Source organism: Actinosynnema sp. NPDC091369, assembly GCF_044757065.1.
Classification (GTDB): domain Bacteria; phylum Actinomycetota; class Actinomycetes; order Mycobacteriales; family Pseudonocardiaceae; genus Actinosynnema.
This window is the reverse complement of sequence record NZ_JBIVUG010000008.1, coordinates 230,210-287,880: the sequence shown is the minus strand read 5'-3', so window position 1 is coordinate 287,880 and position 57,671 is coordinate 230,210. Positions and strand designations below refer to the sequence as shown.

General features: G+C 73.5%; 47 protein-coding genes (2 of these 47 running past the window's edge). 35 read left to right on the top strand and 12 right to left on the bottom strand.

Translation table 11 applies throughout. From position 1 onward, the window contains the following. Positions 1-607, bottom strand: partial view of a 5-dehydro-4-deoxy-D-glucuronate isomerase gene (gene kduI / locus ACIQMJ_RS28785; RefSeq protein ID WP_499764132.1) — the 5' portion only. Its footprint begins 224 nt before the window's first position; 607 of the gene's 831 nt are visible here — the first part of the coding sequence; it begins with the start codon at positions 605-607; its stop codon lies off the left edge, out of view. A gap of 141 nt (positions 608-748) precedes the next feature. Here kduI and ACIQMJ_RS28780 point away from each other — a divergent pair, with 141 nt between their 5' ends. Then, the gene (locus tag ACIQMJ_RS28780; RefSeq protein ID WP_499764131.1) at positions 749-1,825 is read left to right on the top strand and encodes a LacI family DNA-binding transcriptional regulator; all 1,077 of its coding nucleotides are present in this window, start codon (positions 749-751) and stop codon (positions 1,823-1,825) included. Positions 1,826-1,930: 105 nt separating this feature from the next. Here the strand turns inward: ACIQMJ_RS28780 and ACIQMJ_RS28775 are convergent, their stop codons facing one another. Further along, positions 1,931-2,896: a sugar kinase gene (locus tag ACIQMJ_RS28775; protein WP_499764142.1), complete on the bottom strand. Its 966-nt coding sequence runs from the start codon at positions 2,894-2,896 to the stop codon at positions 1,931-1,933. A gap of 168 nt (positions 2,897-3,064) precedes the next feature. On the opposite strand from ACIQMJ_RS28775, the gene ACIQMJ_RS28770 reads away from it, so the two are divergent. The 9 genes from ACIQMJ_RS28770 (at position 3,065) to ACIQMJ_RS28730 (ending at position 15,371) form a co-directional block, all read left to right on the top strand. Next, positions 3,065-5,104, top strand: a complete 2,040-nt coding sequence (locus ACIQMJ_RS28770; RefSeq protein WP_499764130.1) for an RICIN domain-containing protein — start codon at positions 3,065-3,067, stop codon at positions 5,102-5,104. A gap of 21 nt (positions 5,105-5,125) precedes the next feature. Then, the gene (locus tag ACIQMJ_RS28765) at positions 5,126-6,469 is read left to right on the top strand and encodes a BNR repeat-containing protein (protein ID WP_499764129.1); all 1,344 of its coding nucleotides are present in this window, start codon (positions 5,126-5,128) and stop codon (positions 6,467-6,469) included. 105 nt (positions 6,470-6,574) lie between these two features. Then, positions 6,575-7,492 carry a carbohydrate ABC transporter permease gene (locus ACIQMJ_RS28760; RefSeq protein WP_499764128.1) on the top strand — a complete coding sequence of 306 codons (918 nt, stop codon included), beginning with the start codon at positions 6,575-6,577 and terminating at the stop codon, positions 7,490-7,492. A 5-nt stretch (positions 7,493-7,497) separates the two neighbouring features. Continuing rightward, positions 7,498-8,367, top strand: a complete 870-nt coding sequence (locus tag ACIQMJ_RS28755; RefSeq protein ID WP_499764127.1) for a carbohydrate ABC transporter permease — start codon at positions 7,498-7,500, stop codon at positions 8,365-8,367. A gap of 32 nt (positions 8,368-8,399) precedes the next feature. After that, positions 8,400-9,749 (top strand): ABC transporter substrate-binding protein, encoded by a 1,350-nt coding sequence (locus tag ACIQMJ_RS28750; RefSeq protein WP_499764126.1) that lies wholly within the window; start codon positions 8,400-8,402, stop codon positions 9,747-9,749. A gap of 84 nt (positions 9,750-9,833) precedes the next feature. Further along, positions 9,834-11,594 (top strand): glycoside hydrolase family 35 protein, encoded by a 1,761-nt coding sequence (locus ACIQMJ_RS28745; protein WP_499764125.1) that lies wholly within the window; start codon positions 9,834-9,836, stop codon positions 11,592-11,594. A 155-nt stretch (positions 11,595-11,749) separates the two neighbouring features. Continuing rightward, complete coding sequence (locus ACIQMJ_RS28740) at positions 11,750-12,736, top strand: LacI family DNA-binding transcriptional regulator (protein ID WP_499764141.1); 987 nt, start codon at positions 11,750-11,752, stop codon at positions 12,734-12,736. Between the two features lie 234 nt (positions 12,737-12,970). Then, the gene (locus tag ACIQMJ_RS28735) at positions 12,971-14,098 is read left to right on the top strand and encodes a transcription termination factor Rho, short form (protein ID WP_499764124.1); all 1,128 of its coding nucleotides are present in this window, start codon (positions 12,971-12,973) and stop codon (positions 14,096-14,098) included. 163 nt (positions 14,099-14,261) lie between these two features. Then, a complete protein-coding gene (locus ACIQMJ_RS28730; RefSeq protein ID WP_499764123.1) occupies positions 14,262-15,371 on the top strand; it encodes a glycoside hydrolase family 53 protein in 1,110 nt (369 codons plus the stop codon). A 76-nt stretch (positions 15,372-15,447) separates the two neighbouring features. Here ACIQMJ_RS28730 and ACIQMJ_RS28725 read toward each other — a convergent pair whose 3' ends face one another. Then, positions 15,448-16,083, bottom strand: a complete 636-nt coding sequence (locus ACIQMJ_RS28725) for an AAA family ATPase (RefSeq protein ID WP_499764122.1) — start codon at positions 16,081-16,083, stop codon at positions 15,448-15,450. A 286-nt stretch (positions 16,084-16,369) separates the two neighbouring features. On the opposite strand from ACIQMJ_RS28725, the gene ACIQMJ_RS28720 reads away from it, so the two are divergent. Then, positions 16,370-16,780: an NUDIX hydrolase gene (locus ACIQMJ_RS28720; protein WP_499764121.1), complete on the top strand. Its 411-nt coding sequence runs from the start codon at positions 16,370-16,372 to the stop codon at positions 16,778-16,780. 15 nt (positions 16,781-16,795) lie between these two features. Then, positions 16,796-18,154: a coproporphyrinogen-III oxidase family protein gene (locus ACIQMJ_RS28715; RefSeq protein WP_499764120.1), complete on the top strand. Its 1,359-nt coding sequence runs from the start codon at positions 16,796-16,798 to the stop codon at positions 18,152-18,154. Here the strand turns inward: ACIQMJ_RS28715 and ACIQMJ_RS28710 are convergent. Next, on the bottom strand, positions 18,138-18,785 hold the full coding sequence (locus tag ACIQMJ_RS28710; RefSeq protein ID WP_499764119.1) for a dTMP kinase: 648 nt from the start codon (positions 18,783-18,785) through the stop codon (positions 18,138-18,140). The two genes, ACIQMJ_RS28715 and ACIQMJ_RS28710, sit on opposite strands and share 17 nt — an antisense overlap. A 157-nt stretch (positions 18,786-18,942) precedes the next feature. Here ACIQMJ_RS28710 and ACIQMJ_RS28705 point away from each other — a divergent pair, with 157 nt between their 5' ends. Next, entirely contained in the window at positions 18,943-19,512 is a 570-nt protein-coding gene (locus ACIQMJ_RS28705; protein WP_499764118.1) for a DUF4406 domain-containing protein, read from the top strand. Positions 19,513-19,521: 9 nt separating this feature from the next. On the opposite strand, the gene ACIQMJ_RS28700 is transcribed toward ACIQMJ_RS28705, so the two are convergent. Continuing rightward, positions 19,522-21,999 carry an NACHT domain-containing protein gene (locus ACIQMJ_RS28700; RefSeq protein WP_499764117.1) on the bottom strand — a complete coding sequence of 826 codons (2,478 nt, stop codon included), beginning with the start codon at positions 21,997-21,999 and terminating at the stop codon, positions 19,522-19,524. Positions 22,000-22,466: 467 nt separating this feature from the next. Here ACIQMJ_RS28700 and ACIQMJ_RS28695 point away from each other — a divergent pair, with 467 nt between their 5' ends. Both ACIQMJ_RS28695 and ACIQMJ_RS28690 read left to right on the top strand, forming a co-directional pair. Then, complete coding sequence (locus ACIQMJ_RS28695) at positions 22,467-22,811, top strand: hypothetical protein (protein ID WP_499764116.1); 345 nt, start codon at positions 22,467-22,469, stop codon at positions 22,809-22,811. Then, positions 22,808-22,981: a hypothetical protein gene (locus ACIQMJ_RS28690; RefSeq protein ID WP_499764115.1), complete on the top strand. Its 174-nt coding sequence runs from the start codon at positions 22,808-22,810 to the stop codon at positions 22,979-22,981. Before ACIQMJ_RS28695 ends, ACIQMJ_RS28690 begins: the two co-directional genes overlap by 4 nt. Before the next feature lie 84 nt (positions 22,982-23,065). On the opposite strand, the gene ACIQMJ_RS28685 is transcribed toward ACIQMJ_RS28690, so the two are convergent. Continuing rightward, on the bottom strand, positions 23,066-24,331 hold the full coding sequence (locus ACIQMJ_RS28685; RefSeq protein ID WP_499764114.1) for a COG1470 family protein: 1,266 nt from the start codon (positions 24,329-24,331) through the stop codon (positions 23,066-23,068). Between the two features lie 172 nt (positions 24,332-24,503). Between ACIQMJ_RS28685 and ACIQMJ_RS28680 the strand changes: the two genes are divergently transcribed. From ACIQMJ_RS28680 to ACIQMJ_RS28645, 8 genes are all read left to right on the top strand, one after another. Further along, the gene (locus ACIQMJ_RS28680; protein ID WP_499764113.1) at positions 24,504-25,127 is read left to right on the top strand and encodes a helix-turn-helix transcriptional regulator; all 624 of its coding nucleotides are present in this window, start codon (positions 24,504-24,506) and stop codon (positions 25,125-25,127) included. A gap of 110 nt (positions 25,128-25,237) precedes the next feature. Next, positions 25,238-28,279, top strand: a complete 3,042-nt coding sequence (locus ACIQMJ_RS28675) for a hypothetical protein (protein ID WP_499764112.1) — start codon at positions 25,238-25,240, stop codon at positions 28,277-28,279. Between the two features lie 49 nt (positions 28,280-28,328). Continuing rightward, complete coding sequence (locus ACIQMJ_RS28670) at positions 28,329-29,105, top strand: Pvc16 family protein (RefSeq protein WP_499764111.1); 777 nt, start codon at positions 28,329-28,331, stop codon at positions 29,103-29,105. Between the two features lie 453 nt (positions 29,106-29,558). Next, complete coding sequence (locus ACIQMJ_RS28665; RefSeq protein WP_499764110.1) at positions 29,559-31,694, top strand: ATP-binding protein; 2,136 nt, start codon at positions 29,559-29,561, stop codon at positions 31,692-31,694. Between the two features lie 138 nt (positions 31,695-31,832). Continuing rightward, positions 31,833-33,350 carry a phage tail sheath family protein gene (locus tag ACIQMJ_RS28660; protein ID WP_499764109.1) on the top strand — a complete coding sequence of 506 codons (1,518 nt, stop codon included), beginning with the start codon at positions 31,833-31,835 and terminating at the stop codon, positions 33,348-33,350. A 21-nt stretch (positions 33,351-33,371) separates the two neighbouring features. After that, positions 33,372-33,815 carry a phage tail protein gene (locus ACIQMJ_RS28655; RefSeq protein WP_033440650.1) on the top strand — a complete coding sequence of 148 codons (444 nt, stop codon included), beginning with the start codon at positions 33,372-33,374 and terminating at the stop codon, positions 33,813-33,815. Further along, the gene (locus ACIQMJ_RS28650) at positions 33,815-34,285 is read left to right on the top strand and encodes a hypothetical protein (protein ID WP_499764108.1); all 471 of its coding nucleotides are present in this window, start codon (positions 33,815-33,817) and stop codon (positions 34,283-34,285) included. The genes ACIQMJ_RS28655 and ACIQMJ_RS28650 overlap by 1 nt, the downstream gene beginning before the upstream one ends. Continuing rightward, on the top strand, positions 34,282-34,440 hold the full coding sequence (locus ACIQMJ_RS28645; protein ID WP_181320139.1) for a DUF6760 family protein: 159 nt from the start codon (positions 34,282-34,284) through the stop codon (positions 34,438-34,440). The genes ACIQMJ_RS28650 and ACIQMJ_RS28645 overlap by 4 nt, the downstream gene beginning before the upstream one ends. A gap of 882 nt (positions 34,441-35,322) precedes the next feature. Here ACIQMJ_RS28645 and ACIQMJ_RS28640 read toward each other — a convergent pair. Beyond that, positions 35,323-35,556 carry a hypothetical protein gene (locus ACIQMJ_RS28640; protein ID WP_499764107.1) on the bottom strand — a complete coding sequence of 78 codons (234 nt, stop codon included), beginning with the start codon at positions 35,554-35,556 and terminating at the stop codon, positions 35,323-35,325. Between the two features lie 643 nt (positions 35,557-36,199). Between ACIQMJ_RS28640 and ACIQMJ_RS28635 the strand changes: the two genes are divergently transcribed. The 12 genes from ACIQMJ_RS28635 (at position 36,200) to ACIQMJ_RS28580 (ending at position 46,124) form a co-directional block, all read left to right on the top strand. Next, positions 36,200-36,931 (top strand): hypothetical protein, encoded by a 732-nt coding sequence (locus ACIQMJ_RS28635; protein WP_499764106.1) that lies wholly within the window; start codon positions 36,200-36,202, stop codon positions 36,929-36,931. Between the two features lie 36 nt (positions 36,932-36,967). Next, positions 36,968-37,393 carry a phage tail protein gene (locus ACIQMJ_RS28630; protein ID WP_499764105.1) on the top strand — a complete coding sequence of 142 codons (426 nt, stop codon included), beginning with the start codon at positions 36,968-36,970 and terminating at the stop codon, positions 37,391-37,393. 13 nt (positions 37,394-37,406) lie between these two features. Then, complete coding sequence (locus ACIQMJ_RS28625) at positions 37,407-38,108, top strand: CIS tube protein (RefSeq protein WP_499764104.1); 702 nt, start codon at positions 37,407-37,409, stop codon at positions 38,106-38,108. Then, positions 38,105-39,880, top strand: a complete 1,776-nt coding sequence (locus ACIQMJ_RS28620; RefSeq protein WP_499764103.1) for a VgrG-related protein — start codon at positions 38,105-38,107, stop codon at positions 39,878-39,880. The genes ACIQMJ_RS28625 and ACIQMJ_RS28620 overlap by 4 nt, the downstream gene beginning before the upstream one ends. Before the next feature lie 25 nt (positions 39,881-39,905). After that, complete coding sequence (locus ACIQMJ_RS28615; RefSeq protein ID WP_499764102.1) at positions 39,906-40,211, top strand: PAAR domain-containing protein; 306 nt, start codon at positions 39,906-39,908, stop codon at positions 40,209-40,211. Beyond that, complete coding sequence (locus tag ACIQMJ_RS28610; protein WP_499764101.1) at positions 40,211-40,618, top strand: GPW/gp25 family protein; 408 nt, start codon at positions 40,211-40,213, stop codon at positions 40,616-40,618. Before ACIQMJ_RS28615 ends, ACIQMJ_RS28610 begins: the two co-directional genes overlap by 1 nt. Continuing rightward, complete coding sequence (locus ACIQMJ_RS28605) at positions 40,619-42,553, top strand: putative baseplate assembly protein (RefSeq protein ID WP_499764100.1); 1,935 nt, start codon at positions 40,619-40,621, stop codon at positions 42,551-42,553. Continuing rightward, on the top strand, positions 42,550-43,098 hold the full coding sequence (locus ACIQMJ_RS28600; protein ID WP_499764099.1) for a phage tail protein: 549 nt from the start codon (positions 42,550-42,552) through the stop codon (positions 43,096-43,098). Before ACIQMJ_RS28605 ends, ACIQMJ_RS28600 begins: the two co-directional genes overlap by 4 nt. A 1-nt stretch (position 43,099) precedes the next feature. Next, entirely contained in the window at positions 43,100-43,987 is an 888-nt protein-coding gene (locus tag ACIQMJ_RS28595) for an NADase-type glycan-binding domain-containing protein (protein WP_499764098.1), read from the top strand. Between the two features lie 31 nt (positions 43,988-44,018). Continuing rightward, the gene (locus tag ACIQMJ_RS28590; RefSeq protein WP_499764097.1) at positions 44,019-45,110 is read left to right on the top strand and encodes an NAD-dependent epimerase/dehydratase family protein; all 1,092 of its coding nucleotides are present in this window, start codon (positions 44,019-44,021) and stop codon (positions 45,108-45,110) included. A 158-nt stretch (positions 45,111-45,268) separates the two neighbouring features. Further along, complete coding sequence (locus tag ACIQMJ_RS28585; RefSeq protein WP_499764096.1) at positions 45,269-45,889, top strand: helix-turn-helix transcriptional regulator; 621 nt, start codon at positions 45,269-45,271, stop codon at positions 45,887-45,889. Position 45,890: 1 nt separating this feature from the next. Further along, positions 45,891-46,124, top strand: coding sequence for a hypothetical protein (locus tag ACIQMJ_RS28580; RefSeq protein ID WP_499764095.1), 234 nt, complete (start codon positions 45,891-45,893; stop codon positions 46,122-46,124). 571 nt (positions 46,125-46,695) lie between these two features. On the opposite strand, the gene ACIQMJ_RS28575 is transcribed toward ACIQMJ_RS28580, so the two are convergent. From ACIQMJ_RS28575 to ACIQMJ_RS28555, 5 genes are all read right to left on the bottom strand, one after another. Next, complete coding sequence (locus ACIQMJ_RS28575) at positions 46,696-50,142, bottom strand: ATP-binding protein (RefSeq protein WP_499764094.1); 3,447 nt, start codon at positions 50,140-50,142, stop codon at positions 46,696-46,698. A 123-nt stretch (positions 50,143-50,265) separates the two neighbouring features. Next, positions 50,266-53,679 (bottom strand): ATP-binding protein, encoded by a 3,414-nt coding sequence (locus ACIQMJ_RS28570; protein WP_499764093.1) that lies wholly within the window; start codon positions 53,677-53,679, stop codon positions 50,266-50,268. A gap of 456 nt (positions 53,680-54,135) precedes the next feature. After that, positions 54,136-56,367, bottom strand: a complete 2,232-nt coding sequence (locus tag ACIQMJ_RS28565; protein WP_499764092.1) for a tetratricopeptide repeat protein — start codon at positions 56,365-56,367, stop codon at positions 54,136-54,138. Between the two features lie 52 nt (positions 56,368-56,419). Further along, on the bottom strand, positions 56,420-56,728 hold the full coding sequence (locus tag ACIQMJ_RS28560; RefSeq protein WP_499764091.1) for a hypothetical protein: 309 nt from the start codon (positions 56,726-56,728) through the stop codon (positions 56,420-56,422). A 66-nt stretch (positions 56,729-56,794) separates the two neighbouring features. After that, a protein-coding gene (locus ACIQMJ_RS28555; protein ID WP_499764090.1) for a permease prefix domain 1-containing protein crosses the window boundary here: on the bottom strand, positions 56,795-57,671 show its 3' portion. It continues 485 nt past the right edge of the window; only the last 877 of its 1,362 coding nucleotides appear in the window; its start codon lies off the right edge, out of view — the gene reads right to left on this strand; its stop codon occupies positions 56,795-56,797.

Here is a 57,671-nt window from a genome sequence, read left to right as displayed (position 1 = left end):
AGACCTCCATGCGGCGCTCGTGGGTGTGCGCGGGCATGGTGTTCCACATGCTGCCGGGGTGCAGCGTGGTCACGCCCATCACGACCTGGCAGCTGCGCACGCCGTTCTCGTGGATGTACTGGGTCAGCGTGCGCCGGTTGGAGGTCAGCGGGTCGCCCAGCTCGCGGACGGTGCCGCCGTCCGGCCCCACCAGCACCGTCGGGTAAGCGGTGTGGGCGGGCGCGGAGAACAGGTAGAACGCGGCGGGCGCGGACTCGTCGTCGGACGCGAACACCACGTCCTCGGCGCCCCGGCCGACGTAGAGGCACGCGGTCGGCTCCAGCCGGTGCTCGGTGCCGTCGACGGTCACCGTGCCCGGTCCGCCCACGTTGACGATCCCGGCCTCGCGGCGGTCGAAGAAGCGCTCCGCCCGGATCTCCGCGAACCCCGGCAGGCGCAGGGGCGCGGTGCGCGGCAGCGCGCCCACCAGCACGACCCGGTCGTGGTGGCTGTGGACCGCACGCACCTCGTCGGCGGCGAACAGGTCTTCGACCAGGTAGTGCCGCCTCAGGTCGTCCGTGCTCATGGACGGCACCTGCTGCGGCGCGGTCGCGTAGCGCTGCTCCACGTGCGTCGCCTTCCTTCCGTCGGATCGTTTCGCCACTGGTCAGTCAGAAACAGTCAATCTCAGACACAAAGTAAGGGCAAGACTGTACAGTTTGCTTGTTACGATCAGTTTCGATCAGGACGGCGAGGCGAGCAGTCGGTCATGGACAAACCGGAGGCCAAGGGCGTGATGCTGCCCGCCGCCCGACGGCAGTGGCTGCTGGAGCACCTGGAGGGCCAGGGCGTCGTGCGCATCACGCACATCGCCCGCGCCATGGGCGTCACGCCGGTGACCGTGCGACGGGACGTGAACGACCTGGCCGCCGAAGGTCTGGTGGAACGCGTGCACGGCGGCGTCCGGCTCGTCGCCGCCGAGCCGGACGACCCGGACACCACGCCCGCGATCGGGATGGTCGTGCCGTCGCTGGACTACTACTGGCCCGAGGTCATCCGCGGCGCGCAGGACACCGCGCACGAGCGGCGCGCCCGGCTCGTGCTGCGCGGCGCGTCGTACCAGGTGGACGACGTGCGCCACCAGGTGGAGTGGATGATCGGCAGCGGCGCGGTCGACGCGCTGCTGGTCGCGCCACCGACCCGCGGGCCCGAGGCCGAGGAGCTGGTCGCGTGGCTGACCGCCCTGCCGGTGCCGGTCGTGCTGGTCGAGCGGTCCGCGGTCACCGGCCCGTACCGGCAGCACGTCGAGTCGGTGCGCACCGACCACACCTCGGGCGCGGACCTCGCCGTGCGCCACCTGCACGCCCAGGGCCACCGCGGCATCGGGCTCGCGATCAGCACCGGCAGCCCGACGTCCGGCCAGATCCGCGACGGCTGGCACCGGGCGATGACCGACCTCGGCCTGTCCCCGGCCCCCGAGGCCCTGGTCGCGGCCTACCACGAGCCGGGCTGGGCGGTCGACGTCGACCGGGTGCTGGACCTGTGCGCCGAGCACCGCGCCACCGCGCTGGTCGTGCACTCGGACCGGGAGGCGGTGTCGCTGGTGCAGCGCGCCGAGGAGCGCGGCATCCGGGTGCCCGCCGACCTGTCGGTGGTGGCCTACGACGACGAGGTCGCCCGCTTCGCCCACCCGCCGCTGACCGCCATGCGCCCGCCCAAGTACGCCGTGGGCAGCACCGCGGTGCACCTCGTGCTCGACCGCCTGGACCAGGGCCCCGACCGCCCCGTCCGCCGGGTCGTCCTCAGCTCCGAACTGCTCGAACGCGCCTCCACCGCCGCCCTCTGACCCCCGCGAGAGTCGAACCTCCAGGCCCCGTGAGTCCTACGTTCGCGTCCACCGTGTCCTACGTTCGGAACACCCGAGTTCAACGCTCGGCACAGGAGCCGCAGGTCAGCGCACCCCCGCCGCGCCGACCCCCGCCGCGCTGACCCGGGCCGCCGCCCAGTCCGCCGGATCGGCCGCCAAGAGCCGCGCCACGTCGGCCGCCGGCAGCGGCACGGCCACGTCGGACAGCGTGCACAACGCCCCCGCGGCGGCCAGGTGGCCGGAACGCAGGCGGCGCGCGGGCGGTTCCCCGGACAGGGTCGCGGCCAGGAACCCGGCGGCGAACGCGTCCCCCGCGCCGACCGGCTCCACCACGTCCACCGCCAGCGCGGGCTCGAACACCGGCGCGGCGCCCGCCTCGATCACGGTCGCGCCGACCGCGCCCTGCTTGACCACCAGCGTCCCGGGCGCCGGCAGCACCTCGCGCACGGCAAGCGGCTCGGACACGCCCCACAACGCCTCGGCCTCGTCGTCGCCCACCAGCACCACGTCCGCCTTGGCGGCCAGGTCGCGCAGCACGTCCGGTCCCGACGAGCCCCACAACGCGGGACGCCAGTTCACGTCGAACGACGTCCGGACGCCGGGGTGGTCCAGCAGGGCGTGCACGAGCGCGAGGCAGGACGGCGACAACGCGGCCGTGATGCCGGTGAGGTGCACGTGCGCCACCGCGTCCAGGTCGAGGTCCTCGACCACCTCCGGCCCGAGCGCGGACGCGGCCGAGCCGGCGCGGTAGTAGCGCGCGGTGCTGCCCGCCTCGCCCGCCTCCTTGACGTAGAGCCCGGTGGGCCGTCCGGGATCCACCCGCACGTGCGAGACGTCCACGCCCGCCCCGGCCACGGACGCGACGACCGCCCGCCCGAACGGGTCGTCGCCCACGGCGCTCACCCAGCCGACCTCCACGCCGAGCGCCGCCAGGGCGCAGGCCACGTTCGACTCCGCCCCACCGACACCCCGCACCCACGTCCGGACCTCCTCGGGCGGGCCGGTTTCCGCGGGCGTGAACACGGCCATGGTCTCTCCCACGCACAGCACCGCGACCACTTCGACTCCTTCAGGGTCCGAACGCACGCGAAACGATCGTAAACGAAGAAATAGTGCTTGACCCGACTAAAACGATCGCACATGCTCGGTCGGCACCCGCTTGCTCTCCCGTTCCACCTGCCCGGGTAGGTCCGAACACCGCAGAGGAGATCAACGACGATGAACCCCCGCCGAGCACGCCGCGGTCGCCGGCTGACCGCCATCGGGCTGTCCGCCCTGGTCGTCGCCGCCCTGAGCGCCACGCACCCGTCGACGGCCGGCGCGCAGGACGCGCACGCCGCCGCGGCGGTGACCGTGCGCCCCGACCCGTCCTACCAGCAGCCCGCGTTCGAGGGCTGGGGCACGAGCCTCGTCTGGTTCGCCAACGCCACCGGCGGCTACCCCGACGCCATCCGCAACCGCCTGGCCGCCCTGCTGTTCGGCGAGGACGGCCTGCGGCTCAACATCGCCCGCTACAACATCGGCGGCGGCAACGCCCCCGACGTGCGCGACGACTACATGAAGGTCGGCGCGACGATGGAGGGCTTCTGGCGCGCCCCCGCCGGCACCACGCGCGCGGACGTCGACTGGTGGAACCCGGACGACCCGGCGCACTGGAACTGGGCCGCCGACGCGAACCAGCGCTGGTGGGTCGACCGGATCAAGGCGAAGGTGACGCGCTGGGAGGCGTTCAGCAACTCGCCGCCGTGGTTCCAGACCGTCAGCGGGTACGTCTCGGGCGGGTTCGACGCGTCCGCCGACCAGATCCGCGCCGACCGGGTGGACGACTTCGCCACCTACCTGGTCCGGGTCTCCGAGCACATCGAGCGGACCCACGGCATCCGGTTCGACACCATCGACCCCCTCAACGAGCCCAACACGAACTACTGGGGCACCCAGCTCGGCCCCGACGGCCAACCCACCGGCGGTCGGCAGGAAGGCGCGCACGCCGGCCCGGCGCTCCAGCAGAGCGTGGTCCTCGCCCTCCGCGAGGCGCTGGACGCCTCGGCGCTCGACGCCCGGCTGTCCGCGATGGACGAGACCAGCCCGACCACCTTCCGCACCAACTGGAACGGCTACGGCGACCAGGCGAAGGCCGCGGTCGACCAGCTCAACGTGCACACCTACGGCACCGGTCACCGCACGTCCGCGCGCGACATCGCCAAGGGCGCGGACAAGCCGCTGTGGATGAGCGAGGTGGACGGCACGTGGGGCTCCGGGCAGAGCTTCACCAGCATGGAGCCGGGACTGGGCATCGCCGAGCGGATCGTGAACGACATGCGCGAGCTGGAGCCGTCCGCGTGGCTGCTGTGGCAGGCGATCGAGGACTACAACCCGCAGGCCGCGGCGGGCAAGAACTGGGGCGCGGTCCAGGTCCCGTTCGACTGCGCGGCCGACGCGACGCCGACGACGTGCCCGATCCGCACCAACACCAAGTTCCACACCATCCGCAACTTCACCCACTTCGTGCGACCGGGCGACCGGGTCGTGAAGGTGGACGACACGGCGAGCCTGGCCGCCGTCTCGGCCGACGGTGACTCCGCCTCGGTCGTGCACGTCAACACCACCGCCGAGCAGCGGGCCGTGACGCTCGACCTGTCGCGCTTCGGCGCGTTCGACCCCAACGCCTCGGTGACCCCGGTGGTGACCGACGCCGCCGGCGCCCTGGTGCGCGGCAAGCCGGTCCGGCTGGCGGCGGACCGCTCGGCCACGCTCACCGTGCCCGCCAAGTCGGTGACCACGTTCGTGGTCGACGGTGTGGGTGGCGTCGCGGCGGACGCGGCTCTGGTGCAGCCGGGCCACGTCTACGCGTTGACCGGCGTGCAGAGCGGCAAGCCGCTGGTGCCGGCCGCGGACGGCGCCTCGGTGGTGCTCGGCGCGGTGGACCAGGCCGACGCGCGGTGGCACGTGGAGCGGGTGACCACCGGCGTCGGCAACCGGGAGCGCCACACCGTCCGCCACGCGGCGAGCGGCAAGCGGCTGGCCGAGCGCGGCGGCACCCTGGTGCTCGAAGAGGGCACGGGCGCCGACCCGGCCGCCCAGTGGATCACCTCGACCACGGGTGACGGCACCTACACGTTGGTCAACGCCGCCACGGGCAAGCTGGTCGACGTGGCGGGTCAGGCCACCGGCGTGGGCGCGCGGGTGGGCGTGTACGCGGCCACCTCGGGCTCGAACCAGCGGTGGGCGGTGGTCGACCGGACCCCGCGCGCGGGCTGACCACCGATCGGAGGAGTGACGATGGTGTCGGACACCGGGCGAGCGACCGGACCCACCGCGACCTTGGTGTCCGACACCTCGTTGGACCCCGCCGCGCTGTTCTTCGTGTCCTACGACGGCGTGGTCAACAACAACTCGTTCCAGCGGGACGCGATCCTCACCCACGCCGGGCACCAGTACGCCGCGTGGTACACCTCCAGCCGCAACGCCGTGGTGGCGCGCAGGCCGCTCGGCGGGGAGTGGGAGCACGTCGTGCTGCCGCACCGGTTGCGCGTGGACGACTCGCACAACGTGATCTCGCTCGGCGCCTGCCCGCGGGACGGCACGCTGCACGTCGCGATGGACACGCACGACAACCGCGTGTTCTACGTGAAGTCGGTCGCCGGGCTCACCACGTCACCGCTGCCCTGGACCTCAGCCGCGTTCGGGCCGGTGCGGCGGACGCTGGACGGCGTCGAGCTGGGCGAGGTGACGTACCCGCAGTTCGTCGCCACGCCCGAGGGCGACCTCCAGCTCGGCTACCGCACCGGGTGCTCCGGCAACGGCGTCAACGAGCTGGCCGAGTACCGCGACGGGGCCTGGACGCGGCTGGGCGCGTGGAGTTCCGCGGTGGGCGACTACACCGGGCCCAACGGCGTCGTGTCCACCACCCGCAACATGTACCTGCACGGGCTGGACTACGACCGGGCCGGCCGCCTGCACGCCGCGTTCACGTGGCGCGAGGGCGACAGCGGCGTGCTGTGCGCCCCCGGCGGCCTGGCCAACCACGACACCGGCTACGTCCGCAGCGACGACCGCGGCCGGACGTGGCGCACGAGCGCGGGCACCGTCGTCGCCACCACGGGCGGCACTCCGGTGCACGTCTCCTCCCCCGGCACCCTGATCGACCACCTGGGCCCCGACCACGCGCTGATGAACCAGGAGAGCCAGGGCGTCGACTCGACCGGCACGCCCCACGTGGTGATCAGCTGCGTCCCGGAACGGCTCGTCCCCCGCGTCTCGGACTACTCCGCGCAGCGTGCGCGGTTCGCCCGCACCTTCCACCTCACCCTCGTGGACGGCACGTGGACCAAGCGCGAGGTCCCCGTCCCCCCGAACAGCACGCAACGGACGAAACTCGCCTTCGACCGCTGGGACAACGCCTACCTGGTGATGCCGCGGGGGCTGATCGTGGCCGCGAGCCGGGCGAGCGGCTGGACCGACTGGGCGACGCTGTTCACGCCGACGTCGCTGCGGGCGTTCGGCGAGGTCAACGTGGACACGAGCCGCATCGCCGTCGACGGCGTGCTGTCCGTGCAGTACCAGCAGGCGTCGACCGGCACCACGCCGTCCCCGATCCGCGTGGCGGACTTCCGGCTCCCGTGACGGGAGAGTTACCGGACCGAGTCTTGCGGACCGCCGAATGTTTGCGTAAACATGTGCCCGCCGATGTTTGCGTTAACATCCCGCCGCCGGTCTTCAGGAGTGACGATGACGTCCAGCTCGACGCCGGTACAGGCTTCGCCGCGGCCGGCTCGCCGTCGGCGCGTCGACCGCCGCGGCTGGCTGTTCGTCGCGCCGTTCCTGGTCGTGTTCGCCCTGGTCTTCCTGGCGCCGGTCGCCTACGCGCTCTGGCTGAGCCTGTTCCGCGAGCAGGTGTTCTTCGGCGGCACGCAGTTCGTCGGGCTGGACAACTACGCGGCGGTGCTGGCGGACGGCAAGTTCTGGGAGTCGTTCCTGCGGGTGCTGCTGTTCCTGGTCGTGCAGGTGCCGGTCATGCTGGGGCTGGCGCTGGTCGCCGCGCTGGCCATCGACAGCGCCCGGCTGCACGCGGCCGGGTTCTTCCGGATCGTGATCTTCCTGCCGTACGCGGTGCCCGGGGTCGTGGCGGCGTTGATGTGGGGCTTCCTCTACGGCGACCACTTCGGCCTGGCCGCGGACCTCAACGAGTGGCTGGGGCGGCGGGTGGTCGAGCCGTTGTCCGGAGACTGGGTCCTCGCCTCCATCGGCAACATCGTCACCTGGGAGTTCGTCGGCTACAACATGCTGATCCTGTACTCGGCGCTCAAGGTCGTGCCGGGCGACCTGTACGAGGCCGCGGCCATCGACGGCGCCGGGGCGTTGCGCACGGTGGTGAGCATCAAGCTGCCCGCGATCCGCGGCGCGCTGGTGATCGCCACCATCTTCTCGATCATCGGCAGCTTCCAGCTGTTCAACGAGCCGAACATCCTGCGGTCGTTGGCGCCCAACGCGATCAGCACCTTCTACACACCGAACATGTACGCCTACAACCTCTCGTTCGGCGGCCAGCAGTACGACTACTCGGCCACCGTCGCGATCGTCATGGGCGTCTTCACCGCGATCATCGCCTACGTCGTGCAGCTGCGCGGCTCCCGGAAGGGCGCGTGAACCCCATGGCGACCACGACCCGTTCCGCGCTCAAGCCGCGCAAGTCGCCGGTGCTGACCGCCGTCATGGCGCTGTACCTGCTCTACACGCTGGTGCCGCTGGCGTGGCTGCTGATCAGCGCCACCAAGACCCAGCAGGACCTGCTGTCCACGTCGGGCCTGGCGTTCGGCGGCACGTTCGCGCTGCTGGACAACATCGCGCAGACGTTCACGCACGACAACGGCATCTTCCTGCGCTGGCTGGGCAACACGCTGCTCTACGTCGTCGTGGGCGCGGGCGGCGCGACGGCGCTGGCCACGGCCGCGGGCTACGGCCTGGCCAAGTACCGGTTCCGGGGCAGGCGCGCGGTGTTCGCGGTGCTGCTGGGCGCGATCGCCGTCCCGGGCACGGCGCTGGCGGTGCCGACGTTCCTGATGTTCAGCGAGCTGGGGCTGACCAACACCCCGTGGGCGATCATCATCCCGTCGCTGGTCAGCCCGTTCGGCCTGTACCTGGTGTGGACCTACACCACCGAGGCGGTGCCCGACGAGCTGCTCGAGGCGGCCCGCATCGACGGCGCGGGCGAGCTGCGGATCTTCTTCACGGTCACGCTGCGGCTGCTGCTGCCCGGCGTCGTCACCGTCGCCCTGTTCGCCGTGGTGTCCACCTGGAACAACTACTTCCTCCCGCTGATCATGCTCAGCGAGCCCGACTGGTACCCGCTGACCGTCGGCCTCAACCAGTGGAGCGCGCAGGCTTCCGGCGTCGGCGCGCAGCCGATCTACCACCTGGTGATCACCGGCTCGGTCCTCACCATCGTCCCGCTCGTCGTCGCGTTCCTGCTGCTCCAGCGCTTCTGGCAGTCGGGGCTGACCGCGGGCAGCGTCAAGCAGTAGTCCCCCCCCACCGCCGCGAAAGGACTCCACCCATGTCACCCACCAGGCGCCGCCGCCAGGTGGCCGCAGTCCTGGCCACCCTCCTCGCCACCGCGCTCTCCGCCTGCTCCTCCGGCGACGGCGGCACCGCGCCCGGAGGTGGCGCCACCGGCACGCAGGACGCGGTCGACGCGGCGCTGAAGGCGGGCGGCGAGCTCACCTACTGGAGCTGGACCCCGTCGGCGAAGGCCCAGGTCGCGGCGTTCCAGCAGGAGTTCCCCAACGTCAAGGTCAACTACGTCAACGCGGGCACCGGCAACGACCACTACACCAAGCTGCAGAACGCCATCAAGGCCGGTTCCGGCGCGCCCGACGTGGCGCAGGTGGAGTACCAGGCGCTGCCCCAGTTCGCCATGACCGGTGCGCTGGTCGACCTCGGCCAGTACGGGTTCGGCGACTTCCAGGACGACTACACGCCCTCGACGTGGAACTCCGCCAAGGTCGGCGGCGGCCTGTACGGCCTGCCCCAGGACTCCGGCCCCATGGCCCTGTTCTACAACAAGCAGCTCTTCGACCAGCACGGCATCGCGGTGCCCAGGACGTGGGCCGAGTACGTCGCCGCGGCGGAGAAGCTGCACGCCGCCGACCCGACCAAGTACATCACCTCGGACACCGGTGACGCGGGCTTCGCCACCAGCATGATCTGGCAGGCCGGCGGCAAGCCGTTCACCACCGACGGCAAGAACGTCAAGATCGACCTCCGGGACGACGGGGTCAGGAAGTGGACCTCCACCTGGAACCAGCTGGTGGAGAAGAAGCTCGTCTCCTCCATCCCCGGCTGGTCGGACGCCTGGTACAAGGCGCTGGGTGACGGCACGATCGCCACGCTGGTGACCGGCGCGTGGATGCCCGGCGTGCTGGAGTCCTCGGTCAAGGACGGCGCGGGCAAGTGGGCCGTCGCGCCGATGCCCACCTACGACGGCGGCACGCCGATCACCGCGGAGAACGGCGGCGGCGGCCAGTCCGTGCTCAAGCAGAGCGCCAACCCCGCGCTCGCGGCCGGCTTCGTGCGCTGGCTCAACAACGGCAACGGCGTCAAGCCGTTCCTGGAGAGCGGTGGCTTCCCCGCGACGAAGGCGGACCTCGACTCCCCCGCGTTCAAGGACAAGACCTCCGCCTACTTCGGCGGTCAGCAGATCAACCAGACCCTCACCGCCGCGGCCGGCCAGGTCGTGCCGGGCTGGAGCTACCTGCCCTACCAGCTCTACGCCAACAGCATCTTCGGCGACACGGTCGGCAAGTCCTACGCCGACGGCACGGCGCTGGACACCGGGCTGGCCGACTGGCAGAAGGCGCTGGCCGACTACGGCAACCAGCAGGGCTTCACGGTCACGACCGGTTGACCCGACGGCGGGACGGCCGGGCCCGGCCGCCCCGCCACCCCACCCGCACGCACCCGTGCCCACCCGGAAGGACCACCCACCCCCGTGCCCGAGTTCAGCATCGGCGAGCGTGACTTCCTGCTCGACGGCAGGCCGTTCCGCATCCTGTCCGGGGCCCTGCACTACTTCCGCGTGCACCCCGACCAGTGGGCCGACCGCATCGACAAGGCCCGGCGCATGGGCCTGAACACCATCGAGACCTACGTCGCCTGGAACGCCCACGCGCCCGACCCGGACACCTTCGACCTCACCGGCGGGCTCGACCTCGACCGGTTCCTGCGCCTGGTCGCCGACGCGGGGCTGCACGCCATCGTCCGGCCCGGCCCGTACATCTGCGCGGAGTGGGACAACGGCGGCCTTCCCGCCTGGCTGTTCCGCGACCCCGACGTCGGGGTGCGGCGCGCCGAGCCCCGCTACCTCGCCGCCGTCCGCCGCTACCTCGACCGGGTGTACGAGGTCGTCGCGCCGCTCCAGGTCCAGCACGGCGGACCGGTGATCCTGGTGCAGGTCGAGAACGAGTACGGCGCGTTCGGCGACGACAAGACCTACCTCAAGGCGCTGGCCGAGCACACCCGCGACGCCGGCATCACCGTGCCGCTGACCACGATCGACCAGCCCACGGACGAGATGCTGGCCGCGGGCAGCCTGGAGGGCCTGCACCGCACCGCGTCCTTCGGCTCGCGGGCCGCCGAGCGCCTGGCCGCGCTGCGCCGCCACCAGCCCACCGGGCCGCTGATGTGCGCGGAGTTCTGGAACGGCTGGTTCGACCACTGGGGCAGCCACCACCACACCACGTCGGCCGCCGACAGCGCCGCCGAGCTGGACGCCCTGCTCGCCGCCGGCGCGTCGGTCAACCTCTACGTGTTCCACGGCGGCACGAACTTCGGGTTCACCAGCGGCGCCAACGACAAGGGCACCTACCAGCCCACCATCACGTCCTACGACTACGACGCGCCGCTGGACGAGGCGGGCAACCCGACCGCCAAGTACCACGCCTTCCGCGAGGTCATCGCCCGCTACCACGACGTGCCCGGCGAACCGCCGCCCGCCGCGGCGCCCGCGCCGCGGTTGTCCGCGCCGCTGGCCGACCCGGTCGCGCTGCTGGACGCGGCGACGCGGTGGGACGCCTGGCAGCGGCACGACGCCCTGCCCCCGCTCGACGACCTCGGCGGCACGCCGAGGCTGGCACTGGCGACCACGCGGGTCGACGCGCCCGGCCCGGCCGTGCTGTGCTTCGGCGAGGTGCGCGACCACGCCTCGGTGTTCCTGGACGGCCAACCGGTCGGCACGCTGTTGCGCGAACACCACGAGCGCGCGCTCGGCCTGCACCGCGCGGTCGGTGAGTTGACGGTCCTGGTCGAAGACCACGGCCGGGTGAACTACGGGCCGCGCATCGGCGAGCCCAAGGGCCTCATCGGCGGCGCGACCCTGGACGGCCGGGCGCTGGTCGGGTGGGACGTGCTGCCGCTCGCGCTGGACACCCCGCCGCCGGCGTGGTCCGACCCGGACCCGGCCGAGGCGGTCACCGGGCCGGTGGCGGGCCCCGTGCTGCTGCGCGCCCGGTTCGACCTCGACGGGCCCGCCGACCTGCACCTGGACACCGGCGGCTGGGGGCGCGGCGTGGTGTGGGTCAACGGGTTCTGCCTCGGCCGCTACTGGTCGCGGGGCCCGCAGCGGACGCTGTACGTGCCCGGACCGGTGCTGCGCGCGGGCGGCAACGAGCTGGTCGTGCTCGAACTGGCCGCGCTGACCGAGCCCACCGCCCGGTTCGCGCCGGGGCCGCTGCTCGGTCACACGGAGGCGTGACCGCGATGTTTGCGCAAACAAGGATCGACGCGCACCGGCTATAGTGACCTCGCGTCACGACCGCCGCCGGAAGGAGCCCTGACGTGACAACGGAGTCCACGTCCGGGGCACCCCGACAGCCCGCCACCCGGCACGCGCCCGCGCGCCGCGTGTCCATGGCCGACGTCGCCCGCCTGGCCGGCGTGTCGGCCCAGACGGTGTCGCGCGTGTCCAACGGCCACCCCAGCGTCGTCGGCTCGACCCGCGAACAGGTGCTGGACGCGATGCGCCGCCTGGGCTACCGGCCCAACAGCGCGGCCCGCGCGCTGAAGTACGGCGAGTTCCGCACGATCGGCGTCATCCTGTTCACGCTCTCCTCGGTCGGCAACAGCCGCACCCTGGAGGCCATTGTGGACCACGCCGCGCACGAGGGTTACGCCATCACGCTGATCCCGGTGGCCGTGCCCACCCAGGACGGCGTGCTCGGCGCGTTCACCCGCCTCGGCGAGCTCGCCGTCGACGCCGTCATCGTCATCATGGAGGTCCACCTCCTCGACGCCGCCACGATGACGCTGCCGCTGGGCATCCCGGCCGTGGTCGTGGACTCCAACGGCGGCGACCGCTACACCGTGGTGGACACCGACCAGGCCGACGGCGCCCGCCAGGCCGTCCGCCACCTGCTCGACCTGGGCCACCGCACGGTCTGGCACGTGGCCGGCCCCGAGGACTCCTACGCCGCCGAACGCCGCGCCGAGGCGTGGCGCGCCACGCTGACCGAGGCCGGGCTGACCGTGCCGGAGATGCGGCGCGGCGACTGGTCGGCGGACTCCGGCTACCGGGCCGGCCTGGAGCTGGCCGACGAGCCCGGCTGCACGGCCGTGTTCGCGGCCAACGACCAGATGGCACTCGGCCTGCTGCGCGCGTTCCACGAGAAGGGCCGGGTCGTGCCGCGCGACGTCAGCGTGGTCGGGTTCGACGACATCCCCGACGGCACGTCCTTCATCCCGCCGCTGACCACGGTGCACCAGGACTTCACCGAGGTCGGCCGCCGCTGCGTCGAACGGGTGCTGCGCCAGGTGCGGCACCGGCGCGCCAAGGCGGGCACCACCCTCGTCCCGACGCGCCTGGTCGTCCGCGAGAGCACCGCGCCGCCACGCGCCTGACCTGCGCGAACCCCCGTCCACACCGGACACGCTTGCGCGCCGGCCCGACCGGTGGCTATGCTGCACGTCATCTCGTTCCCGTGGCCGTAGGCGGCTCCAGCCCCACCCCACGGATCCCGCGAAATCCCCGGATCGTCCCGGACGTGGCTCGCGCAGCCTTTCCCGACGTTTCCCCGGGTCCCCACCGCGGCGTGGCCGCGCATCCCACCATTCCCGCAATCAGGGAGAAAACCCTTGAACGACAACGACATCACCGACACCCGGCTCGCCTCCGGCGTCCTCGACGCGGTGGACCGCCGGACCGTGCTGCGCACCGACGGCTACCTGCCCGGCCCGCGGGACGTCACCGTCGCGCCGCGCCTGGTGGCCGAGCACGGGCTGCGCCGCGGCGACGAGGTGCACGGCCGGGTCGCGCCCGCGCCCCGCGACGGCAAGGCTCCGTCACTGGTCACGGTGGAGGCCGTGAACGGCGCGCACCCGCGCCACTCCCCCGCCCGGCCGGCCTTCGCCGACCTGGTGCCCACCCACCCGCGGGAGAGGCTGCGGCTGGAGACCGAGCCGCACGAGCTGACCACGCGCGTGGTCGACCTGCTGATGCCGATCGGCAAGGGCCAGCGCGCGTTGGTCGTCGCGCCGCCCAAGGCGGGCAAGACGAGCGTGCTGCGGTCGATCGCGCACGGCATCGCCAAGAACCACCCGGAGTGCCACCTGATGCTGGTGCTGGTCGGCGAACGGCCGGAGGAGGTCACCGACCTGGCGCGCGCCGTGCCCGCCGAGGTCGTCGCGGCCACGTTCGACCACCCGCCCCGCGACCACACCGCGCTGGCGGAGCTGGCCGTCGAACGGGCCAAGCGCCTGGTCGAGCTGGGCCGCGACGTGGTGGTGCTGCTGGACTCCGCGACCCGGCTGGGCCGCGCCTACAACCTCGCCGCGCCCACGGGCGGGCGGACCCTGTCCGGCGGCGTGGACGCCGGCGCCCTCACCGCGCCGAAGCGGTTCCTGGGCGCGGCGCGCAACGTCGAGGGCGGCGGTTCGCTGACGATCATCGCCACCGCGCTGGTCGACACCGGTTCGGTGGGCGACACGCTGCTGTTCGAGGAGTACAAGGGCACCGGCAACGCCGAGCTGCGGCTGGACCGCAGGAGTGCCGCGCGGCGGGTGTTCCCCGCGGTGGACGTCCACCAGTCCGGCACCCGCCGCGACGAGCTCCTGCTCACGCCCGGCGAGGCCGTCGCCACCCGCCTGCTGCGGCGCGTGCTCGCGGGCCAGGAGGACGCCCTCGACGTGCTGCTCGACGGCCTGCGCAAGACTGGCGACAACGCCGAGTTCCTCGCCCGGCTCACGGCCACGACGCCGCGGTGAGGGCGTCCCGCGCCTGAGGTGGGCCGGGATGGTCGCGAAGCCTGTGCACGTTCCCAGTTGGTGAGCGCGAACCGACTCTTGAGACGGCAGGTCGTCTGCGCTTTCATAGTGTGCACGTTCACAATCCGCCGCCGGCACCGCACCGTCGATCAAAGGAGATCGGATGTCCGGATCCCACCGGGCGGCCCAGGCCGTCCTCGCCCTGGCGACCGTCGTCCTGCCGCTGACCGCGCTCACCCCGGCCGTCTCCGCGGCCGGCACGCTGAGCATGCTCGGAGCCGACGTCTCGACCGCGCAGCGCGCGCTGGACCTCGGGGCGAAGTACTACGACGCGTCCGGTGTCGCCCGGGACCCGCTCGACATCCTCAAGGGCGCGGGCGTCAACTACATCCGGCTACGCGTGTGGAACAACCCGAAGAGCGGCTACAACAACAAGGCCAAGGTGCTGGCCTACGCCAAGGCGGTGAAGGCCAAGGGACTCAAGCTGCTGGTGGACTTCCACTACTCCGACACGTGGGCCGACCCGGGCAAGCAGTACAAGCCGGCGGCCTGGGCCGACCACGGCATCGACCGGCTCCGGACCGACGTCTACAACTACACCCACGACGTGTGCAGCAGCCTCAAGGCCCAGGGCACCACGCCGGACAGCGTGCAGATCGGCAACGAGATCAACGTCGGCATGCTGTGGAACGACGGCAAGGTGGTGAACAACGACTTCACCAACCTCAGCCTCCTGCTCAAGGCCGGCTACAACGCCACCAAGGCGTGCAACAGCGGCACCCAGGTCATGATCCACACGGCGAACGCCGACAGCCTCGACCACGCGCGCTGGTTCTACGACGGCATCCGGTCCAAGGGCGTCGCGTGGGACATCACCGCCCTGTCGTACTACTGCATGTGGCACGGCACGCTGGGCAACCTCTACAACGTCATCACCGACGTGCGCTCCCGCTACGGCAAGAACGTCGTGCTCGCGGAGACGGCCTACCCGTTCACCACCGGGAACGCCGACAGCACCGGCAACTCCATCACCACCGGCTGCGACGGCTACCCGCTGACGTGGGCGGGCCAGGCCACCAACTTCGCGCACGTGCAGAACACCGCGCGCAACGCGGGCGCGATCGGCGTCTTCTACTGGGAGCCGACCTGGTACGCCGTCCCCGGCAACGGCTGGGACCCCGCCGACATCGCGGGCAGCGGCAACGGCTGGGACAACATGGCGGTCTTCGACTGGTCCGGCCGGCTCAACCCGAACGTCCGCTGGACGCCGTGACCCGACACCGGGGCGGGGCCGTCGTCCGGACGGTCCCGCCCACCGGCCACCCGGCGCACACCGCGCTTCCTCCGCCTCATCGCCGCCACCGCACGACCGGTCCGTGCTCGGACACGGCCCCGGTGTCGGCGGGCTCCACCCGGTCGACGAGCCCGCGATCGGCCAGTGCCGCCACCACCGCCCGGTAGGTCGCCCGCGCGCCGAGCTCGGCCTGGGCGACGGTCGCCTCCGGGATCTGCGCGGAGCAGTCGACCACCAGGTCGAACGGCCGGCGGTCGGTGACGATGTCGAAGCCCCAGTTCGCCAGGAACACGGCTCGGCTCATCGCGTCCTTGGCGTCCACGATCGCCGCGCAGTCCTCCGAGGTCTTCGGCGTGCCCCGCTGCACGTAGGACACGAAGCACTTGCGCAGGCGGCTCTCGCGGTCGGACTCCAGCCAGATCCTGGTCGCCGGTTCGTCGGAGTACCAGGGCGAGCCCCAGGAATCGAACACCCCGGCTTCCCGGTCGCGCAGCGCGCGGATCACCGCGGCGTCGACCGCGCGTTCCACCGACAACTCGGTGCGCCTCAGGTCCAGTTGCGGTGACCATTCCTCGTTCGCATCGGACAGGTGCTCCCGCAATACCTGCGAAGCGCTGAAATACGGCACCCGGAGACTGGCCGCCAACCGACGGCACAAAGTGGTCTTCCCGGCTGCGGTCAAACCGGACACGATAATCTTCACGGCCCACCCCAAAGATGTTCGGCGAACGTTCCCGGACCGAACGGCCGACGGTACCCGACTTGCCCGCGCACAGGCCGTCCCCGATCCATTCGGCGGAGACCACTCGCCCCACCGGTCCCCATCGCCCGCAATATTGCGGGTAATCACGACGACATATTTCGGAAGGACGTAGTCGGTTCACCCGAAGATGTGGTTCACTGGCACTTCCGCCGTGGGCGACCGCGCCACTCCGCTAGCCTCTGCCGCGGAAAGGACGGACCCGGGAGGTTATTCCATGCAAGAGGTTCAACTGGCCGGCTGCGTGATCAAGGATGACCGGGGACGGGTTCTGCTGCTCCATCGGAACACGCCTGACCTGCAACAATGGGAGATCCCCGGCGGCAAGCTCGATCCCGGCGAGGATCCCGCGAGCACCGCGCGGCGGGAACTGCGCGAAGAGATGGGCGTCGAAGTCGCGGTCGGCCGGAATCTCGGCACCCGTTCGTTCGTGGAAAACGGGCGCACGATGGTCTACACGTGGTTCCTGGCGCAGATCACCGAAGGCGAACCGCAGGTGCGGGAACAGCACATCCACGACTCCTGCGGCTATCACGACGTGCGCGAACTGGCCACGATGCTCGAAGAGCTGTCACCGAACACGCGGAACTTCCTGCACGAGCTCGACCAGGGCACCATCAGCTTCTGACCCGGCGAGGATTCCATGCGCATTGTCGTGGACGAGCCCTCCACCCGCACCCGGCTGACGGAGTCGATCGCCGCGGACACGCGCGCCGACTACGTCTACTCCTACCCTCCCCGGCAGTCGTACCGGCCGTTCGACGAACCGACGACCGCGGCCGTCCCCGACCTGGTCTCGCGTTCCCTGCGCCGGTTCGCGGACCTGAACCTGTACGTGCACGTGCCGTTCTGCCGGCAGATCTGCCGGTTCTGCAACCTCTACGCGGTCGCCGGCGCGCACCACGACCTGGCCTCCTACGTCGACACCGTGCTCGCCGAGGCCGCCCGGCTGGCCGACCTGACCGACCGCAAGGACGTCACCACGCTCTACGTCGGCGGCGGCACCCCGTCGCTCCTACCTCCCGCCCTCCTGGAACGACTCCTCCGATCCCTGCTGGAGCTGTTCTCGACCAGCCCGGACCGGTTCCCGCCGGAGACCGCCCTGGAGGTGGACCCGGCGACGGTCGACGCGGCCGCGTTGCGCGACCTGCGCGCGGTCGGGTTCACCCGGATCAACCTGGGCTACCAGTCGATGGTCGACGGCGAGGTGCGCGGCGTGGGCAGGCGGCGGGACGAGAGCGCCGGCCTGGCGCTGCTGGAGCAGGCGCTGGCCGTGGGCTTCGCCGACGTGTGCGTGGACCTGATCTACGGGTTGGCCGGGCAGACCGACGAGGGGTGGCTGGACTCGCTGCGGCGGGTGGCGGCGCTGGCCCCGCCGACGGTGTGCGCCTACCCGCTGACGCTGCGGCCGTTCACGGGCTACCGCAGGCTCGGGTACTCGACCGTGGCGGGCGCGACCCTGTACCGGCGCTACGAGGTCGCGGACCGCGTGCTGCGCGAGGCGGGGTACCGGCAGGAGACCCACGTCCGGTGGGTCCGCGACGGCGGCGGCTACCGGCAGAAGGTGAACCACTGGGAGCTGCGCAACGTGCTGGGGTTGGGCGCGGGCGCGCGGAGCTACCTGTGGGAGGCCGACCTGCGCAACGGCTACTCGATCCGGTCCCGCGCCTCGGTGTTGCGGTCCTATGTGGACCGGGTGCGCTCCGGCGCGCCCACCGTCACCGACGGTGTCGTCCTGACCGAGGACGAGCGGCAGCGCAAGGCCACTGCCCTCAACCTGATGGCGCTGGACCGGCGGTGGACGCGCGAGGTGCTCGACTTCGACCCCGTGACGCGGTTCGCGGACGAGTTCGCCGCGTTCGAGGAGCTGGGGTTGTGCGAGGTCGGGCCGGAACGCGCGACGCTGACCCGCGCGGGCGTGAAGTACCGCGACCTGTTGTCGCAGGCCCTGTTCAGCCCCGAGGTCCGCGCCAGGGTCGCGGAGTTCACCTATGACGAGTAGGCGAGCCGAGGTCGGCGACCGCCCGCACGGCGTCGGACAGGACGGCCTCCGGTGAGCGGGCCGCGTCGATGGTGGCCACGCGCAGCGCGGGCGTCCGGGCCAACCGGTGTGAGGCGGCGCGGTGTGCACGCACCATGAAGTCCAGCCGGGCGTCGTCGCACCCGCCGTCGCGCGCCACGAGGCGTTCGCGCACCACGTCCCAGGGGGCGACCAGGTGCAGGGTCAGGTCCGGGGTCGGCAGGTGCCGGAAGACGCCGTCCAGGAGGTCGCGGGCGGCGGCCTCGCCGAGCGCTCCGGTCAGCACGACCTCCTGGTAGGCGTACTTGCTCAGGTACCCGCGATCGCTGACGACCGTGGCGCCCGCCGCGACCGGTGGCGCCACCTCGGAGGCGTGCACCTCGCAGAAGTCGCCCAGGAACACCAGCGACTGCCCCACTTCGCTGGCGGCGATGAAGTGCGGCGTCCCGCGCACCGCGCGGTCCAAAGCCCGGCCGAACGACGCCGCGGAGAACTCGGGTGCCAGGCGCGCACCCGTCGCGGCGGCCAGCGTGCGGGCGATCGTCGACTTGCCGACGCCTTCGACGCCGTCCACGCAGATCCACCGGCCGCGCCCGCCGGGATCATCGACCACGAGGGGACCAGCCTCTCCGGGAACGGTTCCGCCGAGCCGGCACCGGCCCGAGTCTACCGTGGCCGGGTGCCGCCGGCGTGTCTGCTCCGGATGGCCGGCACGCCGTGCCATCGTGATCGCCGCACGCTGTTCGCTGTTCGCGAGAGAGGAGTGACGCATGCACCGGCCGGCGCTATCGGCGGCGCTACAAGCGTTCGCGTCCATCGAGCTGAGAGACGCGGTGTACGTCGCGTGCCCGATCAGCTCCGGTCGCCGCGAGCTCGACCTGATGGTGGCGCTGGCGCGGTTCGACCGCGCGGTGCTGCGCGCGGAGCTCGTGGACCGGTGGGTGCGGGACGTGCTCGAACCCAACCGCGCCGACGCCAGGGCCGCCGCGACGCGGACGCGGGCGCGCTACCCCGGGCACAACGTGATCAACCCGTCGGAGTTCGACATCGACGGCCTGGACCAGCCGGGGTACGACGTGCTGTGCGAGCGGATCATCCGGTCCCACGTGGCCAGGATCGTGCTGGCCGACGGCTGGGAGTTCAGCCGCGGCGCCCGGGTCGAGGCCGTGCTGGGCGTCGAGCTGGGGCTGGCGATGGAGGATGGCGCCGGGCGCCGGATGACCGAGCACGACGTGTGGACCGCGTGCGGGAAGTCCGAGGCCGCGCTCGTGGAGGCCGGGTTCCCGGAGGACCGGGTGCGCGAGCTGCTGCCGCCGACCAGTGCGGCGACCACGCGGTGACGGGCCGCCTCAGGCCCCGGGCGGCGTGACCCGCTGCCGCATCCGGTCGAGCTCGCGCAGCAGCGCGGGGTCGATCCCCGGGTCGTGCGCCAACGCCGTCTCCGCGGCGCGCAGGGCGCGGCTGTCCTGGTCCGCCAGCACTTCCTCGCGCCACAGGGCGTAGTCGTAGAAGGAGTACAGGTCCAGGTAACGCCGTTCGGCGGCGATGCGGTGGACGTAGTCGGGCGCGGTCATCAGCGCGATCGTGCGTTCCCGCGTGCGGGTCCACCCCCGCAGCTTGTCCGAGTCGACGTGCGGCGGTTCCTCGCGGTGGTCGATGTCGCCGTAGTAGTACATGAGGTAACCGCGGTTCCACGCGCGCCACTCGGTCGACTCGCGGCCCCGCTCGACGAAGATCCGCAACGCCTCCGCGTCCCCGAGGTGGCACAGCCCCCACAGCACGGCCTGCTGGAGGAAGAGGTCGTCCTCGTCGCGGAACAGCCGCCACAGCGGGCCCCGGCCGTCGGGCACCGCCCGGGACAGCAGGTAGGCCACGAGGTTGCCGGTGACGCGGACCCGCGCCACGTCCGAGCCCGCCGACCGGACGTGCCGGAACGCGGCCCCGAGCACGTCGCCGAGGCCGGACATCGGCGTGATGCGGAGTTCGTCCACGAGGAAGTGGCGCACCTCCGGCGTGGGGTCCACGTGCAGGCACGCCGCGAGCCGGTCGTACGCGCCGGAGGTCAGCGCGGCCTCGATCTCGCGCACGTAGTGGCGGCTCACCAGGTACTCGAAGAACGAGTAGTGGATGAAGCTGCCCCACACCCGCCCGGACGACCGCCACCGGTTGCACAGCTGGCTGAGCGCGCGCTGGGTGCACCGCACGGACTTGGCGTCGCCGGCGGCGAGCAGCGAGCTGACCGTGCCGAAGTCGAACCGGTCCTCGTGGATGGCGGCGCGCTGGAACACCAGCCAGGCGGCGTCGATCCAGACCTGGAGCGAGGTGCCCGCCCGCGCGCAGCCGGCCCGCGCCAGGGCGGCGTCGCTGACCGCCGAGAGGCGGTCGATGTACTCGGCGTACAGGGCCGACACGTTGCCGACGTCGACCAGGCCCTCCCGCCCGAGGAACGTGACCATCCGCGCGTACAGCGGCCGGGTGACCATCCGGCACAGGTCGGGCGACCGGCGGACCAGGTCCACCAGGTCCGCGGACGGCAGCAGCCCGCCCTCGACCAGGCGGCGCACGAAGTCGGTGAAGTGGTCGTCCAGGGTCCAGCCGCCGAGGGCGTAGATCGAGTCGAACGTGCCGCCGTCCATCGACGGCGCGAGGTTGTCCTCGAACTCGCGGTGGCGGCACGTGACGACGATGGCGAACCTCTCCCCCGCCTGGCGCAGCAGCTCGGACAGGTCGGCGGGCGAGTCGAACTCGCCGAGGCTCTCGTCCAGCCCGTCGACCAGGAGCGCGGGGCGCGGTGACGCCTCGCCCGAGCCCGCGATCGGCGGACGCCGCGCGTGGGCGGCGATCATGCGGCGCAGCTCGGAGGCCCGGACCGCGAGCGCCGGGGTTCGGTCGCGCAGGCGCCGCAGCACCGCGTACGCCGCGACGCTCTTCCCGCTGCCCGGCTCGCCCAGGATGAGCACCGACCCGTTGCCCGCGACCTCGGCGGCGATGTCGTCGACGGAGAACCGCCGGTCGCCGTGCCCGGTCTTGGTGAACGCGGTCGGCACGTACAGCCCGCGGTCGTGCAGCTCGGCGATGCTCAGGTCCAGCGGGTAGGCGGTGCGGCGGCTGCCCAACCGCCGCACCGAGTCGTCCGACGCCCGCCACAGCTCGTCGGCGGTGCCCGCGCCGCGCCGGGCGGGGTGCTCGACCGGTTCGGGGCGGCGCTGCTCCGGCACCTCGGGTCCGGTGTGGACCCACGCCGTCGAGTCCGTCTCCTTCATGACGACCTTGACGCTGCGGAACCGCCGCGCGTCCAGGGCGAGCGAGTGCCGCACGACCTCCTCGAAGAACCAGTCCGACACCATCAGGGCGACCGGGCCGGGCACGTCGGCGAGCGCCTGCCGCAGCGGGTCGGAGTCGACCAGCCGGCAGACGTGGTTGACCGCGTGGCCGACCACGCCGTCGCCGTCGGGGTAGACCTCGCCCGCGTGCACGGCGACGCGCAGCCTGATCCGCTCCGCCGGCTCGTGCGCGGCGTTGTGCCGGTCCAGGTGGGCGGCCAGCGCCATCGGGAGGCGTTCGACGAACAGGCTCTTCGCCACGTCCGGCGGCACGAGGACGAGGATGCCGTCGCCGCGGTCCTGGCGCTGCCAGGACGTCCAGTCCGCGCCGATGTCGGTGAACGCGGCCTCCACCGCTCGGTACAGCGCCTGCCGCACGACCAGCCGGTTCGGGTTGGTCCGCCCGTGGTCGCTGAACCGCTCGACGTCCACGACCACCATCGTCCGGTGCACCGCGACCCGCACCGGGTCGTCGGCCGAGCCGTGAACAGCCTCGCCGCCCATCCGCCCTCCCGCCCAGGCCCGCCTGCCGTCAGCGTAGGGCAGTTTGCCGGACGAGTGGCGTTTTCCCCCGGCGTTCGGACAGGCCGGTCCGGCGCAAGGTCATATGACGCAGACCAGCGGGTTGTTCGCCGGAGCCGGGTGTCCGCCGCCCCGTTCCACAGTGGACGCGAAAGTGGACACGAGGCCGTCGCGGCGGTCGCGGGGACGGCCCGCCCCGGTGCCGAGGGGGTGACCGTCGAGTCACCCGTTCGGCGGTACGACGGCGTCCGGGGCGACCATCGCCGGGCAACGGCCCGGGTACGGACGGGCAGACCTGCGCCGCCGGCCTTCCGGCGCACCCGTTCGGCGTGGTGGGCTCAAGCCGGCTCCCTGCCGCCGAGCGGACGGGGGTTCCGGAGGACCGGTACCGGCCCCGGTGCCGGTGCGGAGGTGGGAAGGCGATGTGGTCCCACGAGGACGGAGGTCGCGTGGCGGACGGTCCCACGCCCGAGAGGTTCGCGGGCGACCTGTTCCTCGACCTGGCGGCCAAGGGGTGGCTGGTGGTGGAGCCGGCGGAGGCGGCGCGGGTCGTCGCCGAGCTGGAGCGGACCCTGGAGGCCGTCCGGTCGCGCGCGCACCGCATCGAGGTGTCCCGGCGGCTGCGCGACGCGGCGGGCGACGACATCCGCCCCGACGTCGACCGGCTCGTGGTCGACTCGGTGTTCGCCGGGCAGATCATGTCGGGCTCGTGGGAACGCGCGCTGGTCGAGCTGCCCAAGTACATCGAGGCGTTCCGGATGGCCGCGCGCAACACGCCGCCGAGTGGGCCGTGAAGCCGACTTACGAGGACATCTCGTCCTGCGACCTGCGGTTCGAGCTGACCGCGGCCGGCGAGGACCTCCGCCACTACCGCGCCCGCGGCGACCACGCCACGGTCGAGCTGATGCTCGCCTGGATCGACGCCCTGCTCGACGAGTGGAACCGCCGCGCCCGGCTCCGATGAGCCCTTCTCACGAAGTGAGCCCTTCTCACGACTTCCGCCGCGCACCCGAGGGGTGCGCGGCGGTCACGTGTCCGCTGCGGCGCTTCAGCCGGCGATGTCGCCCAGTTCGCCGCTGACGTTGAGCAGTTGCGAGCACTGCTCGGCTTGGCGGCCGCTCGCGGGGGTGCCGGGCTTGGCGCAGTTCACCGTCGCGGTGACCGTGCCGTTCTCCGGGATGTCGATCGGGGTCACCCAGTGGTAGTCCTGGTTGCGGAACGTCTCCAGCGCGATCACGGTGATCGTGCGCTCCCCGAACGCGATCGTCAGCACGCCCTCGTCGCCCTGGTGGTTGGCCAGCACGATGTCGGTGATGTGGAAGACCTTGCCCGCCGGGACGACGTAGGTGCCGGTGGCCTGCTGGCCGGCGTTCGTGCGGACCTCGACCGTGCCGGAGCTCTGCTCGCCCCCGCCGCCGACCGTGCCGCGTCCCTGCCCCTGCCCCGGCTTCTGGCCCTGCTCACCGGCGGGTGGCTGGTCCGGCGCGCCGCCCGGCTCGTCGGCCGGGGCCTGCGGCTCGACGGCCTGGGCGATCTCCTGGGCGCGGTCGTCGGCGGCTTCCCGCGCCGCGCTGAGCACCGCGGGCCGCACCAGCAGCAGCCACGCCAGCAGCAGCGCCAACAACGCACCGAGCAGGGACAGCAGCCACTTGGACAGGATCGGCAGCTGCACCAGTTCCCCGGCCAGCTCGTGCTCGTGCCGCTCGTCCGCCGCCAGCGCCACCACGTCCAGCCGCACCGGCCACACCGCGGGCTTGCCGAACCACAGCAGTTTCGCCACCCGCACGCGCACGTCCAGCTCGGCGCGCCCACCCGGGTCCACAGTGGTCGGTGCGGTGGTGACGGTGTGCTTGAGGTGGTCGTCGGCCTCGGGCAGCGCGGGCGTCACGACGGTCGGCGTGTTGCCGTCGTTGAGCACCTCGACGCGGAAGCGCGCGCTGCGCCACGCGCGGCGGCGTTTGGGGATCAGCCGGGCCCGTTGCTTCGCGAACGGTTCGATGATCACGGCGGTCTCGGTCACCACCACCGATTCCGGCCGTTCGGCGGGCAGCACCCGCACCCCGAGCGGCACCTCGCCCGCGCGCACCTCGGGTGATCGGGGCGGGCGCAGCACGATGGCCACCTGCTCCGACGTCCCGGGGTACAGCGACAGCCGTGCCGGTTCGACGGTGGTCCAGGGGGCGCACCCGCCCACCACCTCGAACTCGTACGCCTCGACGATGTCACTGTCGTTGCGCACCGTCATCGTCGTGCTGGTCTCCTGACCGGGCGTGACAACCACGGTGGGGAGACCGAACTCGGTCGTTGTGGTCACCCCGGAAACGGTAGGCAGGGCGCACCCGCGGCCGACAGGGAGAAAAGGGCACCATACGGGCAAACCCGTGCACCGAAGCCCTCGCGCCGGTGCCCGGAAGCCTCCCCCCGGCACAGGATTGGTCACGACGAGGTCGCCGCCGGTGCGGTCCGGCCGTTCCCAGGGGGGTTGCATGAGCAGGATTCCGGTGGCCGTGTACGCCGAGGACCCGGTTCTGAGGGCCGGGATCACGCACCAGTTGCGGCCGCGGCCCGAGGTGGAGGTGGTGCGGCTGGAGGAAGAGCGCCACGCCACCGTGTCGCTGGTCGTGGTGGACCGCGTCGACGACGAGACGACCCGGCTGCTGCGCCGGTTGCGGCGGTCGTCGGCCACGCGCATCGGCTTGGTGGTGGGGCGCTTCGACCAGGACGCCCTCCAGACGACCATCGACTGCGGCGTCACGGCCGTGGTCCGGCGGGCCGAGGCCGACCAGGACCGGTTGGTGGGCACGGTGATCGCGCTCGCCAAGGGGGAGGCGGTGCTGCCCGGCGACCTGCTGGGCACGTTGCTCGACCACGTGGGCCGGTTGCAGCGCAGCGTGCTCGACCCGAACGGCCTGTCGCTGTCCACGCTCACCGCGCGCGAGGCGGACATGCTGCGACTGGTGTCGGAAGGCTTCGACACCGCCGAGATCGCCTCGAAGACGTCGTTCTCCGAGCGGACGGTGAAGAACGTCCTGCACGAGGTCACCACCCGGCTGCAACTGCGCAACCGCGCGCACGCCGTCGGCTACGCCCTGCGGCACGGCCTGATCTGACTTGCCCGAACGCCCGCCGGCCGTACCCCGGGCGTGCCCGCCCGGACCTCCGCGCCGCCCTGCGCGCCGGTCCACGATTGCCCGCACACGCCCCAGACGGAGGTGGGACCTTGTCCAGCTGGCTGCCGACCCGGCCCCTGGCCACGATCGGCGCGGTGGTGGCGCTCACCGCCGCGGTCGTCGTGGTGCACGACGTCACCACGTCGGTGTCGGCGTCGGTGCTCCAGGACGACCCGGCGTCCGGCCGGATCGCCTACACCGGCACCGGGCACCGCAGCCTCGGCGCCCTCACCGCGCCCGTGCCCGACCGGTTGCGGCCCACCGACCCGCTGCTCGGCGCCGGACCCGCGCACCACGACGACCACGTGTCCGCACGCGGCGACCTGCTGGTGTTCACCAGCCTGCGCGACGGACCCCGGCCCCAGGTGTACCTGCGCGCGGCCGACGGATCGGTGCGCAGGCTCACCCGTGGCCTCGACGCCGGTCATCCGCGGCTGTCGCCGGACCTGCGGACGGTGGTGTTCGACTCCCGTGCCGGTGAGCGGCGCGACCTGTGGCTGGTCGGCGTGGACGGCACCGGGCTGCGGCGGCTGACCGACACGCCGTCCGACGAGTCGTGGCCGACGTTCTCCCCGGACGGCGCGAGCATCGCGTTCTCCGGTGACCGCGACGGCGGTCGGGAGATCTACCGGGTGCCGGTGGGCGGCGGCCGGGTCACCCGGGTCACCGACGAACCCGACGGCGACGCGGGCGAGCCGGACTGGAACCCGCGGGACGACCGCATCGCCTACACCCTCGACGTCGGCGGCGAACGGCGGCCGAGGGTCCTCGACGGGGGTCGCGTCGGCGTGCCGCTGCTGGGCGGCGACCAGGCCGGGTGGCGCGGCCGGTGGCCCACCTGGAAACCCGACGGCACCGGCCTGCTGTTCCTCAGCGCCGACCAGGTGTGCTCGTGCCCGGCCGACCCGAACGTGGAGAAGGTCTACCAGGTCGACACCGGCCCCGGCCTGCCCGTCACCGCCGCGCCCGGCCTGCTGCTGGCGGAGAACCGCGCGGTCGGCTCGCCGACGTGGCTGGTGGACGCGGGCGGCGAGCACCTGGTGGTGGCCCGCACGAGCGCCGAGACCTACTTCACCGCGACGTTGCAGGACATCCAGCCGGACGGCTCGGACCCGCGCGACCTCGGCGTGCCCGTGCTGCGGGAGGACCCGGAGAGCGGCAACGACCCGAACCTGCTGTTCCGGCCCCGGGCCGGGTTCGACCCGTGGACCCAGCGGCAGTCCTACTCCCCCGACGGGCGGACGATCGCGCTGAGCCGGTTCGAGGACGGCGACGGCGGTCGGGTGCAGCGGCTGTGGCTGGTGGACGCCGACGGCGGCGACCCGCGGCGGCTTCCGGTGGCCGACCGGCAGCCCGCGGACTGGGAGTTCGACGCGGTGTGGTCGCCGGACGGCCGGTTCCTGGCGTTCGCGCGGCGGTCGCCCGGCGGGGTGCGGCCGGAGGGTGGCCCGAGCCGGATCGTGGTGGTCGAGGCGGCCACCGGCGCGGTGGTGGGGCGGCTCGCGGGGCCCGCCGACCAGGAGGACACGCAGCCCGCGTGGTCGCCGGACGGCGGCACGCTCGCGTTCACCCGCGGTCGGGTGTTCGACGGACCGACCGGTGAGGTGCGCGACAACCACGTGTGGACGGCGCGGACCGGGACGTGGGACGGGCAGCGGGACGTGTCGGCGGCGGTGTGCGGGTTCGACTGCGAGGTGACCGACGACAGCTCGGTGTTCAGCCCGGACGGGCGCACGCTGGCGTTCAACCGCGAGGCGGACGGCGTGCTGCTGGTGTCGTTGGCGGACAACGGGTGCCGGGTGCTGCTGCCGTCGGTCGGCACGTGCGCCGGACCGGTGACCGCGCCGCCTTCGGGGCCGTTCCAGCCCAGGGACGTGTCGTTCTCGCCCGGTGGTGATCGGGTGGTGCTGACCGCGCGGCGGGTGGGTGACCTGGCGTCGCCGGAGGAGCTGGTGGTGGTCGACGTGGCGACGGGGGCGGCGCGGTCGATCACGGCCGACCTGCCGGGGCGGCAGAAGGAGCCGACGTGGCAGCGGACGGTCGACCTGGCCGTGGAGGCGCCGGAGGTGGTCGGGGACGTGGACACGGGGGTGGTGACGCCGGTGTCGGTGCGCGTGGTGAACCGGGGGCCGGCTGTGTCGCCGGGGACGGAGCTGACCGCCGCCGTGCCGGACGGGGTGCGGTTGGCGGGTTTGCGGCCGGCGCGGGGGTCGTGTGACGTGGACGGGTTGCGGTGCGCGTTCGGGGCGGTGGAGCCGGGTGGCGTGGTGGAGGTGGTCGCCGAGGTGGTGGGGCTCGTGGCCGGGCGGCGCAGCGTGACGTGGTCGGTGGCGGGGGCGGTGGTCGACGTGCTGCCGTCGGACAACTCCGCGTCGACCGCTGTCCCGGTGCGTGACCCCGTGGTGGGGCCGCCCGTCGTGCCACCGCCTCCGCCTGCTCCGGTGCTCTCGGCTGGTCCCTCGCTGGCGGTGGTCGTGCAGCCGAATCCGTCCTATGTGGGCGGACGGGCGACGGCGAGCTACACGGTCCGCAACGGTGGTGGGGCATTGGCGACCGGGTTGCGGCTGGACTTCGCGCTGCCCGCCGGGGTGCCGGTGGTGTCCGTGCCACCGGGGTGTTCGACCGCGGGGTGCGCGGTGCCGGACCTGCCGCCGGGGGCGTCGCAGGTGGTGCAGGTCGTGCTGGCGCCGGATGCGGCTCTTCAGACGACCGTGCGCGGGACGTTGCGGACGTCGGGCACGGATGCCGATCCGGCGGACAACGCGGCGGCGGCGCCGATGCGGGTGCTGCTGCCGCGGATCGAGGCCGTGCCGCCGATCGGGGAGCCGGGTTTCGTGACGTCGGTGCGCGGCGTGGACTTCCCACCGGGTGTGCCGGTGCGGTTGTCGTGGTCACCGGGCATCACCGCCTCCGCCACCCCGACCGTCCCGCGCCCGGACGGCGGCTTCACCGCGCAACTGCTGATCCTGGCCAAGGACCAGACCGGCCCCCGCACGATCACCGCCGCCGGCCCGGGTTTCCGCGCGGCCACCACCGACTTCCTCGTCGTGCCGGGCTCGTTCGGCCCACCCGACATGGTGCGCCGCCGCTGACCCCCCTCTCCTGCCCCTGTTCCCATCCCTGTCCCAACCGGAGGTCACCGTGATCCACGAGGTCGACGAGGCCATCCGCCGCCTGCTCAAGGCCGGCGGCGTCCCCGGCGGAGGCGGCGAACTGGCGTTCGAGGCCCCCACCACCGACTGGACCGCCCGCCGCAACGCCCCCACCGTCAACGTCTTCCTCTACGACATCCGCGAGGACCAAACCCGCCGCAGCACCGGCAACCTCGAAGTCTTCGCCCGCGACCAACTGGTCGCCCACCGCAGACCACCCCGCTGGTTCCGCCTGTCCTACCTGGTGACGGCCTGGACCAACCGCCCCCAGGACGAACACCGCCTGCTGTCCGAGGCGCTCTCCTGCCTGGCCGGCCACAGCCGCCTGGCCTCGGAGTGGCTGACCGGCACCCTGGCCGACCTGGACCTGACCGTGCTGGTGGAGTCGGGCGGCCCGGTCTCCGAAGGCCGCGCGGCCACCGACGTGTGGTCCGCCCTGGGCGGCCGCCTGAAACCGGCCCTGAACCTCGTCGTGACCGCCCCGGTCGCGGGACCCTTGACCCCTCTACCCCCACCCGCCGAGGGCGGCCTGGTCCTGGTCGACTCCCCCGACACCCAACCCCGCCGCCTGCGCTACGACGACAACCCGCACGACACCGGCCCGGACGTCACCGGCCCTCAAGCTCCCGCCCCCGGCGACACCAACCCCAGCGACCACCACCTCCGCGACACCGGCCCGCGCGACCACGACCCCGGCGACCACGGCTTCGCCCCCACACGTCCCCGCCCACCCGACCGCCGCCGCCGCAACACCCCGATCCGCTGACCACCCCACCGCTGATCACCACACCTCCGGCCGGCTCATCTCCGGCCAGCCCATCTCTGGCTGAGGTGCCACCTACCACCGTCCAACAACCACCCCCGTGCTCCCCGCCACCTCGCATTGGCGGTCCGGCTGTCGGTGCGGCCGTCCGGGTGGCTCGTGACCGATCCGTCCTGCCGCCGCCGACCCGTTCCTGACCGCTGCCCCCACCGCTACCTCCGAGGCCGGCTGTCCATTTCGGACGGTCACACCGTTTCGACCATCCGACCGTCCGCTGCCGACACCTTGCCCGCCGCGCCGTGCCGCCTCCTTCTTTCCCGGCAACGCATTCGGTGCCGCAGAAGTTTCCCACGAACTTCCATTCACGCTCGGTTAGCTCGTCTGGGTGATCTTTGCGGAAACGGCAGAGGTGGGCGGGCGGGTGGCCGGGTGGACACACGACGACAGGGTGGTGCGATGACTGCGACGATACCCACGCCGAAGGTGACCGTCGAGGTGACGGGGGGCGGGGGAAGGGCGGCTGACCTGGCCTATCTCTGGGCGCGGTTGGCGATGGTGGAGTGGCGGGTCCGGCGGGCGGTGGCGGTGCGGGCGGTGGAGGATCCGGTGGTCGGTGATCCGCACCGGGGGCTCTACCTGACGCCGGATGCGGTTCGGCGGGTGCTCGATGGGCGGGCTGAGCCGTTGGCACCGCAGGACGAGGTGTCCAAGCCCGATCTCGATGTGCTCGCCGCGATGGTGCCTGAACCCGGTCCTCGTTTGACCGTGCTGGAACGCCGTTTCGGCCTGGAACCGGTTGACGTCGATTTCCTCCTGGTGGCCATGGCACCGGACGTCGACGCGCGGTTCGAGCGGCTCTACGGCTACCTCAACGACGACGTCACCCTCCGCCGGGCGACGGTCGGGTTGGCGTTGGAGCTCTGCGGCCTGCCGGTGGCCGGGGCGGCGCGGTTCCGGTTCGCCGGGTCGGCGCCCCTGATCACCGCGGGACTGCTGGAGATCCGGGACGACGAGCGGCCCGCGTTGTCGCGGACGTTGCGCGTGCCCGACCGGGTCGTGGCCCACCTGCTCGGTGACGACGAGCCCGACCCGGCGATCGGCGACACCGCCCGGTTGACGCCCGCCCGTCCCACGACCGACCCGCTGGCCGACCGGATCGGTCAGGCGCTCGACGCGGGCATCGGGGCCGTCCACCTGCGGGACGCCGACGGTGACGCGGCCCGCGTGGCGGTGGACGCCCTGGCCGCGTCGAACCGGGACGCGGTCGTGCTGGACGTCCCGGCCCTGGCCGACCGGCCCCACCCTCCCCTCGCCGCCCTGGTCCGGGAAGCACGGCTGCGGGGCGCGGGGCTGGTGTTCGGGCCGCTGGAACCGCTGCTGCCCGAACGGATCGGGCTGATCCGGGACCTGATCGCGCAGGCGGGTGACGTCCCCCTCCTCCTGCACAGCCGGCGGCACTGGGACCCGCGGTGGACGTCACGGCAGGTGGTGTCGGTGCCCGTCCCCGCGGTGGACGCCGACCGCCGGGCCGAGCGCTGGGCACGGGCGCTCGCCGACGTCACGGGCACGGCCGCCGATCCCGCACTGGTCGAGGACCTGGCGGGTTACCGGCTCGGCACGGACCAGGTGGACCGCGCGGTGACGGCGGCGGCACGGCTGGCCCTGCTGGAGGACCGGCCGGTGGACCTCGCCCACGTGCGGGCCGGGGTGAGGGCGCAGAACGGCGCGGGACTGGAGCAGTTGGCCCGGCGCATCACCCCGGGCGTGGACTGGGACGACCTGGTGCTGCCCGAGCCGACCCGCCGGCAGTTGGACGAGCTGGTGATGCGCGCGCGGCACCGTGAGCGGGTCCTCGGGCAGTGGCGGATGCGTCCCGGCGGTGGTCGGGGGCGCGGGGTGGTGGCGTTGTTCGCCGGGGAGTCCGGCACGGGCAAGACGATGTCGGCCGAGGTGGTGGCCGGGGCGGTCGGCATGGACCTCTACGTGGTGGACCTGTCGTCGGTGGTGGACAAGTACATCGGCGAGACGGAGAAGAACCTGGAGCGGATCTTCACCGAGGCCGCCGGTGTGCACGGGGTGCTGCTGTTCGACGAGGCGGACGCCGTGTTCGGCAAGCGCTCGGAGGTGAACGACGCGCACGACCGGCACGCCAACACCGAGTCGGCGTACCTGTTGCAGCGCATGGAGTCCTTCGACGGCATCGCGGTGCTGACCACGAACCTGCGGTCCAACATGGACGAGGCGTTCACCCGGCGGATCGACGTGATCGCCGACTTCCCGGTGCCCGACGCCGTGCAGCGGCTCGCGCTGTGGGACCGCTGCCTGGGCGACCGGATGCCGCGGGCGGACGACGTGGACCTGGCGTTCTGCGCGGAGCGGTTCGAGCTGGCGGGCGGGTCGATCCGGGCGTGCGCGGTGACGGCCGCGTACCTCGCCGCGGCCGGTGGACGGCCGGTGCGGATGGCCGACGTGATCGCCGCCGTGCAGCAGGAGTACCGCAAGCTGGGCCGGCTCGTGCTGGCGGGCGAGTTCGGCCCCTGGCTCCCGGCCGACAGGACCGACACGACCGGCCGGACCGACACGATCGGCTGACACCGGGCCCGGTTGCCCGTTGGGGCAGCGGAAGTGCCCGGAGCGGGGACCGCCGGACCTGCCGTGGACGGCTCGCGCGGGCGAGGCTTGTGGTGCCAGACCGGAAGACCTCAGCGCAGCAGCAGAGAAGGAGCGACCATGCCGCAGTACCTCTCGCCCGGCGTGTACGTGGAGGAGGTCCAGACCGGTGCGCGCCCGATCGAGGGGGTCGGCACCGCGGTGGCGGCCTTCGTCGGGTTCGCCGAACGAGGTCCGTTCCACGAGCCGACCCGGGTCGCCAACTGGAACCAGTACGTGCGCGAGTTCGGCGGCTTCGTCGAGGACGCCTACCTGCCGCACGCCGTCTACGGCTACTTCGCCAACGGCGGCGGCGCGGCGTACGTGGTGCGGGTGGGTGGTCCGGCGGGTGACGCGGACGCCGAGCCCGCCGCCGCGACGCCGGTGGCGCTGGGCGGGTTGCGGGTCTCCGCGCTGCCCTCCGCCGGTGCGGACATCACCGTGGAGGTCGCGGACGCCGATGGCGAGAACCCGCCGGAGGACCGCTTCAAGCTGCTGGTCCGCCAGGGCGACAAGGTCGTGGAGACCTTCGACGTGTCGACCCGCAGGAACTTGAAGAACTACGTGGTGACGCAGGTGGCCGAGCGGTCGAAGCTGATCGAGGTCGCCGAGCGGTCGTCCAGCGCGTTGGCCCGGCCGGACAAGCAGTCGGTGGCGCTGCCCGCGCCGAAGGCGCCCAAGCCCGTGACGCTGGACGCGCAGGAGTACGTCGGCGACGCGGCGGCGCGGACCGGGTTCGGCGGCTTGGAGAACGTGGACGAGGTCACCATGGTGGCGGTGCCCGACCTGATGAGCGCCTTCCAGCGCGGGTTGATCGACCTGGAGGGCGTGCAGACCGTGCAGGCGGCCGTCATCTCGCACTGCGAGCAGATGGGCGACCGGGTCGCGGTGCTGGACGCGCCGCCCGGCATGTCGGCGCAGCGGGTGCACAAGTGGCGCATGGAGGAGGCGAACCACGACTCCCGCTACGCCACGCTGTACTACCCGTGGATCAAGGTGTTCGACCCGGCGGGCGGTCGGAACACGCTCGTGCCGCCGTCCGGTCACGTCGCCGGGGTGTGGGCGCGCAGCGACGCCGAGCGGGGCGTGCACAAGGCTCCGGCCAACGAGGTGATCCGGGGTGCGGTGGACCTGGAGCTCGCGCTGAGCAAGAGCGAGCAGGACCTGCTGAACCCGGTGGGCGTCAACTGCGTGCGCACGTTCCCCGGTCGGGGCATCCGCATCTGGGGTGCGCGGACGCTGTCGTCCGACCCGGCGTGGCGCTACCTGAACGTGCGGCGGCTGTTCAACTTCCTGGAGGAGTCGATCCTCCTGGGCACGCAGTGGGTCGTGTTCGAGCCGAACGACGACCGACTGTGGGCGGGCATCCGGCGCAACATCACCGCGTTCCTCACCGAGCAATGGCGTCAGGGCGCGTTGTTCGGCCGCACGCCGGACGAGGCGTTCTACGTCAAGTGCGACCGGGACAACAACCCGCCGGAGTCGGTGGACCTCGGCCAGGTGGTGTGCGAGATCGGTGTCGCGCCGGTCAAGCCCGCCGAGTTCGTGGTCTTCCGGCTCTCCCAGTTCTCCGACAACACCAGCCTCGTCAACGAGTAGCACCGAAAGGCGGCACCAGCCATGGCAGATGGCGACGCTCTCTCCACCCACATCTTCGGCCTCCAGCTCGGCGCGTACATGGTCGAGTCGTTGCAGGAGGTCAGCGGGGTGACCATCGAGGAGGACGTGGTCGAGATCTCGCAGGTGACCCCGCAGGGCAAGCCGTTGTTGCGCAAGCAGCCCGGTGCGCGCAAGGGCGGCGAGATCACCGTCACCCGGGGGATGGACAAGAGCAAGGAGTTCACCAAGTGGCTCAAGGAGACGGTGAACAAGGGTGACGTCGAGACGGCGCGCCAGAACATCACCATCGAGATCATGAACAGCAAGGGCGAGACCGAGCGGCGGCTGAACCTGGTCAACGGGTGGGTCAGCAAGTGGGAGGGCCCGTCGTTGAAGGCGGGCGAGTCGAGCGCCGCGATCGAGAAGGTGACCATCACCTTCGAGGACATCACCCTGGAGGACTGATGAGGCGACGGGTGATCGGGCTGGACTCGTTGGACGAGCTGGCCGAGCCGGTCGAGCCGGCGGGCGGCGCGCAGCGGACGGCGGTGGCGCGGGAACCCGCGCTGCGCACCGAGTTCGACTTCGAGCTGCCGCGCGGGTACGTGGACGCGGAGGGCGTCGTCCACCGCACCGGGCGGATGCGCCTGGCGACGGCGCGGGACGAGCTGCGGCCGCAGATCGACCTGCGGGTCAAGGAGAACCCGGGCTACCTGAGCGTGCTGCTGCTCAGCATGGTGATCACCGAGCTGGGCGCGGTCGACGAGGTGAACGTGGGCGTGGTGGAGCGGATGTACGCCACGGACATCGCGTTCCTGCAGGACTTCTACCGGCGGATCAACAGCGAGGGGCACACCCGCGCCGGGGTGACGTGCCCGTCGTGCGGCAGCGGGTTCGAGGTCGACCTGGCCGGTGGTCGCCTGGGGGAATCGTGACGTACGCGGCCGACCGGCTGCACGAGGAGGTCGCGTACGTGGCCTACCACTTCCACTGGCAACGGGAGCAGATCCTCGACCTGGAGCACCACGAGCGCAGGCGCTGGGTCCGCGAGATCGCACGGATCAACACGAGGGTGAACGAAGGGGGGTGACCTGATGGGCTTCTGGGACAGGTTCCGCCGCAAGCCGGCGGCCGGGACGACGGCGTCGATGCCGGTGCGACGTCCTCCGGCCGGTGGTTGGCGCGCGGTCCGGCCGATGGAGGGCGTGATCGGGCGGGCGGGCATCGCGGTGGGTGACGGGCTGCGGTTCCGGGGTGGGTTGGCTTCGTGGCAAAACCACGTGGTCGGCGGGCAGTTGGGTCACGCCGTGCTGCCCGGTGCCCCGGCGGGGGTGATGCACGGCGTTGCCCGGCACACCGGGGAGCCCGTCGCGCACTCGGGGAACGACCGGCTCACGGTCGCCTTGCGGCCGGGACCGGAGGGTGCCGGTTCCGGCGCGGCCGGGTCGGGGGGCGGGGCGGCGGTGAGGCCCGAGCCGGTGACCGCTCAACGGTCCACTTCCACGCCGGAGCCGACTGTGCAGCGGTCAGCAGTCGCGCCGGAGCCGGTCGCACAGCGGTCGGCAGTGACGGCCACACCGCCGGTTCCCCGGCAGACAGGGGCCACGGTCACGCCGCCCGGTCCGCAGCAGGCAGCAACCACGGTCACGCCACCGGCTTCGCAGCAGGCAGTGGCTACGCCGGTGGCCGCGGTCAAGGAGCGATCAGCGACCACCCCGGTGCCGGTGCTCGGGCAGCAGGTGGTCGGGCAGGGGATGGTCGGGCAGCAGGCTGGGGTTACGGCCGCACCGGCGGCCGTCCAGCGGTCGGCCGCCACGCCGATCCTGCCGGTCACGGAGCACCCAGTGGACACCCCGACGCCGCCGATCGCCCGGCAGCCATCGCCCGACCCCGCACCGGTGATCGCCCAGCGGTCGGTGAAGACGCCGCCGGTGGAGGAGCAGTCAGCGGCCGGCTCCGTCCCGGCGGTCACTCAGCAGCCCACGACCACGCCGGCGCCGGTCGTCGCCCAGCGGTCGGTGGACCCGGCGGACCCGCCGGTCGACCGGCAGCCCGCGGTCACCCCGGCACCGGTGGTGGCGCAGCACCCGACGGTTACCCGGATGCCGCTGGTCACGCAGCGGTCGGTGGACGCGGAGTACTCGGCGGCCACCCCGGTGCCGACGGACGGGCGGCACTCGGCAGGAACTGCGGGGCCGACGGTCACCCCGGTGTCCGCGGTCGTGCAGCGGGCGGCGGAGATCTCGGGGCCGGTGGTCGGCCAGGGGTCGGCCGAAACTTCAAGGCCGGTAGTCGCCCGAGGGTCGGCCGAGACTTCAAGGCCGGTGATCGCCCGGGGGCCGGCCGAGACTTCGAGGCCGGTGGTCACCCGGGGGTCGGCGGAGACTGTGGTGCCGGTGGTCGCCCGGAAGTCGGCAGCCGCTCCGGGGGCGGCGGTTGGTCGGCGGTCGACGACCGGGCCGGTGCCCGTGCGACCCCTCGGCACACCGTTGACCGTGGCACGGCGCGAGGTGACGCCATTGCGGCCGATCCCGGTCGCCGGCGCGATGGCCACGCCGGTGGTGCAGCGCCGGACGGTCCCCGAACCGGTCACAGCACACCCGCCGACGGCGCCCCTTCTCGCCGAGCCGGCAGCAGTCACGCCGACCGAACCGACGCGCCCGCCGCTCCCGCCGCCGGAATCAGCCGAGTCTTCGGCCGGAGAAGCCACTCCGGTGCTTCAGAGCCCCAGCCCGTCCACGGCGTCGAGCGGAACCTCACGGCCCGTCGCACCGAACAACGAGCGGAGCCGGGTGGACGTGCAGCGTGCACCGCGATCCGGGCCGCTCCTGGGGGAACCACTCGCGCAGATGCCCGCCACCGCCGTGGTGCAGCGCCGGTCGCCCGAACCCGGCCACGGTCCGGCGGACAACGTCGTCCAGCGGAAGTCGGGAACAGGCCCGTCCCTGGGCGAACCACTCGCCGCGATCCCGACCGGCGCGGTGGTGCAGCGCAACGCGGTGACCGAGCCGAGCGCACCACCGCCACCGTCACCCCTGCCGTCACCCGATCAGGTACGACTGCCGGTCGTCGCCCTGACCCGCCCGCCCGTCCAGCGCCACACCGCCACCGCACCGCTGATCACCCAACGGCCACTGGTCTTCCCCACCACCACCGGCCCGACACCGGCCACACCCCGAACGGTCCCGGTTCGGTGGAGTTCCGCGGCGCACGAGAGCAGGGCGCACGTGCAGCGCGCTGTGGCCCGCCCAACGCCCCCGGTGGACCTGCCCGAGGTGGCACCCGACCGGCCGATCGCCCCGGCCTACCCGCCGGTCGTCGTCGCGCCGCCGAAGCCCGTCCCGCGAGCGCCCGCCGCCCCGCAGGCCACCACGCGACCGACCACCGTCCAGCGAGCCCGGAACCAGCCGGCGAAGGCCAAGCAGCGCAAGAACGCCGACCAGCCCAAGCCACCCCCACCGGACCGCGCCGACCTCGACGACCTCGCCCGCCGGCTGCTCGAACCGGTCGGCCGGCTCCTGCGCGCCGAGCTGCGCCAAGGCCGCGAACGCGCCGGCCTCCTGCACGACCGCCGCCGATGACCGGCCCCGACCCGGGCCCACCACCAGGAGGAACCGATGTCCGACACGCTCTTCGCGACCAGCGTCTTCTTCCGGCTCTCGATAGCGGGCAACGACCTGGGCGCGTTCCACACCTGTGACGGCATGGGCGCGGAGATGGAGGTGGAGCAGTTCACCGAGGGCGGCAACAACGGGTTCGCCTGGCAGCTCCCGTCCCGGATCACCTGGTCCAACATCACGCTGACCCGACCGGTCACGGCGGACACCGCCAAGGTCGTCAAGTGGCTCAACGAGGTCATCAAGAAGGTCGAGCGCAAGGACGGCGAGATCGTGGCCCTCACCCCGGACGGCGAGCGGATCGCGGGGTGGCAGGTGCAGGGCATCGTCCCGGTGCGGTGGCAGGGGCCGTCGTTCGACCCGTCCAGCTCCCAGGCCGCCGTGGAGACGCTGGAGATCGCCCACGAAGGCATCGACGCTTCCTGAGAGGAGGACGGCCGTGGCACGCAAGACGAGCCTCACCCGCGCCCAGCTGGTGATCATGGAACCGCCGGCGCAGGCGGGCGCGAAGCCGGGGGCGGTGTTGGCCTCGGTGAAGTTCCAGTTCAACCCGAGCACGCTGGCGCTGAGCAAGAACACGGAGTGGCGGCGCAACCCGTCCCGCATGGCCGGTGAGACGTCGACGCCGGAATTCCTCGGCAGCGGGCCGCGCAGCCTGTCGGTGGACGTGTTCCTCGACGCCACGGCCACGCACGACAACTCGGTGGAGACCAGGGTGGAGCAGTTGCTGCTGGCCTGCGTGCCCACCAAGAAGAGCCTGGCCGCGAACAAGCCCGCGAGCCCGTGGGTGCGGTTCGAGTGGGGCACGTCGAAGACCACGTCGTTCGACGGCGTGATGGCGAACCTGTCGGTGGACTACTCGCTGTTCGACGTGGACGGGCGGCCCCTGCGGGCGACGTGCTCGCTGTCGATCGAGGAGGCCGGTGAGGACACGCCCGGCCAGAACCCGACGTCCGGGTCGCGGGAGGCGCGCCGGGTGCACCGGGTCGTGGCCGGCGACAGCCTGCCGCAGCTCGCGTGGCGCGAGTACGGCGACGCGACGGCCTGGCGGGTCATCGCCGAGGCGAACGACATCGACGACCCGATGCGGCTCGTGCCGGGCGCGGAGCTGCTGGTGCCCGCGGTGGAGGAGGTCCGGTGACGGGGGCGGTCGGCAAGTCGTTCCGGTCGTTCGCGGCCGACCCGGTCGTCAAGGCCGGTTCGCTGACGAAGACGTGGGAGACACGGCTGGTGAGCTGCGTGGTGGACGAGAACGTCGGGCTGCCCGACGTGGCGGTGCTGACCTACCGGGACGGCGACAACGAGCTGCTGAGGTCGGCGGACATCACGATCGGCACGCCGTTGACGGTGTCGGTGGTGGCGGTCGAGTCCAAGGCGCAGGAGCAGCTGTTCGGCGGCGAGGTCACGGCGCTGGAGAAGGACAGCGACTCGACCGGGTCGTTCACCGTGATCCGGGCGATGAGCATGGCGCACCGGCTGTTCCGCGGCCGGCGGGTGGAGGCGTTCTGCAACCTCACCGCCGCCGAGGTGGTGCGCAAGGTCGCCCGGAACGCCGGGCTGACCGTGGGCCGCGTCCAGGTCTCGTCCGTCACGTACGCGCAGCTCAGCCAGGCGGGCACCTCGGACTGGGACTTCCTGCAACGGCTGGCCCACGAGCACGGGGTGTCCGTGCAGGTGGACGACACCGGCAAGCTGGAGCTGCTCAAGCCCGCGCCGGCGGCGGGCGCGCCGGGTGCGGGCACGCCCAGCCCCCTGGTGCTGCGGCACGGCGACCTGCTGTCCCTGCGCGCCTCGTTGACCAGCTCCGACCGGGTGGACGCGGTCGAAGTGCGGGCCTGGGACGTGGTGACCAAGAAGGCGCTGGTCGCGGTCGAGCCGGCGGTCCGCAGCACGACGGTGGTGCCGGAGCTCAAGCCGTCCGTCGCCGGGAAGCGGGCCACGATGCTGGTCGCGGACACGCCGTACGCGACCCGGGCGGAGACCGACGTCGCCGCGCGGTCGCTGGCCGCGGCGGTCAGCGCCGGGTACGCCGAGGTGGAGGCGGTCGTCAAGGGCCACCCGAAGCTGCGGGCGGGCGTGCCGATCTCGGTGACCAACGCGGGCAAGGCGTTCAACGGCGTCTACACCGCCACGTCGGTGCGGCACGTCCTGGACCCGCACGAGGGCTACCGCAGCACGGTCACGGTGAGCGGTTCGCCGGACCGGTCGCTGGCCGGGTTGGCCCTCGGCGGCACCGCGGCCTCCCGCACGCCGCGCATGCCGGGCCTGGCCACCGGGATCGTCACCGACATCCGGGAGCCGGGCAACGGCCAGCGCGGCTGGGTCCGGCTGAAGTTCCCGTGGCTGGACGACGTGTACGTCACCGACTGGGTGCGCACCGTGCAGTGGGGCGGCATCAACGGCGGCGGGGTGTTCAGCCCGGAGGTCAACGACGAGGTGCTGGTCGGCTTCGAGCAGGGCAGCCTGGACCGCCCGTACGTCATCGGCGGGCTCTACAACGGCGTCGACAAGCCGTCGGCGCACGACGTGCCGCTGGTGGACCCCACGAAGGGCGGGGTGAACCGCCGGTCGCTGGTGTCGCGCTCGGGCAACCGGCTCGAACTGCTGGACAGCCCCACGACGGCCGGCGTGCGGTTGCAGACCGGCGACAAGCGCGTGGACATCACGATGGACGAGAAGACCGGGAGCGTGGACATCGAGGTCCGCACGCCGCAGGGCGCGCAGGTCCTCGGCTCCATCAGCATGACGCCCAGGGGGATCACGGTCGACGCGAGGAACGGCGACCTGGTGCTGAAGGGCCACACCGTGTCGGTCGAGGCCCGGACGTCGGTGTCCGTGCGGGGCGCCACCGAGGCGTCCGTGGACGGCGGCGTCAAGGCCGTGCTCAAGGGCCGGATCGTCGAGATCAACTGACCGCACCACACCGAGGGAGACCAGCATGCCCCCCGCTGCCCGGCTGGGTGACAAGACGTCGCACGGCGGTTCCATCGGCACGCCGCCCGCCGCGGTGGCCGCCGTGGTGGCCACCGTCCTGATCGAGGGCAAGCCCGCCGCGGTGGGCGGCAGCCTCCACGTGTGCGTCGTGCCCAAGGACGCCGTCATGGGCCCGTTGAACGTGGTCAAGCCCCGCCCCGCCGGCCAGGTGCGCATCGCCGGGGTCGTCGCGGCCCGGGTCGGCGACACCACCACCTGCAACGCCAACGTCCTCTCCGGGGCGTTGACCGTCCACATCGGAGGGTTGTGATGAGCGGGAGCTTCATCGGGCGCGGCTGGGGCTTCCCGCTGCGCACCGGGCCCACCGGCGGCATCGGCATGGTCGACCGCGAGCAGGAGGTCACCGAGGCGATCCGGCTCGTGCTGGGCACCGCGCCGGGCGAGCGGCCGATGCGCCCGGAGTTCGGCTGCGGCATCCACGAGCACGTGTTCGCGTCGGCCGACGACACCACGGCGGGCCACGTCGCCCGCGAGGTGCGCGCCGCGCTGGACCGGTGGGAACCGCGCATCGAGGTCGACGACGTGGTGGTCGCGTTCGACGCGGTCGACGTCGGCACGCTCTACATCGACGTGCGCTACACCATCCGGTCCACCAACGACCGGCGCAACCTGGTCTTCCCCTTCTACACCATCCCGGACGAGGGGAGCGCGGAGTAGATGGCACTGCCCGCACCCAACCTGGACGACCGGCGGTTCCAGCAGCTCGTGGACGAGGCCAAGCGGTACGTCCAGCAGAGCTGTCCGGAGTGGACGGACCACAACGTGTCCGACCCCGGCGTCACGCTCATCGAGACGTTCGCGCAGATGGTGGACCAGCTCGTCTACCGGCTCAACCGGGTGCCCGAGCGCAACCACCTGGCGTTCCTGGACCTGCTGGGCATCACCCTGTTCCCGCCCACGGCCGCGCGGGCGGACGTCACGTTCCGGCTGTCCGCGCCCCAGCCGCAGACCGTCGTGCTGCCCGTCGGCACCGAGGTCGCCACCGCGCGCTCGGAGAACGCCGAGGCGGTCGTGTTCGCCACGACCGACGAGCTGGCCGTGGTGCCGTGCTCGGTGGGGCGGCTGGTCACCCGGGCCGCGTCGGGCGAGCACGCCGACCGCACCCGGGACCTGGAAGCGGGCCAGGACGTGCGCTGCTTCCAGACCGCGCCGGCGCCCGGCGACGCGACGCTGTTCGGGCTGTCGGCCGCGGTGCCGCGCTGCGTGGTGGTGCTGCGGCTGGACAGCCGGGTGGAGGGCATCGGCGTGGACCCCCGGCAGCCGCCGCTGGTGTGGGAGGCGTGGACCGGGCAGGACTGGACGCCGTGCGAGGTGGACGAGGACAGCACGGGTGGGCTGAACCGGCCCGGCGACGTGGTGCTGCACGTGCCCGCCGGGCACACCGAGTCCGTGGTGGCGGGGCACCGCGCGGGCTGGGTGCGCTGCCGGGTCACCGAGCCGGTGCGCGAGCAGCCGTTCTACTCGGAGTCGCCGACCGTGCGCCAGGCCGAGGCGTTCACCATCGGCGGCACCACCGCCGCCGAGCACGCCGAGACCGAGCGCGACGTGCTGCTGGGCGAGACGGCGGGCGTGCCGGGTCAGCGGTTCACCGTGCCGCGCTCCCCCGTGCTGCTGGACGGCGACCCGGTGGTGGTGCGGGTGTCGGCGGGCGACGGGTGGCAGGACTGGGCCGTGGTGGACCACTTCGGGGCGTCCGGGCCGGACGACCGGCACGTGGTGCTGGACGCGGTGCGCGGCGAGTTCCAGTTCCCGCCCGCGGTGCGCGAGGCCGACGGGACGTTGCGCCGCTACGGCGCGGTGCCGCCCAAGGGGTCGGTGGTGCAGGTGCCCCGGTACCGCACGGGCGGCGGTCGGGCGGGCAACGTGGCGCGCGGCACGATCTCGGTGCTGCGCAGCTCCGTGCCCTACGTGGCGTCGGTGGAGAACCGGGAAGCCGCGCGCGGCGGCGTCGACGGCGAGACCGTGGCCGAGGCGAAGGTCCGCGCGCCGCACCAGCTGCGGGTGCAGGAGCGGGCGGTGACGGCCGAGGACCACGAGCACATCGCCCGGCTGGCCGCGCCGTCGCTGGCCCGGGTGCGGTGCCTGCCCGACGGGCCCGGCGCGGCCCGCGTGCTCGTGGTGCCCGACGCCGTCGCCGACCAGGGCGACCGGCTGCGGTTCGAGCAGTTGGTGCCCACCGAGGAGGTGGTGTCGGCGGTGGCCGCGCGGTTGGACGAGCGGCGGCTGCTCGGCACCCGGCTGGTCGTGGAGCCGCCCCGCTACCAGGGCGTCACCGTCGTCGCACGGGTGGCCGCGCCGGGCGCGGAGGGCAACCGGGTGCGGGAGGACGCGCTGGACGCGTTGTACCGCTACCTCAACCCTCTGCGTGGCGGCACGGACGGCGCAGGGTGGGAGTTCGGCCGCCCGGTCCAGTACGGCGAGGTGTTCGCGGTGCTCCAAGGCGTGGCGGGTGTGCGGCTGGTGGAGGAGATCCGGTTGTTCCCGGCCGACCCGATCACCGGGGTCCGGGGCGCGCCCGTGGACCGGGTCGAGGTGGCGGCGAACGCGCTGGTGTTCTCCTACCAGCACCAGATCGTGGTGGCGGGGTCGTGAGCCGCGCCGCGCTGCCCGCGCTGCCCAGCCGGTACCCGCTGGGCGCGATGCTGCCCGCCCTGTACGCGGCGGACGACTTCGCGCAGCGGTTCACCTCCGGCCTGGACGCGGTGCTGTCCGCGATCCTGTCCACCCTGGACAACCTGCCGGAGTACTTCGACGCCGACCTCGCGCCCGCCGACTTCGTGGCCTGGCTGTCGTCCTGGGTGGCGGCGGACGCGGACCCGGCGTGGCCCGAGCCGCTGCGCCGCGAAGCCGTGCGACGGGCCGTCGAACTGCACCGGCTGCGCGGCACCGCGCGCGGCCTCGTGGCCCGGCTGGAGCTGTGCCTGGGCGTGCGGGCCGAGGTGGTCGACGGTCCGGGCGTGACGTGGTCCACGCGGCCCGGCGCCGGCCTGCCCGCCCGGCCGGACGTCGTCGCGGTGCGGGTGCGGCCGGGCCCGTCCGGCGCGGTGGACCGGGCGCGGGTGGAGGCGCTGGTCGAGGCCGCGCGCCCGCTGCACGTCACGTGCGCCGTCGAAGTGCTGCCGGGAAACGGGGACTGACATGCGCCTGTGCACCCAGTGCGGCGCGCCGATGCGCGACGCCGACGACTTCTGCGGCAACTGCGGCACCTACCTGGGGTGGGCCACCGACCCGTCGCCGCGGCCCGACGAACCCGGCCCCGAGGAGCGGCCCGGCCCCGTGCCACCCGGACGACCGGAGGCGCGGCGACCGCTGCCGAGCGCGGTCGAGGACGAGGTGGTCGTCGGACCGCCGTGCCCGGCGTGCGGGGTGGCCAACCCGCCGGGCCGCCGGTTCTGCCGCCGCTGCGCCACCCCGCTCACCCCGGAGGCGGACGGGGAACGCGGGCAGGCGCGACGACGGCGGGCGCGGTGGCACGGCGACACCTCGCGGTGGCTGCGCCGGCTCACCGCGCTGCTCGCGGTGCTGGTGCTGGTCGTGCTCGCGATCCTGTTCTACCCGGCGGCCGTGGCACTGGTCGAGGACGTGCGCGACAAGACGTCCACGCCGGTCGCGGTCGGCCCGAGCAGCAGCACCGCCACCGCCGAGGTGCCCGGCCACCCCGCGGCGGCGGCCGCGGACGGCCTGTCGAACCGGTACTGGGGCGCGACCGCGGTGGGCGACGCGGTCGAGTTCGGTTTCGCGTCACCGTTCCGGCTGCTGTCGGTGGTGGTGCACACGGGCGCGGGCGTGGAGGAGCAGGCGTTCACCGGGCAGGCGCGGGTCGCCGCGCTGGACATGGTCATCACCACGGCCGACGGGAGCAACCGCACCGTGCCGCTGCCGCTGGCCGACCGGGTCGGCCCGCAGCGCGTCGACACGGCGGTGAGCGACGTCGTGCGGGTGCGGCTGGTCGTGCGGGCCGTCGCCGGGCAGGGACCCGGGCGGCACATCGCGTTGGGCGAGGTGGAGTTCTTCCGCAGGCCCTGAGTGTCCATCGCAGACAGAACGGGAGCGGCACATGGACGTGGTAGTGGTCACCGGGTCGGCCGGTCTGGTCGGGGGTGAGGCCGTGCGGGCGTTCGCGCCCAGGTTCGACCTCGTCGTCGGCGTGGACAACGGCATGCGGCGCGACTTCTTCGGACCCGCGGGCTCCGTCGCGGACAACCTGGCGGCGGTCGAGCGCATCCCCAACTACCGGCACCACCGGGTGGACGTGCGCGACCACAGCGCGCTCGCCACCGTGCTCGGCGAGTACGGCACGGACGTGCGGCTGGTCGTGCACACCGCCGGGCAGCCCAGCGACGAGTGGGCCACCGGGCAGCCCCTGGTCGACCTGGGCGTGAACGCCGTCGGCACGATGAACCTCCTCGAAGCGGTCCGGCGGCACTGCCCGGAGGCGGTGGTCGTGCTGACGTCCACCACGAAGGTGTACGGCGACGTGCCCGACTCCCTGCCGCTGGTCGAGACCGCGACCCGGTGGGAGATCGACCCCTCCCACCCGTACCACGAGCACGGCATCGACGAGTCGCTGCGCGCGGACGGCGGGCGGCGGACGTTCTTCGGGGTGTCGAAGCTGGCCGCCGACCTGGCCGCCCAGTCGTACGCGGGGCTGCTGGGGCTGCGGGTCGGCGTGTTCCGCTGCGGAAGCGTGACCGGCGCCGGGCACGCGGGCGTGGAGCTGGACGGCTTCCTCTCGCACCTGGTGCGCAGCGCCGTGCGCGGTGCGGCGTTCCCGGTGATCGGGCACGGCGGCAAGCAGGTGCGCGACGTGCTCGACGCGCGGGACCTCGTGGAGATGTTCTGGCACTACTACCTCGACCCGAGACCCGGCGAGGTGTACCACGCCGGCGGCGGGCGGGAGCGCAGCGCGTCGATCGTGGAGCTGATCGCCCGGTACGAGTACGTGACCGGCCACGAGGTGCCGTTCGAGTACGTGCCCGAGCACCGGTTCGCCGACGTGCGGTGCTGGATCACCGACACCCGCAAGTTCCGCCGCGACTACGTCGACTGGCGGCCCGCGCACGACCTGGACGACATCGTGCGGTCGGTGCACCGGCGGTGGGTCGAGGTGGAGCGGTTCGGGCTGGACGGCTTCCCGGTGAGCCCTTGACCGGCGGAGCTCGTGCGGTGGACAGTTCAGGGGCGTTCTTCACGACGGTCCGCATCGCGTCCAGCGGGCGTGAAGAATCCTTGTAGAGGCGTTTCAGACCGCGTGAAGCCGCGACTCGCAGACTCGGTGGTGCAAGCCCGAGACTGTGGGAGGCAGCGGTGGAGCGAGTCCGGGTCGTCGTCCAGGCGGCGGATCACCTGAGCATGACGGGTCTGATCACCTATCTCGGTTCGAGGCCCGACGTGGAGCTGCTGGAGGGCACGCTGCACGCCAAGCCCGACGTGGTCGTCATGGCGGTCGGCAGGTTGGGCGCGGACGTGGTGACCCGCCTGCGCCGTGCCGCCGCGCAGGTCGGCGCGCCGGTGGTGCTGATCGTGGACGAGGTCGGCGAGTCCGACGTGCTGACGGCGGTGGAGTGCCGGATCGTGGCGATCCTGCCGCGGGCCGCGGTGAGCGAGCAGGTGGTGCTGCGCAGCGTCCTGTCGGCCGCGGCGGGCGGCGGCGTGATGCCGCCGAACATGGTGGCGGAGCTGCTGCGGCACGTGCGGCGGTTGCAGGAGCAGGTGCTGGCCCCGGAGGGCGGGCCGGACCGGCTGTCGGCCCGGGAGGTGAGCGTGCTGCGGCTGATGGCGGACGGGTTGGACACGGCCGAGATCGCGGGGCGGTTGTCGTACTCGGAGCGGACGATCAAGAACGTGTTCTACGGGATCACCGCGCGGCTGAACCTGCGCAACCGGCCGCACGCGGTCGCTTATGCGCTTCGGAAGGGGATGATCTGAGATGTTCGAGTCCGAACCGGCGGTCCGCGAGGACCGGGCCGCCCTGCGCCGGGTGGTCGACCTGGCCTTGCGGGGCCTCCGCGCCAAGTCCCGCGCACCTCACGCGGCCGGGGCGTCGGCCGGGGCGTCGGCCTTGGCGGCCAAGGGCCGGGGCGAGGCCCGGTGGGTGATGTCGTCGGACGGCGTGATCGACGCCCCGGCGGTCCTCTGGGAACCCCAACCGACCGAACCGTGAGCCGTGACCGTGGCCGCCGGAGATCACCCGAACGTGGCACAGGCGTCGGGGATGAATGGAAATGGCAGAATTGTTGCCAGGAAAAAGAAGGTGTGGCGCCACGGCACAGGAAGGAGACCCCCGCCGCAGAAGGACCCCACCCCTCTGCCTACCCCCAGCCCAGCCATCCACCCACCCCAGCCACCCGCCGCTTCCGCGACGCAGCGGCGGCCCCTACGGCGCTCCTCGACCCCCGAGCCGCGCGTGTGCACGGCCCGGGAGACCCGCGCCCCGGGCTGGCCATGCGCGGAGGTGGCGTCGAGACGGCCGACCGGAGCCGGTCGGCGGACACACACCCGCCAGCCGCACGGCGGCTCGGCGGGCAGGACAGCCGCACTGCGGGACGGTGCGGGTTCGGGTTCGACAGCCGGCCGCGTGGTCCCGCGAACTGTCCGTCCGGAGCCAACGGCCCGCGTGCAGGCCGTGCAGGCAACGGCCCACGGACTGTCGACGGCCAACGAGCAGCCGACGGCCACCGGCTTGCGCGCACCCGACGGTTTGCGTGCGGCCAACGGTGGGCGTGCGGCGGGGTTCAGCGGGGCCTTGGCGCGCCGCCGCGAGCCTCGGCGACCCGAGCGGCGGAGCGGCGGATGTCCCAGTGGGCGCCGAAGGTTTGGTACAGGCTCGTGGCTTCGTCGAGGACGGTCGTTGCGTCTTTCGGTTGGCCTCGGCCCGCCAGCAGCACGGCTTGGTCCTCCAGAGTCTGCGCCAGCTCGAACGTCCGTCCCACGGACCGGTAGTGGCTGATCACCGGCACCAGGCCCTCCGGGTCGGACGCCAGCACGCTGCGGCACCGCCGGGCCGCCGCCGCGGCGCGGGCGGCTTTGGTTTCCCTGGCCGCCTCGGCCTCGCACGCCTCGACGGCCGCGCGCGCCGTAGCCAGGTCGCCGCACGCCAACGCTTGCCGCACCAGCTCGGGCAGCCACTGGTGCCTCAGCATCATGTCCGCGTACCGGGTGTCGAGGATCGCGCCCAGCACCTCCACCGCCCCCTCGTGATCGCCTTCCCGGGCCGCCGCCATCGCCTGGGCCCCGATCAGGAAGTCGCAGTTCTCCCGGTACGCCTCGGTCACCAGCGGCAGGGTCAGGCCGGTGGTCAGGTGGTGGTCGAGCCGGGCGCCGTCGTCCCGGTGGGCGGCGATCAGGGCGACCACCCCGTGCAGCAGCACGGGCCCGCCCTCCCGCAGGCCGAAGCCGGTGAACTCCGGGTCGCCCACGACGGCCTCCAGCCGCGCCACGGCCTCGTCCCACCCGCCCAGCCAGAACTGGTGCACGGCGGCGGCCAGGTGCAGGCCCGCCACCGGTGTGCCGCGGCCGGCCAGTTCGAACGCGTCGCGCAGCGCCGACGTCGCGTCCTCCAGCCGGTCCAGGCACTGCAGCGTGAAGATGCGGTTGTCCAGCAACAACAGCCGCAGGTCGGTCAGGAGCACGTCGGTGCCGACCACGTCGAGCGCCTGGTCGAGGTAGGCGACGGCCCGCAGGTAGTCGCGGCGCACCGCCTCGACCTGCCACAGCACCTCCAGCGCCTGCCCGATGGCGAACGGGTCGGCGGCCCGCTCCCCCGCCTCGATCGCGGCCCGCGCGCTGACCTCGGCACCGTCCAGCTCACCGACGCCCGCCCGCTGCACCAGCGCCAGCAGCGACAGCAGCCGGGCCCGCCACATGTCCGACAGCACGGGATCGGCCAGCGCCTCCCGCGACGCCGCCACCGCCTCCTCGGCCCGCGCGCCCCGGTACGGCATGTACGCCAGCGTCCACCGCACCTCGGCGATCAGGTCCGGCGACCGCAGCCGCGGCAACGCGCGGCGTGCGTGCTCCTCGGCTTCCGCGTCACGCCCGATCCGGAACAGCGCGCTGCTCAGGTGCGCCATCAACGTCGCGTCGCGCTCGTCGCGCGCCACGGACGACCCCAGGCACCGTTGCAGCAGCTCGACCGCCACCAGCGGCGCGCGGTAGACCAGCGCGGGGCCCTGGTCGACCAGCCAGTCGACCACCCACGAGCCGACGTCGCCGGGCGCGGCCAGCAGTTGCTCGGCGACGTGGTCCACGGGCGCGCCGGACGCCGCGAGCGCTTGCGCGGCCTGCTGGTGCAGCGCGGTGCGCAGGGCGGCGGGCGTCCCCTCGTACAGGGCCTGGCGGATGAGCGGGTGCCGGAACGCCATGCGGGGGCCGGCGTCGCGCAGCACGCCCGCGGCGATGGCTTCCTCCAGCCGTGCGGCGAGGTCGAACACGGGTGTGCCGAGCACGACGGACAGGTCGCTCACCGCGAACTCGCCGCCGAGCAGGGCGGACCAGCGCAGCACCTCCCGGGTCGGGTCGGACAGGAAGTCCAGCCGGCCGGTCACCGCGGACACCAGCGACAGCGGCACGCGGTCCAGGGCATGCACGGTGACGTCGGCGATCCCGGTGTCTACCGCGACGACCCGTTCGCGGACGAGCGCGTCGGCGACCTCGCGCACGTACAGGGGGTTGCCGCCGGCGCGGGCGGCGATGCGGCGCAGGCCCGGTCCGGGGGACGCGCCGACGAGGCGGCCGACCAGGCCCGCCACCTCGGTGTCGGCGAGCGGGGCGAGGTCGAGGACCGCGCCGCCGCCCGACTCGACGTCGCGGCGCAGCCGGGCGACCTCGGCCCGGTACGGCACCGGGCGGGCCGCGCCGACCAGCAGCAGCGGCAGTCGCCGTGCCACGGTGGTGAGCCGGTGCCAGACCTGGGTGCTGGTCTCGTCGGACCACTGGAGGTCGTCGAGGGCGAACACCAGCGGTCCGTCCGCGCACAGCTGTTCCACCAGCGCCACCAGGCGGTCGACGGCGCCGAACACGGGGTCGGAGTCGGCGAAGATCGACCCGGCGGGTCGTTCCTGGCGCAACGCGCGGGCGGTGGCCGCCCGACGCGGGTCCGGCGAGTGGGTGTCGACGCCCAGGCAGTCCAGGACGAGGCGCAGCGGGAACCGGCTGCCCAGCTCGTCGGCCACCGCGTGGGCGACCTGGTGGCCGGCGCGGGCGGCCTGCTCCAGCAGGGCGGCCACCAGCGCGGACTTGCCGATGCCCAGTTCGCCCTCGATCCACAGCAGCCGGCCCGCGCCGGTGGTGACGTCGTCGACGGCCCGCCGCACGGCGGCCAGCTCGACGTCCCGCCCGACCAGCTCGGCGTCCGGGCCGGGTCCGGTGTCGCGGGTGGGCGGGCCGGTCCGCGCGGCGACGGCCGGGTCGCGTCCGGGCTCGGGGTCGGTGCCGCTGAGGATGTGCTCGTGCGCGGCGCGCAGCCGTCGTCCCGGTTCGACCTCGAGTTCCGCCACGAGGACCCGGCGCGCGTCGCGGAACACCTCCAGCGCCTCCGCGCTGCGCCCGGAGCGGTGCAGGGCCAGCATCAGCAGCTCGCGCGCCCGTTCGCGCAGCGGTTCCTCGGCGACGAGGGCGGCCAGCTCGGCGACGACTTCGGCGTGCGCGCCGGACGCCAGGGCGGCTTCGGCGTTGAGCTCCCGGGCGGTGGTGTGTGCCTCGCCGAGCCTGCGCCGCTGCGCGTCGGCGAACGGGCCGGTCAGCCCGGCCAGCGCTTCGCCGCGCCACAGCGACAGCGCCTCGTCGAGCGAGCGCCGGGCGGCGGCGGGGTCGCCGTCGGCGAGCTGCCGCCGGGCCCGGTCGCGCAACGACTCGAACGCGGCCACGTCCAGGCCGCCGTCCACCAGCAGGCGGTAGCCGGAGCCGACCGACACCAGCACGCGGGACGGTGTGCCGCGCGGCCGGTCCGGTTCCAGGGCCTTGCGGAGCGTGGAGACGTAGGTGTGGACGCTGCCCTCGGCGGTCGGCGGCGCGTCGTTGCCCCAGACGCCCGCGACGAGCTCGTCCCGCCCGACGCCGCCGGAGCGCAGTGCCAGCATCGCGAACAACGCGCGCGGCCGCGAGGAGCCGAGGTCCACCTCCCGCTCGCCCGACCAGGCGCGCACCGTGCCCAGCAGCTCGACCCGCAACGCGCCCGTCATCCCGCGCTCCGCCTCTCGTCCGACTCCCCGCCCGTGCACCACGCGACCCCGCTCCTCACCGCACCGCCCCTCACTCCGCCACCCGCCACCGCACCGCCCGCCCACCGCCTCGACCTTCGACCCTCACCGACCACCGACCCACCCGGCCCCCCGTCCCCCGCCCGACATCCGGGCCCGTGCCCGTCGCACGTCGTGCACCGCACCCAGTCGCTCGTAGCCGGCCACCGCCTCGTGGAACGCCGCCTCGCCCGCCTCCCGGTCGCCCCGCGCCGCCAGCAGCACCGCCGCGTCCTCCAACGCCTGCGCCAGCTCGACGGGCCGCCCCACCGCCCGGTAGCGGGCGACCGCGTCGAGCACCGGTCCCGGGTCGCCCTCCACCAGGCCGCGGCACCGGGCGTGCGCGGCGGACGCCCGCGCGGGCACGCGTTCCGCCGCGGCTTCCTCGGCGCACCCGGCCAGGGCCCGCGCCGCCACGTCCGACCGCCCGGTCAGCACGGCGAGCCGCGCCAGGTCGGGCAGCCACTGGTGCCGCAGCACCAGGTGGCCGGGCGGCGACGCGAGCAGCGGTTCCAGGACGGCGAAGACCTCGTCGGGGCGGCCGGCGGCCTCGGCCAGCACCGCCCGCGCGGCCGACAGGAAGTCGGCGTGCTCCCGGTCGGACGGGGTGACGGGCGGCTGCTCCTCCGCCGCGCGCAGGTGTTCCTCGGCTTGCCGGGTCCGGCCGCGGCGGGCGGCGACCAGCGCGGCCACGCCGTGCAGGAGCAGCGCCGGTCCCCGTTCCCGCAACGCGTGCCCGGCGCGGTCCGGGTCGTCGCGCAGGGCGTCGGCCCCGGCCCGCGCGCGGTCCCACCGGCCGCGCCAGTAGTGCTGCACGGCGGTGGTGGCGTGCAGTCCGGCCACGCCGGGGCCGGTCAGGTCGCGGGCCGCGCGCAGCACGTCCTCGGCTCCGTCCAGGCGGTCCAGGTTCTGGAGCGTGAACGCTCTGTTGTCCAGCAGCGCCGGTCGCAGCTCGCCGTCGTCCGCCGCCCGGGAGACCAGGTCGAGCGCGTTGTCGACCTGCCGCAACGCCTCCTCGTGGTCCCGGCGGACGGTGCCGACCTGCCACAGCGCTTGTCGCGCGTGGGCGGCGGCGATGTCGTCGTGCGCTTCCTCGGCCCGCCGCAACGCGCGGCGCGCGGTCGCCTCGGCCGCGTCGACGTCGCCGAGGCCGTCGCGCTGCACCACCGCCAGCAGCGACTCCAGGCGGGCCCGCCACACCGGTGGCACGGTGTCGTCCCGCACCGCCGCGCGCAACGCGGCCACGGCGTCGGTCACCTGGCCGTCCCGGTACTGGGCGTGGGCCAGGACCCAGCGCATGTCGGCGGCCCGTTCGGCGTCGCGGGTGCGGGCCAGCACGTACCTGGCCGCCGCGTGCGGCCGGCGGCCGAGCCGGAACAGCAGCCGGGCCAGCAGGGCGGCCAGCCGCTCGCGGTGTTCGGCGTCCACTGTGGACTGCGCGACCACGGCGTCGAGCAGCCCGGTGGCCCGGTCCGGCGCGGCGCGCGCGAGCGACGCGGCGTGCTCGACCAGCCAGTCGGCGGCCCACTCGTCGACCGCGCCGGGCGCCGCGGCCAGCTGGTCGACGACCAGGTCCACCGGCGCGCCGGCGGCGGCGAGCGCCCCGGCGGCCTGCCGGTGGAGCGCGGACCGGACACCGGAGGGCACGGACAGGTAGAGGGCGTCGCGGAGCACCGGGTGCCGGAACCTCAACCGCGGCCCGGTGTCGTCCAGCACGCCGGCGGTCGTCGCCTCCTCCACGGCGGCGACGAGGTCGGACGACGTGCGGCCCAACGCGGTGGCGGCGTCCCCGAGCGCGAACTCGCCGCCCAGCAGCGCCGCCGAGCGCAGCACGTCCGCGGTGGCCGGGGTCAGGAAGCCCAGCCTGCGGGTGAGCACCGACACCAGCGAGAACGGGAGTTCGCGGTCGGCGCACGGCGCGGTCTCGGCGAGGCCGTCGATTACCTGGACGGCGTCCTCGCGCATCAGGGCGTCGACCACGTCCTTGGTGTAGAGGGGGTTCCCGGCGGCCAGGTCGACCAGGCCGCGCAGGTTGCGGCCCGGTGGCCGGCCGAGCAGGCCGGTCAGCACGGCGGTGACGGAGTCGTCAGACAGCGGGCCGAGGTCGAGCGCGTGGCCGCCGGAGCCCGCGACCGCGCGCCGCGCCTGCTCCACGTCGGCCCGGCGCGGCACCGGCCGGGCGGCGGCGACGAGCAGCAGGGGCGAGCGGCGGGCCACCCGCAGGAGGCGGTGCCACAGCAGCACGCCGGCCTCGTCGACCCAGTGCAGGTCGTCCACCACGATCACCAGCGGCGCCTCGGCGGCCAGGTCGCGGACCAGGCCGAGCAGCCGTTCGATCACCGCCGGCACCGGGTCGTCGGCCCCGTCGGTCGGGCCGCGCAACGCGTGCGCCAGCGCGGCCCGGCGCGGGTCGGCGGAGGACTCGGTGACGTCGAGGCCGTCGAGCAGCACCCGCAGCGGTGTGCGCGGCCCGAACTCGTCGCCCGCCGCCCACGCGACCCGGCACCCGGCCTCGGCCGCGGCGGACAGCCCGGTGGCCAGCAGGGCGGACTTGCCGATGCCCGGCTCGCCGCCCACCCACACCGCGCCGCCGCGACCGGCGAGCAGGTCCGCCACGGCGCCGCGCAGCACGTCCACCTCGTCGTCCCGGCCGACGAACACGGCGGGTCGGATGATCGGTGAGGCGGCGACCCGCGGCGCCGGGGCGTCGTCGGCCTTGTCCTCCAGGACCGCGCGGTGCGCCTGCCGCAGGGCGGTGCCCGGTTCCATGCCCAGTTCCTCGACGAGCACGCGTCGCGCGTCGTGGTAGACCTCCAACGCCTCGGCCTGCCGCCCGGCGCGGTGCAGCGCGGTGATCAGCAGGGCGCGCAGCCCTTCGCGCACCGGGTGCTCGCGGGTCAGCGCCGCGAGGTCGGCGATCACGTCCTCGTGCCGGCCGACGGTCAGCGCCAGTTCCGCCCGGCGCTCCGCGGTGGCCAGCCGCAGCTCGTGCAGCCGGGACCGCTGCGTGCGCGCGAACGGCCCGGACACCCCGGACAGCGCCTCGCCGCGCCACAGGGCGTGCGCCTGGTCCAGTTCGGCCAGCGCCAGCGCCGGGTCGCGGTCGGCCAGTTCCCGGGCGCGTTCCCGGTGACGTTCGAACCGGTGCACGTCCACGCCGTCCACCGGCACCCGCAGGCAGTAGCCGGACCCGGCGGAGGTGAGCACCGCGCCGGTGGACCGCTTGGGCCGGTCCGGTTCCAGCGCCTGGCGCAGGCCGGAGACGTAGGTGTGCAGCCCGGCGGCGGCCGTCGCGGGCGGCGAGTCGCCCCACACGCCGTCGATCAGCTCGTCCTTGGACACCGTCTGCCCCGCCCGCAGGGCGAGCAGCGCGAACACGGCGCGGCGGCGGGCGGTGCCGAGGTCGACCTCCACCCCGTTGCGCCACGCCCGGACCGCGCCCAGCAGCTCCACCCGGACGGGGACGGGAACACCCGTCACCGCTTCCACCCGCGGCGGCCGGAATGCGCCGCCATTCGCGTGATTCCGCGTGAATGCGGCACCGGTTCCGTGTCGGAGTGCGCGCCGGAACCGCATCGGGTCACCACGACCCGAACACACGTCCGCCGGCGGGAAGAGAGTTCACCATGCGAGACGTATTCCACCGCAAAGGGAATGGAGTCCGCCGCGCAATCGACCGCCGCCATCGGACCACCACCCTCCTGAACCGTGCTGACCTGCGAGGACCGGCCGACTCACCGGACGGGCGCGATCCCCATCCCCCAACATAGCCACAGGGGCCGTGCCGGGTCGCCGGCCCGTGGCGGTGAACACCGACGAATCCCGGTCGGCTCGTCCGGGTTCCGCCGCGGGTCATGTGCGCCAATGCGGGGATGCCGGAGCAATCGGGTGCTCCACCCGGCCGAATTGCCGAACGCGCCGGGTTTTCGCAACATTTCAGGCGGAGCCGACCGAGCGGCGCGCGCCGGCCAGGTTGTTGCGGTAGGACACCGTGTCCGGGTGGTCGGATCCGAGGACGCGTTCGCAGCCGGCGACGGCGGCCTCGTAGAGCGGGATCGCCCGGCCGGCCTCGCCCGCGGACCAGAACGTGAAGGCGAGGTTGTTGAGGGAGGCCAGGGTGTCCGGGTGGTCCGGGCCCAGCACCCGCCCGCGGTCGGCGAGGACGGTCTCGTGCAACCGGATCGCCCGCCGGAAGTGGCCGATCGACCGGTAGGCGACGGCGAGGTTGTTGAGGGACACCAACGTGTCCGGGTGGTCCGGGCCCAGCACCCGCTCGCAGTCGGCCCGCACGGCTTCGAACAGCACGATCGCGCGCTCGACGTCCCCCGCGGCCCGGTAGGCGCCGGCGAGGTCGACGCGGGCGGTCAGCGTGCCCGGGTGGTCCGGGCCCAGCACCCGTTCGGAATCGGCCAGGGCCGCTTCGTACATCGGGATCGCCCGCGCCAGGTCACCCGCCGCGTGGTGGGCGCCGGCGAGGTTGTTGCGGATCGTCAGCGTCTTCGGGTGGTCGAACCCGAGCAGCCGCCGGGCGTCGGCGAGGTTGGTCTCGTGCAGCGCGATCGCCCGGTCCAGGCCGCCGGTGCTCCGGTGGACGTAGGCGACGTTGTTGCGGACGGTCAGCGTGTCCGGGTGGTCCGGGCCCAGCACGCGCTCGGTGTCGGCGAGGTTGGCCTCGTGCAGCCGGATCGCCTGCCGGGGGTCGCCCGCGGACCAGTGCGAGTAGGCCAGGTTGTTGCGGTAGCGCAAGGTGCGCGGGTCGTCGGGGCCGAGGACGCGCTCGGCGCCGCGGACTGCTCGGGTGAGGTGGGCGACGGCGGTCTTCGCGTCGCCTTGGGCGTTGAGGTACATGCCGAACTTGTCGAGCAACGCGCAGGTGTCGGCGGTGTCCGTGTCGGCGGTGGTGTGGTCGAACAGGGCGCGGGCGTGCGGCAGGAGCAGTTGGTGGTGGAGCCAGTCGGCAGGGTGCTGCGCGTCGAGGTCGGAGACGGCGGCGTGGAGGGTGGCGGTGGCGACCTCCCGGGCCGCGTCGACCACCCGGGCACGGCGGTGCGGGTCGTGCGGGTCGGGTGTGCGGGTGATGGCCTGGACGAGCCGGTGCACGGTGACGGTCGTGCCGGTGAGGGTGATCATGCTGTGCGCGGCCAGCCTGCCGAGCGCCTCCACCAGGTCGGGCTCGTCGGCGAGGCCGTCGAGCAGCGCGCGGGGCACGGCCTCGGGCGCCCACCACGCCAGCACCCGCAGCACGTGCCCGGCCAGGGGCGTGTCGGCGAGCCGGTCGAGGGTGACGCGCCAGATGCGGGCCGCGGTGCGCCGCGCGTCGCCGCCCTCCGCGGTCGCGGAGAACATCCGCGCCGGGTACCGGGCGAGCAGGTCCAGGTAGGTGGTCGGGGTGACCCGGGCCTGGGCGAGGTAGGCGGCGGCCTGCTCGACGGCCAGCGGCAGCCACCCCAGCTCCGCGCACAGCTCCTCCGCGCCGGCGAGGTCGGCGTCGGGCCACTCCGCCCGCACCAGGCCGGTCAGCAGCTCCACCGCCTCCGCCGGGTGCAGGGCGTCCAGCACCACGGTCTCGACGCCGCGCCAGCCCCGCCCCAGGCGGGACGTGATCAGCACGGTCCCGGTCCGCACCCGCGACAGCAGGCCGGCGGCGTCGGCGGGCGCGGTGAGGTTGTCCAGGACCAGCAGCCACTCGTCGTGTGTGGCCAGCCAGCGGGTGCCCAGCTCCACCCGCTCCTCCAGCGGCAGCCCCGCCGTCTCCGGCGCGACGGCCGCGGCCAGCTCCGCCAGCCCGGCGTCCAGCGCCGCGGGCGAGTCGGCCGTCACCCACCACACGAACCCGAACGCCTGCGCGTGCGACTCGGCGAACCGGGCGGCCAGCGTGCTCTTCCCGACCCCGCCGAGGCCGTGCACGGCCACCACGGCGGCGCGGCCGGAACCGGCGACGGCCTCGTCCAGGCGGGCCAGCTCCCGGTCGCGGCCCACGAACAGCCCCGGCACGACCGGGACCCGGCCCGCGGACCGCGGCGCCGACACCGACTCCATCGCCGGCACGCCGCGCCCCCGCGTCACGTGGACGGTGAGGTCCCCGGCCGCTTGCAGCACGTTCGCCCCGCCGGAGGCCACCGCGGTCTGCTCCACCGGGCCGCGCGGGCCGTCTCCACCGGAGTCCACCCGGACACGGTGACCACAACCCGGGCCGGCGCGCAACGCACAACTGCGGGTCTCACCAGTGCCGGTTGCAGCACTCCACGTGCAGCTCCGCGTACGGGCCGCGCCCGTCCCGCTTCCCGTGGCGCCCCATCCCGATCTCCGCGCAGCAATGCGTGCCGGGTGACGCGGCGAGGTGGGCCGGGCAGTCCTCGGCCGGCGCGCGCACCGCGTGAGCTCGGAGTTCGTAGGCGCGCCGGCTGCCTACCACGAACAGCGTGTCGGCCGCGATGGTCCAGCGGAGCCGGTCGCGGAACTCCCGGTGCGCGCTCTGCGCGTGCTCCTCCGGCTCGACCGGGCGGAACGGCGCGGGCGGGAGTTCCACCTTGTGCGGTGCGGAGGGTGCCAGGCGCGCGCGGACCCGCGACCGCGGACGACGAGCGAATTCACCTCACAGGTAGCCGAACACCGGCGGGAACACCAGCACGACCACCCACGCCCACACCGCGTACACCGGCAGGTACGCGGTCTGCCAGCGCTCCAGCGCGGCGAACGGCGTGCGGCGGCGCAGCAGGCCCACCATCAGCCAGGCCGACCAGGCGAGGTTGACCAGCAGGACCGCGTTCTCGCCCAGCGCCGCCGCCTTGTTGGGCGTGGTGCCGAACCCGGTGATGCGCCCGGTGATCTGCCACAGCACCAGCACGTCGATGACGAGCGCGCTGAGCACGAGGGCGAGTTGCAGCTTGTCGAACAGGCCGGGCGGCGCGAGCGGGTCGCGGGCCGACGCCGAGTAGAGCAGCAGGCCCAGCACCACCACGAGCAGCAGGTCGAACAGGATCAACGCCTCCCGCTCCACGTCGATCCCGCCGCTGGTGATCGCGAACGTGACCAGGAACGCCAGCAACACCACCGTGAACAGCGGCGTGAACAGGCGCGTCAGCACCGGGGCGATGTTCTCCACCACGCCCTGCTTGACCTCGACCAGCCACCCGGCCACCACCACCGCGGCCGCCGCGCCGCACGGCACCACCCACTGCGACATCACCGTCTCCGGGGAGACGCCGATCGCCTCGAAGGTCCCGAACACGACCCCGACCAGCACACCGCCGCCCAGGGCGATGAGCACGTAGTAGATGAAGCACTCGCCCGTGAAGCGGATGAAGTCCATCCACCGGCGGGACGAGGGCGGGTCGTCGGACGCGTAGGCCAGGCCGACCGCGAACCACAGCGCGATGGGCAGGTGCAGGCTCGTCAGGACGATCGACTGCGACTCCACCGGCAGCGGGTAGGCGTTCGCGGCCACCGCGCCCAGCGCGAACAACGCCACC

Coding starts and splice junctions, on each gene's coding strand:
- ACIQMJ_RS28590 (WP_499764097.1), top strand. CDS start 44,019: ATGGACGTGGTAGTGGTCACCGGGTCGGCCGGTCTGGTCGGGGGTGAG.
- ACIQMJ_RS28615 (WP_499764102.1), top strand. CDS start 39,906: ATGCCCCCCGCTGCCCGGCTGGGTGACAAGACGTCGCACGGCGGTTCC.
- ACIQMJ_RS28765 (WP_499764129.1), top strand. CDS start 5,126: ATGGTGTCGGACACCGGGCGAGCGACCGGACCCACCGCGACCTTGGTG.
- ACIQMJ_RS28760 (WP_499764128.1), top strand. CDS start 6,575: ATGACGTCCAGCTCGACGCCGGTACAGGCTTCGCCGCGGCCGGCTCGC.
- ACIQMJ_RS28610 (WP_499764101.1), top strand. CDS start 40,211: ATGAGCGGGAGCTTCATCGGGCGCGGCTGGGGCTTCCCGCTGCGCACC.
- ACIQMJ_RS28595 (WP_499764098.1), top strand. CDS start 43,100: ATGCGCCTGTGCACCCAGTGCGGCGCGCCGATGCGCGACGCCGACGAC.
- ACIQMJ_RS28770 (WP_499764130.1), top strand. CDS start 3,065: ATGAACCCCCGCCGAGCACGCCGCGGTCGCCGGCTGACCGCCATCGGG.
- ACIQMJ_RS28605 (WP_499764100.1), top strand. CDS start 40,619: ATGGCACTGCCCGCACCCAACCTGGACGACCGGCGGTTCCAGCAGCTC.
- ACIQMJ_RS28740 (WP_499764141.1), top strand. CDS start 11,750: ATGGCCGACGTCGCCCGCCTGGCCGGCGTGTCGGCCCAGACGGTGTCG.
- ACIQMJ_RS28705 (WP_499764118.1), top strand. CDS start 18,943: ATGCACCGGCCGGCGCTATCGGCGGCGCTACAAGCGTTCGCGTCCATC.
- ACIQMJ_RS28750 (WP_499764126.1), top strand. CDS start 8,400: ATGTCACCCACCAGGCGCCGCCGCCAGGTGGCCGCAGTCCTGGCCACC.
- ACIQMJ_RS28780 (WP_499764131.1), top strand. CDS start 749: ATGGACAAACCGGAGGCCAAGGGCGTGATGCTGCCCGCCGCCCGACGG.
- ACIQMJ_RS28575 (WP_499764094.1), bottom strand. CDS start 50,142: ATGACGGGCGCGTTGCGGGTCGAGCTGCTGGGCACGGTGCGCGCCTGG.
- ACIQMJ_RS28680 (WP_499764113.1), top strand. CDS start 24,504: ATGAGCAGGATTCCGGTGGCCGTGTACGCCGAGGACCCGGTTCTGAGG.
- ACIQMJ_RS28665 (WP_499764110.1), top strand. CDS start 29,559: ATGACTGCGACGATACCCACGCCGAAGGTGACCGTCGAGGTGACGGGG.
- ACIQMJ_RS28720 (WP_499764121.1), top strand. CDS start 16,370: ATGCAAGAGGTTCAACTGGCCGGCTGCGTGATCAAGGATGACCGGGGA.
- ACIQMJ_RS28730 (WP_499764123.1), top strand. CDS start 14,262: ATGTCCGGATCCCACCGGGCGGCCCAGGCCGTCCTCGCCCTGGCGACC.
- ACIQMJ_RS28630 (WP_499764105.1), top strand. CDS start 36,968: ATGTCCGACACGCTCTTCGCGACCAGCGTCTTCTTCCGGCTCTCGATA.
- ACIQMJ_RS28635 (WP_499764106.1), top strand. CDS start 36,200: ATGCCCGCCACCGCCGTGGTGCAGCGCCGGTCGCCCGAACCCGGCCAC.
- ACIQMJ_RS28655 (WP_033440650.1), top strand. CDS start 33,372: ATGGCAGATGGCGACGCTCTCTCCACCCACATCTTCGGCCTCCAGCTC.
- ACIQMJ_RS28660 (WP_499764109.1), top strand. CDS start 31,833: ATGCCGCAGTACCTCTCGCCCGGCGTGTACGTGGAGGAGGTCCAGACC.
- ACIQMJ_RS28700 (WP_499764117.1), bottom strand. CDS start 21,999: ATGGGCGGCGAGGCTGTTCACGGCTCGGCCGACGACCCGGTGCGGGTC.
- ACIQMJ_RS28715 (WP_499764120.1), top strand. CDS start 16,796: ATGCGCATTGTCGTGGACGAGCCCTCCACCCGCACCCGGCTGACGGAG.
- ACIQMJ_RS28650 (WP_499764108.1), top strand. CDS start 33,815: ATGAGGCGACGGGTGATCGGGCTGGACTCGTTGGACGAGCTGGCCGAG.
- ACIQMJ_RS28580 (WP_499764095.1), top strand. CDS start 45,891: ATGTTCGAGTCCGAACCGGCGGTCCGCGAGGACCGGGCCGCCCTGCGC.
- ACIQMJ_RS28755 (WP_499764127.1), top strand. CDS start 7,498: ATGGCGACCACGACCCGTTCCGCGCTCAAGCCGCGCAAGTCGCCGGTG.